This window comes from Microbacterium sp. G2-16M, from assembly GCF_055809115.1.
Genome location: NZ_CM147897.1, coordinates 1073324 through 1130994 on the forward strand (window position 1 = coordinate 1073324; position 57671 = coordinate 1130994).

Here is a 57671-nt window from a genome sequence, read left to right on the forward strand (position 1 = left end):
CGGCCAGCTGGGCGTCCGAGATCCGGGCGCCGGCCAGCTGCACCGCCGCGGCGAAGCCCGTGGTCCGAGGTGCCGTCAGCACCGCGGCAGAACCGGATGCCGCGGCGAACGCGGTGACGTCGGCGTCCTCGCCGCACACCACGATCGTGACGGCCTCGAGCGGCCGCGTCTGTGCCTGCAGCGCTGCAAGCATCCGCTCAAGGCGGTGCGCGGCGGGCAGACGCGCGTCGGAACGCACGACGAGAAGGGCGTGGACTCGGGCGGGCATGACCTGGTCAGCCTAGGCGAGCCATGCGGCGGTTCCCGCTCGACGCGCCGAGCCCGCCGGGCCCCTGAGCGAGCGAAGCGAGAGGCCGGTGTCCGATAGGTCCCTGAGCGAGCGAAGCGAGACGAAGGGCCGGTGTCCGCGACGACCCTACCGGGCCGCATCGGCGAGCGAGCCGAAGGCGAGTCGAATCGACCCGCCCCGGCTACACCCCCCTACGACGCCCGTCGCTTGAGCTTGCGGCGTTCGCGCTCGCTGAGTCCGCCCCAGATCCCGAAGCGCTCGTCGTTCTGAAGCGCATACTCGAGACACTGAGCCCGAACCTCACACGTCGTGCAGACGCGTTTCGCGTCGCGCGTCGAGCCGCCCTTCTCCGGAAAGAACGCTTCCGGATCGGTCTGCGCGCACAGTGCATCTGCCTGCCATGCGAGCGGATTGTCCTCTTCGACTGGATGCCGGACACCCGGCACTCCCAGATCGACCGGATCGACGAACCAATCTGCGGGAACGCCTGAGCGGTACTGTGCGCCCGTCATCTCGTTCTCCAACCTGCTTTCCCCCCACGCGATACGCGCTTGCTGATAATTACACAGGTGTCATTCGAGATGGTCAAGTCGCAGATACTAAAGCCTCATCCTCCGGTTGAAGCTTCGCGACGCGCCGGGAGCGTGTCCCCATCGGATAACGACCCGCCCGCACACCACCCGGATGGTCAATACGGTGCAGACAGTCCGCTGAACATCGGGAAGTGCTTCACGTTCCGTGTGAGCAGACCTGCGTCGAGCGCGACAGCTGTAGCGGCGATGGCGAGATCGGCGGAGTCGATGCCGCGATTGCCGGGAAGCCACTGACGGCCGAGTTCTCCGGCGATCTCGGCGATCCGCTCATCCATGGAGTGCCAGGTGAATGCCGCGAAGAGCGCCCGAGTCGCATCCTCCTCACGGGATCGCATTCCCGCCAGGACTTCCAACCTGGTGACTTCGCTTGCCTGCAGCGGCCCCGACGCTCGCGCCTTCCGGAGCACCGCGGCCGCGGCGAGTTCTCCCCGAAGGACATCGATGAGGATCGAGGTATCGACGACGACCGTCACAGCGCGGCCGTGCCCGTGAGGCGACGACCCGAGCGAATGCTCTCGACATACGCCGCGCCATCGAGGTCGCGGCCGCCCCAGGCGCCGATTGCCGCGTCGATCGCCACGAGATCAGAATCGACGTCGCGCCGCGAGCTGTATGTTCTGCTGACCGCATCCCGGATGAGCGCAGAGATCGAACGCCCGGTCCGCGCCGCTTCAGCGTCGAGGAGCCGCCGCTCCTCGACCGTCAGCGAGATCTGCGTACGCAACATGATGTAATCATACATCACCGCACGCGAACCAGCAGCGTCGAAGCCGTCCCGCACAGGTGCGCGCGATAGCCTGAATGCCACCATGGCCGTCCTCTCCAAACACCCCGTGTCGGCGCCGCCGAGCGCGCCGGTGCGCGAGAAGACGCGGCATATCCTGCTGCGCGCGTGGTGCATCTTCGTGCTGTTCCTGGCCCTGTCCGGAACCTTCACTGTGAACGCCGTCGGCGCGGCCGGCACCGGCGCCGTGACCGCGCTGTCGGCGGTCGTCTCGATCACGCTCTGGCTCAGCATCCGTCCCCCGGTGAACTGGCGGCGCGTGCCCTGGTTCGTCATGGCCTATCTGGTGTGGGCGGGGCTGTCGATGCTGTGGTCGCACTGGCTCGGCACCTCGGCGCTGACCTGGCTGCTGCTGGTGATCACGACGTTCCAGGGGCTGTTCGTGGCGGCGGTGCTCACCTGGCGCGAGGTGGTGAGGGCGATCGGCTCGGCCCTCAAATGGTGCCTGGGGCTGTCGCTCCTGTTCGAACTGGCGGTCGCGCTCTTCGTGCGCGGGCCGCTGCTGCCTGAATTCCAGCTGCCCGCCCAGGAGTACGACCCGATCGTGTTCTGGAGTCGCGGCAACCTGTTCAACGGCGGTCGCATCCAGGGCATCTTCGGCAACGCGAACCCGCTGGCGGCCGTGTGCCTGATCGCGATCATCGTGTTCGCGATCAGGATGGCCGCCAAAGCGCCGCGGCGCGCGCTGCTGGGCGTGTGGATCCTGATCGCGGTCTATCTGCTGTACCGGGCATCGTCGGCGACCGTGTACCTGTCGGCGGTGTTCGCGGCGGTCGTGCTGGTCACCGTCCTGCTCATGCGCAGCGCGAAGACCCCGGAGCGGCGAAGTCTCTACTACGGCGTGTTCGCGGTGGTGGGCATCGGCGGGGCGCTCACGGTCTGGCTGCTGCGCGATCGGATCTTCGCCGTCCTCGGCCGCTCGGCCGACCTGACCGGTCGCGAGCGCATCTGGCAGGCGGTGCTGGCGCGCACCGGGGAGCATCCCGTCGTCGGGTGGGGGTTCGCCACCCCCTGGCTGCCGGACGATCCGCACTTCGAGGGCTGGGTCGTCGACCACGGCCAGTCGGTGATGCAGGCGCACAACATGTGGATCGACGTGTCGATGCAGCTGGGCATCATCGGCGTCGTTCTGATGGCGCTGCTGTATCTGGCGTTCACCTGGCGGGCGTGGTTCTTCGCTGTCGACCGGCCCCGCTGGGATCTGCGGGCCGATCGCCCGTACTCCCCGCTGACACTGCTGCCCACGCTCGTGATCGCCGTGCTGCTCGTGCAGGGGCTGGCCGAGTCCGAGCCCCTGCTGCTGTGGGGGTGGATGTTCGTGGTCATGCTCGCGTTCAAGATCAAGCAGTCGCCGCATGTCGGCGTCGGGCCGATCGAGCAGCGGGTGGCGATCGAGCGGGGCGAGTTGATCGGCGATGACCGGTCTCCGGCCGGGAGCCGCCGGTGAACGGGGACCGCAGCATCCCGACACCGCGCTGGCTGCCCGAGCTGCTGCGCTCGGCCGGGATGGCACGGGCGTTCACACTGACCGCGTTCGCCGTGGTCTTCTCGTCGCACGCCATCCAATGGATGGCCGGGCTCGTCACCTACGTCACGATCATCGTCGGGCTGTGCATCATCGGCTTCGGGATGCTGATCGCCCGCCGCCGCGAGCTCTCGTTCCTGCGGCTGGTCCCGGTGTCGCTGCTGGTGTTCCTGGCTTGGACGATCATCAGCGTCTTCTGGAGCGAGTCGGCGCCCGACACGGTGGTGGGATGGGTGTCGCTCGTGGCGATCGCATTCCTGGCGATCGTGGTGGGCCACGTGCGCGACACGCTGCAGACCGCACGGGCGCTGGGCGATGTCATGCGCTGGCTGCTGTCGATCTCGCTGGCGATCGAGATCGTCATCGGCATCCTCATGACCACCCCCGTGCATTGGTTCGGCATCGAGGGCAACATCATCGAGTTCGGGCCCGTCGAGGGCATCTTCGGCACCCGCAATATGCTGGGGTTCGTGGCGGTGCTGGCCCTCATCACGTTCGTGGTGGAGTGGCGGACGGCCTCGGTGCGCCCGGGCGTGGCCGTCTATTCCGTGGCCGTGGGCGGCGTCCTGGCGGTGCTCAGCGGGTCGCCCACGGTGCTGGTGCTCGCCGCCGCGGTGGGCCTGGCCACCGGCGCCCTCGTGCTCGTGCGGCGCACCAGCCCACACAACCGCATGACGCTGCAGTGGAGCCTGGGCGCGGTCGTGGTGCTCGGCCTGGCCACCGCCTATCTGTTCCGGCACCAGCTCATCGCGGCCGCCGGGTCGGACTTCTCCATCCGCGCGAACCTCTGGCGGGTGCTGTCCATGTACGTGCGGTTCTACCCCGTGCAGGGGTTCGGCTGGTTCGGTCCGTGGCCGCGCGAGGAATACCCGTTCGTCGCGATCAACTTCTCGCTCGGCAAGGACTACACGACGGCGCTGAACGCATACGCCGACCTCGTGCTGCAGGTCGGCTGGGTGGGAGCGTTCCTGTTCGTGGCGATGGTCGGGGTCGCCCTCATCCGCGCCTGGCTGGTGGCCGGGGAGCGCCGCTCCCCCGTCTACGCCTGGACGCCGCTGATCCTCGTCACGCTCGTGGTCAACTCGCTGTTCGAGAGCTTCGCCCTGTTCGGGGCCGGCTGGCTGATCCTCGTCGTCTGCCTCGTCCGAGCCGGGCAGTCACGGTCGTGGCGCGAGAGACTGGATGCCGCGGCCCCGGCCTCGAATCTCCCCGCAACGGAGTGACCTCCCTGGCCTCACGAAAGACGGAAACCAGTTCGGAATGCAGCCCCGGCGCTCGCCGTAGCCTCTCACCAGTAGGATGGACGCGGCTCGCGGACGCTCACGAGCACCAACATGAACGGCGCCCCGACGCTTCCACACACGAGAACAGCAACCAATTCATCGATGTCATCCAGTATCACGGCAGTCCCATTTGCAACTGCGTCTCGACCGACGGTCTCCCTTATTGTCTCCATGTACGGCGTCGCCAGATACCTACCGGACTTTTTGAAGAGCATTGACAGTCAAGGATCTGAAACTCTATCGAAGACAGAAATCCTATTCGTGAATGACGGCTCGCCCGACGAGTCGGCTGAGATCGTGCGCGCTTGGTTGCGGGATCGGCGCAAAGAACTGGCGAATGGGCGAGTAATTGACCAAGATAACGGCGGACTAAGTGCCGCACGTAACACCGGTCTGTCCGAAGCGGCAGGCACGTGGGTATCCTTTCCCGACCCTGACGACATGCTCGACGGTGGATACCTCGCGTCCATTCTCGAAGTAATTGATTCTGAGGCGGCAATGGCTACCTCGTTCATCACAACGAATCTCATCTTCCTGGACGACAAGACTCGACAACTGTCCAATTCCCATCCGCTTCGAAGTAAATTCTCCCGCGGCCGGCGGTTGGTCCTCCTCAACGACGAGCCTCAAACGGTGCATCTCTCCGCCGCCACTGCGTTCTTTCGGCAGGATGACCTCCGACAAAGCGGCCTCAAATTCGACTCCAGTGTGCGCCCGAACTTTGAGGACGGCGCTCTGATTGCGAGATACAACCTGCGCCAGCCCAACCCCTCCCTTATCGTAGTGCCCGATGCGCGATATCTCTATCGTAGGCGCGCAGATCAGAGTTCATTGGTTGCGAGTAGCTGGTCAAATCCCAGAAAGTACCTCGATCTGCCGCTGCATGGCTGGATAGCGCTACTGCAGGAAGCGACAGAACTCCTTGGTTTAGTGCCACTCTGGCTCCAGTATGTTATCATTTATGAACTCCAGTGGTACTTCAAGTACGACGCTCAAATCCACACCGCCACTAAGGGGCTGCCCCCCGAAGTTAAGTCCGAGTTTATTCGACTCGTCCGAAGGACGCTTCGGTCGGTGACGCCGACAGCTATATCAAGTTACAATGTCACGGGACTTAGCGTGCAGTTGCGTGAAGTGTTTCTCGCACTGGGTGGGCACTCACCGAACCCTCACATTGTTAATGTATGGCGCGGGGACAATCGCGAGGGACTGCTCCAACTCAAGTATTACAACGCCGAACCGGTATCTGAAGAAATAAGATCAGGCAATCAAGTCGTCCTCCCTAGGTACGCAAAAAACCGGGCAGTAGTGTACTTCGACGAGCCGGTACTACACGAGCGGATCCTTTGGGTATCAGTTGGTGGTCCTTTAACCGTGGCTTTGGCTGGATGCCCAGCGGAGATCCGGCTAGGCCCTCCGTCCATCAACCGAACCTCATGGGAGCACGACGAACTCGCCCGAAAGTTCAGACTTACCACGCGGATGGCTGTCACACAACGGATTCCGACAGGAAATGCTGTCGAGACGCGAGAACGGCTGCGCCAAAAGACCAACCGTCGGAAATCCTCGGTCGCCACGTGGCAAGCCCGAGTAAACCGCGTTCTTCACGGCCGTAGCAAGATCATGCGTCGCGCTCGCGCAGCGTTTGCTAAACTCCTTGCGAAACACACGCGCCTAGGACGGCAATATAGCGGGGCGTGGACGCTCATCGACAGAGACGTTCAGGCCCAGGATAATGCGGAACACCTGTACCGATGGCTCAAGCACAATCAGCCAGGAGTGAATGCGTGGTTTGTCATCAAACGAGGAACCGTCGACTGGCATCGCCTGCGGCGAGAAGGGTTTCGATTAGTCGCTCACGGTTCGTTGCGTCATGAGGTTCTACTTCTGAGAACCAAGCATCTCATTTCATCTCACGTCGACCATTACATCGTCCAACCACTTGACAGACGACTGTATGGCGCCCCCCGTTGGAGCTACACTTTTCTCCAGCACGGGGTAACGAAAGACGATATCTCACGTTGGCTCAATGGCAAACCAATTCGCCGAATGATCACAACGGGCCCCTCCGAACAGGCCGCGTTCATTGATAGCGGCACACCCTACACACTCTCGGCGCGCGAGGTCGTGATGACGGGGTTCCCCAGGCATGATGCTCTACTCCGCAAATATTCGGAACTGGAGCCCCGGGCTCGCAGAGCGATCGTGGTCATGCCCACCTGGCGAGAATACTTGATGGAACCTATAACCGGCAAGGGGAACCTAAGGCCGTTAAAGCCTGGGTTCCGTGACTCCACGTACTTCAAGTCATGGAATGGATTCCTGCGAAGTCAGCGTCTCACTGCTCTTGCCTACGATCGGGACCTGGAGATCCTATATGTACCGCATCCCAACCTCGAACCCCACCTCACGCAAGCGGACCTACCAGAGAGCGTGAGACTTGTCCGATATGCCGACGGCGACATCCAGGAGGTTATTGCGAGGGCCGCTGTCCTAGTCACCGATTACTCGTCCCTCGCGTTCGAGGCGGCATATCTGCTCGTCCCAGTCGTATATTTTCAGTTCGATCACAGAGAATTCTTCGCTGAACATCCCCACAGAACCGGGTACTTCGAATACAGCGAGCAAGGCTTCGGGCCGGTAGTGGATGATATCAATGCCGCGGTGGATGCGACTGAGAATGCGCTCACGGATTCTGAAATGACCGCCAAATATTCGGTCCGGTCTCGCGATTTCTTCGCGTACCGCGATGGCCGCTGCAGCGAGCGCACCTACCGATCCATTCTGGAGTTGGACGGCCACAGCTAGTGCGAAACGGCAATCTGCTAGGTTCCGCGACGAGAAGGAATGAGCCATGACATCGACGCCCCTTCCTTCGCGCCCCAGATTCAGATACCTCGATGGCCTCCGCCTCCTAGCTGCGTTGTCGGTAATGGCATATCACTATTTCGCTCGCGAAGGAGATCATTGGGGGTCGGCTCCCAAGGACGTCTTTCCATTCGTTTCCCATTTTGCGGCCTACGGTGCGCTCGGGGTCCAGATGTTTTTCGTAATCAGCGGTTTCGTCATTCTGATGTCAGCACGGGGCCGAACAATCGGTCAATTCGTCAGTTCACGCGTGGCGCGTCTGTACCCGGCATACTGGGTATCAGTGATCTCTTACGCGGTCTTATTCACTGTAATCGCACCAGACCAGTTCAAGAACCCGAACTTGGAGACTGTGCTGGTCAACCTAACAATGGTCCAGCAGGGGGTCGGAGCGGCAAATCTCGATGGCGTGTACTGGACTCTCTGGGTTGAGTTGCTCTTCTACGTCCTGATCGGCATGTTGATCGCTCGTCTCGATAATGAGCGCGTGATCATGGGATTTGCGATCCTATGGCCCTTGCTCGGAATAATCGCCGAGCAGGCCAAGTCAATGTTCATTGTAGACTTCGCCCAGCCACGGTATGCATCTCTATTTGCCGCCGGAATGGCGCTCTACCTCATCCATGCGCATGGCCATTCATTGTTGCGATGGTTCATCTTTGGCTTCAATGCGCTGATCGCAACCTACCAAACAACTCAGCATTATCTCCTGCACAATACCGCGAACAATACCGGCATGAATCTCTCCTCGCTTGTTTCGGTCAGTCTTATGGCGTGCATATTCGGGCTCGTGATCCTGGCCACGGTATCTCCGTTTTCCCGGCGAGGGCCAGCCTGGCTAAGTTTCGCGGGTGCTCTGACCTATCCGCTCTACCTCTTCCATGAGATCTGGGGGTGGTGGCTGATCAAGCTTGTCCATCCGTTCATGAACAAGTGGATGGCGGTTGCGTGTGCCGTCGCGTTCGCGTTCCTTTTGGCGATCATCGTAGAGAGATGGGTCGAGCGTCCCCTACGCCCTCGTATTCAGCGTGCGTTGCGGACGGCCTTCGATTCGATCAGGAACCGACCTCGCACTTCTCCTGCGGCTTCCCAGCGACCAGACGGTGCTCTTGACGCTCGCGCTCCCGCGGGGTCTACGGATGGCACGAAACAGGGACCCGTCGGCCTACCGAGTGGCGATTCATGATCATCGATATTTCCGCGCTGGTGTAGGACGTCTACGTGGGGTTACCACGAAGACTCGATCATGTCCTCGAGTGTGTGAGTAGGGGTCCATCCGAGTTCTTCACGGATGCGTGATGCGTCGGCGACTACCGACGCGGGGTCGCCCGGCCGACGGGGGCTGTCGGCAGGAACGGGAACGTCGGGTAGCAGTTGTCGCGCCGTGTCCACAACCGTGCGAACGGAGTAGCCATGCCCAGTTCCGACGTTAAATACTCGATGCGATGCGACCTTCTCCCGCGGTGCGTCCAGTGCCGCGAGATGCGCCGCTGCAAGATCGCTGACATGGATGAAGTCACGCACGCACGTACCATCCGCGGTATCGTAGTCAGTCCCGAATATTGAAGCTGGTAGACCCCGTCGTGCCTTCTCGAGAACGATGGGAATGAGATTTAAGGCTGCGGAGTCCTTCAGCCTCTCGGATGCAGCGCCCGCAACGTTGAAGTACCTGAGACTGATCGCATCCATCTTCGCAGTCACCGAGTCAGCCACAAGCCATTCACCAGCGAGTTTCGTCTCACCGTAAGGGTTCACCGGCTGCGTTGGAGAGTCCTCGGTGATGGCATGCCCAGCGGTTGCGCCGTAGACTGCCGCCGATGACGAGAAGATGAATCTCTGAACACGTGCCTCGTCAACTGAGCAAAGCACGTTAGCGAGTGCGCCGATGTTCTGCTGGTAGTACCACGCTGGCCGTTGCATCGATTCGTCCACTCGCTTCTTGGCAGCGAAGTGAAGGACTGCGTCGACACCCCCAAGTGTCATTGCAATTTCGGGCTGATTATGAGGATTCGACAGGTCTATTACTTCGAGTTCGGCTCCAGCCACTCGCTCTCGGATACCTGTTGACAAGTCGTCGCACACGACCACTTCGTCGCCGCGCGAGATCAATAGCTCAACAACATGCGATCCGATGTACCCCGCCCCGCCCATGACTGCAACTCGCACCAGTTCAGACTACTGGACTGGGACGACACCTCCGAGCTGGTCCTCATTGGACCGTCTACATGAGTGCTACTGCCTGTCCAGCAGCCCGTCGCAGGTCTTCGCCACGGTGACCGGTGTGGTCGTCACCGTCGGGGTGTACCGCACCGACAGCGGCCCGAGGTCGCCCTTGGGCAGTGTGCTGGTGAACGAGACAGTCTTCGTCTCGCCGCTCGGGACGAAGACGCGGATGCTCTGGGCGTTGCGTCCGTCCTCGACACCGCTGCGCATGTCGGCGTAGGAGTCGCCGAACTGCGGATCAACCGCGGTGATCTTCGAGCCGGTCGGCGCAAAGTAGATGATGTCCTGGATGAAGGTGTTCTTCAGCAGCCCATAGCGCTTGTTCCGGATGCCGAGCTGGTACTTGGTCATCCCCTCGAGCGGGGCGCTGTTCGCGATCGTCATCGAGGTGGTGATCGTACGGTCCGCGGCGCTGCAGGTCACATTGACCTTCGTCTTCATGAAGTACTCGAGCTTGCTGTAGGCCGCGTCGTTGACGAAGATCCCGACTTCGGTCGTCTTCTTGTTGGTCGTCGCCATCGCACCGTCCAGGCCCAGCTCGACCGACATCGCCTGCTCGTCCTTGCGCGGGAACCAGACGCGCAGGCGCTGCTCCTTCACCGAGGTTTCCAGCTGGGTGAGCATCTTCATCACGTCCCACTTGCCCGACGCCACCTTGTTGAACACGCGGGCGGCCACGTCGGCGAAGAAGGCGTCCTGGACGGCGTTCACCGGGTAGCGGCCGTACGCGTCATAGAGCAGGGCTTCGACCACGTTGCCCGAGGTCAGCTTGCGTCCATCGGCCGTCTCAATCGGTCCGGTCACCTTGAGCATGTGCGAGAGCACGACCGGGTCGACCGAGATCACACCGTCGAGGTGCGCGCCGTTGGTGTTGAACCACAGGTTGTCGAAGGCCTGAGCGGTCGTCGGGAAGTTCGGGGTGCGGGTGAAGTTGCCGAACCCCATGAACGTGTCGGGCTCGTAGAGGGCCAGGGTCTCCTGAGGCAGGTCGACCACCTGCTGGTTGCGCGGGAAGCTGTACGTACCAGTCTGCTTCGCCAGCTTGACGCTGCCGTTGTCGACGTTGACGATCGCTGTCGCCGCCGGCAACCCGCCGCCGCTTCGCGACTCGGCGTTGTTCTGGAAGATCAGCATGTACGTGCGCTTCTCATCCGCACCGGCGATCTCCAACAGCGTCGGCAGATAGTGCTGGACGTTCTTCAACGCCGGACCCGCCTGATCCATGACGTCGAACAGCGAGCCGACGGCACTGTCCACGAACGGCAGGAGCTTGGAGCGGTCGACACTCTTCAGCTCGCTCTGAGCCTGGGTGAACGCGGTGGTGATGGCAGGCAGCGAGTCTGCGGCTTCGCTGATCGGGGCGAGGTTGATTCCGCCGCCCTTGACCGAGATCTTGTCCAATTGCAGCGTGCTCAGCAGCTTCACGCCCGCGGGCATCGCGCCTTCAGCGAGAACGTGGGTCGCCTCGGTCGCCTTGCGTACCGCATCGACGTTCTGGCCGATGAGCGGGATGCCGGCGGCCACCTCCCACAGCGGCCCCTTCACCGTGGAGTCGGCTCGACGTGTGAGCGTGAGCACCTCGTCGCCGGCAGCGGCGATCTTGGCCGAGTCGCCGCTCTTCATGTACTTCGTGATCGACGCGATCTCGGACTTGGCCGACATCAGGTCGTCCTTCACCGAGATCGCCTGCACGGCGAACACCGCGGTGACGGCGCCCAGGGCGACAACGACGCCGCCGACCACCGAGGTGGTGATCCAGGGCCATCGCCGGCGTCGCCGCGGTGCCGCGTGGGACCCGGCACGGTCCACGCGGTAGCGTCCAGATGGAGGAGTCTTGGGCACCTGACGAGATTACCGGCTGGTCACTGTGATGACGCCGAGAGGCGCGCCCGTTCGGAGGACCGCATAGCCAAGTCACATAGAATCAGGCACTTCTGCACGCAGTCTGGAAGGAGTGAGATGCCGAGCCTGCGCAACCTGCTGCGTCGCAGCAGCTTCCTCCAGAAGTGGCGCGGGGCACCCTACTTCCTCACCTACAGCCTGTTCACCCGCCTCGCTCGGGTGAAGCCGAACCGAGTGGTGTTCCTCTCCGACTCGCGATCCGACTACTCCGGCAACATCCAGTCTCTGCGGGACGAGATTTGGCGACAGGATCCCGAGGCGGAGATCATCGGGATCTTCAAACCAAACCTGCGCGCGCGGCGCCCGGTCCGCGACATCCTGCGCCTTCCGTGGGTGACCGCGACGGCGCAGACCATCGTCCTCGACGACTTCTACCCGCTGATCTATCAGTTCCGGATCCGCCCCGAGTCACGGTTGCTGCAGGTGTGGCACGCTGCGGGTGCATTCAAGCGCGTCGGCCACAGCCGCGCGGGTCTGCCCGGGGGACCGATTCCCGGGTCGGTCATCCACCGCAACTACACAGACGCCACCGTCAGCAGCGAAGAGGTCCGCGGGAACTACGCCGAAGCGTATGGAATCGACATCTCGAGGGTGAAGCCCCTGGGGGTCCCCCGCACCGACGTGTTCTTCGATGATGCGACGGTCGCTGAGGCCAACCGAGAGGTGCGGGCCCGGTACGGGATCGGTGAGCACACGCGTATCGCCCTGTACGCACCGACGTTCCGTGGGAACGGGCAGCTGACCGCGACCTTCGACTACGACAGCGTCGACTGGGGCGGACTGGCCGAGAGCCTGGGCGACGACTGGGTAGTCGTGGTCAAGATGCACCCGTTCGTCGCACCTCTCAGCGTCGCGCGCCCCGGAGTCACCGGCATCATCGACGTCACCACCGACCGCGAGATCACCCAGCTGCTGATGGCGGCCGATGTGCTGGTCACCGACTACTCGTCGACCATTTTCGAGTACGCGCTCCTGCGCCGGCCGATCGTGTTCTTCTGCCCCGACCTGGAGCAGTACACGTCCGACCGCGATTTCTACTACCCGTTCACCGACTACGTCACCGGCCCGCTGGTGACCGACGCCGCTCGGCTCGCAGACGCGATCAGGACTGCGCGGCACGGAGAGACGCAGGAGCGCTTCGTCGAGTTCTTCATGGGGGCGTGCGACGGCCACTCCTCGGAGCGGATCACCCGCGAGCTCATCCTGACTCCGCGCGACGCCGGACGCCCTGAGGCCGCCGCGCCGGGCGGCAGCGCCGTGGAGCCCACCCGGGCATCCGGCTCGATGGGCCTGCGGCTGCTGGTCGCCCACGCTGCACGGATCGGGCTGAACATCGCCTATGCGCCACTGCGCATGCTGCCGCGCCGCCGCAAGGTCGTGATGATCAGCCGCGAGCACGAGACGGTGCCGAACGACTTCGTGGATCTCACCGCAGCGATCCGGCGCGCCGATCCGAGCGTGCGCGTGGTGACGCTCGTGCGAATGGTGCCGCCGGGGTACCTCGCCAAGATCGGCTACTCGTTCCACATGCTGGCGCAGCTCTATCACGTCGCCACCTCTCGGGTGCTCGTGATCGACACGTACGCGATGGTCGCGAGCCTGCTGCGGCACGGCCCGGGGCTCACCGTCGTGCAGATCTGGCACGCGCTCGGTGCGTTCAAGAAGTTCGGCCTCAGCATCCTCGATCACGAAGAGGGTCGCGATCGTCGGCTGGCGCACGCCATGCGGATGCACCACGGGTACGACGTCGTGCTCGCGAGCGGACCGGAGTGCCGCCCCGCGTTCGCCGATGCGTTCGGGACGAGCGTTGACAACGTCGCGGTGGCGCCGCTGCCGCGCGTCGATCGGCTCCTCGACCCGCAGCGCTCCGAAGCCGCCCGTGCCCGCATCCACGACGTTCATCCCCACCTGCGCACTGCGCGTGTGGCGGTCTTCGCGCCGACGTTCCGGCTCGACGGCACCGTGACCGTGGATGCCGCGGCGCTCACCGCGGCGCTTGCGGAGATCGGCGTCCACCTGGTGGTGAAGGTCCACCCGCTCATGCCCGTGGATTTCGATCCGACCGTGGACACGGCGCCCGGCTTCTCGACGCAGGAGCTGCTGCAGGTGGCCGACCTGTTCATCACCGACTATTCGTCGGCGCTGTACGAAGCGGCCGTGCTCGGCGTCCCGTGCTACTTCCTCGCACCCGACCTCGACGAGTACATCGCGTCGCGTGACTTCTACCTCGACTACCGTCGCGATCTGCCCGGACCGATCGTCCGCGACATCCCTGCGTTGGCGGCGGCGATCGACGCCGGCACAGGAACTCGGGAAGCAACCCAGGCATTCGCCGCACGGTGGGTCCAGGTCTCGACACCCGCGACGACGACGACGCCGTGCGCAGACTCGATCGCGGGTCTGCTCATCGATGCCGTAGACGGCGGACCAACCGCTGCACGCGGCGGCGCGTGAGCCGCAGATCCCAGAGCAGGCGCTGCCAGCGCGAGCCGATCGGACCCGGCACCGGCTTCCACACCCGGACCTCGCCGGCGCGGGCCGGCACGGCCCGGCGGAGCTGACCGAACTGTCGACGACGGTGGCGGTCCTGCTGCTGCGCACCGGTGTCGCCGGATGTGCGCTCCACGATCGATCGATACTCCGCATCGGCGAACGCCCAGCGGGCTGCCGGCGCAGGCGCCTCCCAGCGGTGGAGCAGCCGCTGACCGAAGTAGTCGGGAGTGCTGACGGCGGGCTCGACGACGAGGATCTCGTCGTGCGGACCGTGCAGTTCCACCGCTGCCGGGTCGGCGACGGGAATCGTCAGCACGTCCCGGCTGTCGCGATAGGCGCCCACCCAGGCCGGAATCGACCGGCCCGCGAGACGCTGCAGCAGCAGGCGGGACTCCATCGGCAGCGCGGTCGCGTCGTACTCGAAGAGGCGCTGCTCGGTCACGTGGCGCGCACAGGCGGCGAGCGCGTCGAGGGCCGCCGCGCGTCCGGCGTCATCGAGCACGGCCGCATACCCCTCGCTGGTCAGCTGAAGCGGCAGGATCCATTGGCATTCGTAGAGGAACATCGACTGGAGCCATCCGGGCACGGCCCCGCGGGCGGCGGCGCGTTCCAGGATCCCCCGATAGCCGTCGCGGAAGCGCTCGATGTACGTGTCCGGGTCGCTCCGGAACCGGTCGACCGCCGAGTCACCGCTGGCCCGCTTGCGATACACGTATCGTGCATCCGCCACCAGCCCGAGCACCGGATCGGGGATGTCGAGGAGGAACTCGGCGACGAACAGCGCGTCCTCGGACGCGTGCAGTCCCGAGCGGAACAGTAGGCCGCGATCGAGAATGTCCCGCCGCCGGAAGAAGGCCGAGGCCACGTTCAGTTGGAAGAAGTCCGGGTTCGTCGCCATCGGCACGCAGCGATCGCCCGCCATGAAGCGGAACTTCAGCGCGTGCACATCCCGGGTCTCGGTCTCGGGCTCGCGGAGCCGCACCAGACGGGTGGATGCGATCGTGACCTGCTCGCCGTGCCGTGCGAGGAAGCGCGAGACACGCCGGAAGTAGTCGGGGGCGACGTAGTCGTCGGAGTCGGGGAACGTCACCCATTCGCCGCGAGCCGCGCGAAGGCCGGCGTTGCGTGCCGCGCTGACGCCGGCGTTGTCCTGGCGGATCACGCGACCGTCGATCCCCGATCGCTCGAGCCACTCCTGCGCCATGGCTCCGGACCCGTCGGGAGAGCCATCGTCGACGAAGATCACCTCGAGCCGGTACCCGCCGGGCTTCTGCGCAGACAGACTGACGAGCAGATCGGGCAGGTACTTCTCCACGCGGTAGAGAGGGATGACTGCGCTCAACGGGATCATGGCTCATCGATCCTATGCGTGACAGCCCTCGCGGCGCCGCCGTCTCCGTGAACGGTCCCAGCGGGTGAACCGTAGGATATGGGCGGACGCCGCACACGGCGGCGCATCCTAAAGACTCATGAATCCCACGAGGTATCGACACGTGAGTGACAGCACCCGCACGGTGGCAGTCGTCCTGGCCGGCGGCATCGGCGTCCGCGTCGGCCTCGGCATTCCGAAGCAGCTCATCCGCATCGCGGGCAAGGCGATCGTCGAGCACACGCTCGAAGCGGTGCAGGCCAGCGATGACGTGGACGAGATCATCGTGATGATGAACCCGGGAGCGATCGCGGAGCTCGATCATCTGAAGGACGACGCGAGGTTCCCGAAGCTCACGCGCATCCTGCCGGGAGGGGCGACGCGCAACGACACCACCGAACTCGCGATCGCGGCGCTGGAAGGCGACGATCTGAAGGTGCTGTTCCACGATGCGGTGCGTCCGTTCATCGACAGTCGGATCATCCATGACTGTGTGAACGCGCTTGACCGCTACGACGCGGTCGACACCGCCATCCCCTCGGCAGACACCATCATCGAGGTCGACGGAAACGGTCTGGTCTCGGGCATCCCCGCCCGCTCGATGCTCCGTCGCGGGCAGACCCCGCAGGCCTTTCGTCTGCGCACCATCCGCGAGGCTTACGCGATCGCCCGTCGCGATCCGGACTTCCACGCGACCGACGACTGCGGGGTCGTCTTCACGTACCTTCCCGACGTGCCGATCTTCGTCGTCGAAGGCACAGCCGAGAACATGAAGGTCACCGAACCCATCGACGTCCACATCGCAGACAAGCTCTTCCAGCTGCAGTCGGCGAGCCTGTCCCTCGAGGGTATGGGCACCCTGCCCGATCTTTCCGGCAAGGGCGTCGTCGTGTTCGGCGGAAGCTACGGGATCGGTGCCAGCATCGTCCGACTCGCGCAGGATGCGGGCGCGAGCGTCGTCGAGTTCAGCCGTTCGACAACAGGGACGGATGTCACCTCAGCCAAGCATGTGCGGAAGGCGCTGGCGAGAGCCGCCGACGAGCTGGGACGAATCGACGCCGTTGTGATCACCGCGGGGGTGCTGCAGATCGCGCCGTTGATCGACACGAAGAAGAGCGAACTCAAGAGGACGATCCAGACCAACCTCACCGCTCCCGCGCTGGTGTGTCGCGAGGCGTACCGCTACCTGGCACAGACGCAGGGGCAGGTGATCCTGTTCACGTCGAGTTCGTACACCCGAGGACGCGCGAACTACAGCACGTACTCGGCGACGAAGGCCGGTGTCGTCAACCTCACCCAGGCGCTCTCCGAGGAGTGGGCCGACAGCGGCGTGCGGATCAACTGCATCAACCCCCAGCGCACGGCAACGCCCATGCGCACGGCGGCGTTCGGAGACGAGCCGAGCGGGACGCTGCTCGACCCCGACGAAGTGGCACGGGTGACCACCCACGTGATCGGTGCGGACCTGACCGGTCAGGTCGTGACCGTCGAGGTCGCCGCCATGGCGTCGCTCCGAGATCCGTCATGACCCGCCCCTCGCGTCGCGCCCTGGGGTACCTCCTCTGGCGGTGGCGACGGCGCCCGTCGACGGCGTCCGCCCCAGATCGCATCCGCGATCTTCTCCCGCCCTCTGCCCGCCGCGTCCGCCGGGTGGTCGTGATCGCCGATCGCCCTTCACGCTGGCGGGTCCAACGGTGGCTTCGCACGTTCTTCACCGACGACGTCACCGTGTACGCAACCGGTTTCGCGCCGAGCCGCACCCGTCAACCCGGCGTGCACGTTCATCGACTCGCGTCGCCTGACCGCATCGCGGCTTCGATGCGCGACGCGCCGCCACCGGACATCATCATCGATGTTCGCCGCCCGACGGACGAGGGAGACTCGGTCGCGCTCTGGCGCGCTGTATACCCGCATCTGGCCGCGAACGGCTTGTACGTCCACCATCGTCCCCGCACCCAAGGCCGCGAGATTGTGTCCGGCTGGGCCGGCGTGGTCGAGGGGCGCCTGCCGTCCCAACCGACGACCGGGCCGCTGGCGGACGACCTCATCTCCGCGACCTCACAGGTCGAAGGGATCGACTCCTACGCGGTGCACACGAAGGCGAGAGCCCACTATCTGAAGGTGCCGGAGCGGCGGATCGCTTCTCTCGCCACGCGCACGCCACGCGTGTCCATCGACCTGATCGATACGCGGCCGGGCGCTCATGTCACCGCGACAGCCGCGGTGCGCACGAACACGCCGAATCCTTCCGTCGAGAATCTGCACACCGAGTTGGACACCCCCGAGATCACGATGCGCCACTATCGCGGACGCATCCGCGTGCTCAGCCACATGGCATGGGTGCACGATCAGACGCTCCTGCCGCCGTCGTTCCGATTTCCGACCGAGGCGGTGCCGAGCACCGTCCTCGCCCCGGATGTCACGCCCGACTTCGTATCGATCCCGGCGAGATTCGATGGCCCGGTGCCCCTTCTCCGCGGCCCGATCTACGACCTGACCACGGCCTACCACGGGCACTTCGGCCATTTCATCACCGAGGTTCCGGCCAAGCTGTGGGGGTGGGATGAGGCGAAGAGACGTCTTCCCGACCTCCGGGCGATCGTCCGCATACCGCCGGGCTACCAGCCCACATATGAGCGGGAACTGCTGCTCGCATACGGGCTCGACGAGCACGACGTGGTCTGGCAGCCGGCTCCCGCCGAAGTCGATTCGCTCGTCGCCTGCACTGTCCTGTGGCAGAACCACGAACCGTTCTGGTTCCATCCGATGATCCGCGAGGTGTGGGCACGCCTCCGGAAGGGGCTCGTCGATGCGGACCGGACCGCAGCCGGCCGAAAGCTGTTCGTGTCCCGTCGCCCCGGCATGGTGCACCGCGACTGCCGGAATGCGCCGGCCGTGGAAGAGCTCTTCCGTGAGCACGGCTTCGAAGTGATCTTCCCGGAAGACCACACGCTCCGTACCCAGGCCGAGCTCTTCGCGGATGCCCGGGTGGTGGCGGGATTCGGCGGGTCGGCGATGTTCAACGTGCTCTTCGCAGAGAAGCTGCAGGCGATGATCGTCCTGAACCACGAAGCCTATGCAGCCCGGAATGAGCAGCTCTATGCCATGGGCCTCGGCGCCGAGCTCCACTATTTCTGGAGCGCACCGGACCGCATTCAGGCCGGGGTGACATTTGATCCACGTGCATATCACTCGGCTTGGGAGTTCGACTTCGAACGGAACGAGCAGGCACTGCGCGAGACGCTTCGCGCCCTCGGGTGACTCCCGCGCCAGACGCGTCAGCCGGCGACATCCACCGCCCAGGAGTCCTTGGGCGCTGCCGTGAGCCGCTCGTCAAGCGGGCGCACGCGTCGTGCCTCGAGCATCGCTTCGAACACCCGCCGGCAGTTCTCGCCGTCGCGTACGGGAAACGTCTGGCTCATGCGCGCGGCGTACACGCCGTCGACCGTTCCCGAAAGCGCATCGTCCACCGCAGCCACCGCCGCATCGGCGTCCGTCGTGACGGGCCCGAATCCGTCGCGTTCGTAGTCGAAGTACGCCGGGCGTTCGGTGTGGCTGGTGAAGTACTCGTCACGGTCGAACTGGAAGTACACGATCGGTCGCTGGATGTACGCCATGTTGAACGCCGTGGAGGAGTAGTCGGTGACGAGCACGCGAGCGCGCACGATCATCTCGCGCACATCGACGTCGTCGTAGGACACCACCCGCACGTCCGCGGGAAGATCGAAGCGATCCAGGTAGGCGTGCATGTTCGGGTGGGGCATGAAGACGATCTGCGAACCGGTCCTCCGGGCGGCCTCCGCCAGGCGCGGTGAGCGGAAGAATGCCGCGAGCTGCTGGGCGTAGGGCGTGTCGGCGAAGCCGTCCACTGCCCGGCGTCCACGCGAGGAGCCGACCATGCCGGTGACGAGGTAGTCGCGCCAGGTCGGCATGACGAGGACCATGTCGCGCTCCTCGTCCGGAACGGCGGCGTCCTGTCGGAGGAGGGCATCGAACCGTGGAAGCCCGGCCAGACGCGTCTCTTTCGCGCCATAACGGAAGGCTGAGCGTCCCACGATGTAGTCGTACTCGCCCTGTGTGGAGGTGATGAACGTCGAGATCGGCTTCGGGTTCAGCCAGTCGGAGATATCACCCTTGATCACGCCGTGCTGGAGGAAGGTGAAGGTCCACGCGTACCGCCCCAGGCGCTTCGGAATCGGATCGGTGATAAACCGGTCCGCATGGCTCGATGCCACATGTTCCGCTGAGAGCAGCAACCGCGCGAACTCGGGCGACGCGTAGTCTACGAGTCGCACGCCCTCCGCTTCGAGCCGCGCCCAGTCGGGAGACTCCCTTCGGATCGCGAACCATGAGTTGATCTCGGGATGGTTCTGCGCCACCCACTTGTACAGGATCTCCGCACTGTCGTTTGCGTCGACATCGCGATCGATGAAGACCCATGCCCGCGCGAACTTCGCCGGGGCGAGAGGCATCGCCCCCCAGGCGGTCCGCACGCGGTTGAGCGCCTCTCGAGGACGAACACGCCGGATCAGCACGGCACCCGCTTCGCGTACCGTCAGCCCGGCACGCCGTCGCAGCCGGCGGTACGTCGACAGACCGGACGCCGACGGAACGGACTTGCGGGTGGCGCTGGCGATCCGCTCCGCGATCACCTCTGGGGTCGCCGCAGCGAAGCCCGCGCGCTTCTGCCGAACGAGGATCGGCACCTCCACGCCGTCCAGCGAGAGCATCAGGCGGGGTGTGATGGTCGTCCAGATCGTGCGCTGGTAGACGATCGGACGCCCCGCGAACTCGAGAGCCCAGTCCTTGGTGTAGCGGGGCGCGTGGCGCTCCCCGTCGACGAGCAGCTGCTCGCCGTGCGGCTCGTCGCCGCGATAGCGGTAGTTGAGTGCGATGAGACCGCGCGTGGGATCTATCCGTCCGAGGTGAACCGTCCCATGCCCGCCGCCGCGCTTGAGAAGGATGAGTGCGTCCTTCATCCAATCCGAGACCGCCATGGCGTTGAATCCTCGGATGAGATCCTCGTCGAGATGGCGGGTGATCTCGGGGAGCAGCTCGTCGAGCTCCCGGTACATGCTCTCGGGGAAGCGGGCGCGGCGCACCACGCCGCCCTGCGACGCTCGGAACAGCCAGAGCAGGTCGTAGATGATGAGCATCTGCGCCCAGGCCGGGAGGACTCCGTCGGCGGCCTCGACGACATCGAGATAGCCATAGCGAATGGTGTCGGTGTATTTCGCGGGAGTGGTCGCATTGCTTTGCACCACCGACGAGGCATCTGCGCGCTGGCGATAGAAGTAATCGGCGTGCGCCGCGAGTGCGACGCGAGGGCGGTCGAATCCGAGCAGGTAGCGCGAGACGAAGTTCCCATCTTCAAACCGCAACCGCAGGTTCTCGCGGAACCGCAGTCCACGGGCTTCGATGATGTCGCGGCGGAAGAACCCCGTGGTGACGTGGGCCTGAATCGTCTGTGGCTCTTCGCTGAGGTCGACGATCCGCGTGCCGTCGGTGAACCGACGGGCGAGCGCGTGGTTGTCACGGACGATGCCCGCGCCCTCGTCCGCCTCGTGCCACATCTTGATACGGGCAGTCACCATCGCGACCGCTCGAGTTCCGTCTTCCGAGGTGAGGATCGCCGCGTCTCGGAAGTAGTGGTTCGAGACACGGTCGTCGGGATCGGGGAATGTCACCCACTCACCGATCGCGTGCGCGAGCCCGAAATTGCGGGCGCTCGCCTGGCCGCCGTTTTCCTTACGGAGGACGCGGACTGTCCGCGGGTGCCGACGAGCGAACTCCGCTGCCACCTCGGCTGTGTCATCCGTCGATCCATCATCAACCAGGATGACGTCGAGCTCGTCGATGCCGATGGACTGACGTTCGAGCGACTCGAAGAAGTCAGGCAGATACGCCGCGACGTTGTACATCGGCGTGATCACAGAGAAACGTGGTGCTACTGCTGTCACTGTCTCATTCGTCCTGTCGTTCGCCCATCACAGTCCCCACGGGCGATGATCCAGTCTAGAGATGTCGAGCTTGTGGGAACGCTGTGGATTCTCTCGGCATCGTGGAATTGAGCGTCAGTGACGCTCTTCTCCGCGTCGCCGACAGCATCTCTCTTCGCCCCAGCCCGATCGGCCCCTGTGAGAACCCGTGCATGGACTTCAGCGTTCGGCCCACCGCCCAAGTCGCTCCGTCCCTTCGCGCGCCCTCGATCAGCGGCGTCCCTCTCTGCCAAGATGGCTCATGTGAAGGGCATAATTCTCGCTGGGGGTTCGGGGACACGGCTTCACCCGATCACTCTGGGCGTCTCCAAGCAGCTGATCCCGGTGTACGACAAGCCGATGGTCTATTACCCGCTGTCAACGCTCATGCTCGCCGGCATCCGCGACATCCTCGTCATCACCACCCCGCACGATGCGCCGTTCTTCCAACGGCTGCTGGGTGACGGGTCGCAGTTCGGGGTCACGCTGACCTTCGCCGAGCAGCCGTCACCCGACGGGCTGGCGCAGGCGTTCACGATCGGCGCCGACTTCATCGGCGACGAGAAGGTCGCCCTCGTGCTGGGCGACAACCTGCTGTATGGGCCGCGCCTCGGCCGGCAGCTCAAGCGATTCGCCGAGGTCGACGGCGGCGCCGTCTTCGCATACTGGGTGTCGCAGCCCGAGGCATACGGCGTCGTCGAATTCGACGGCGACGGACGGGCGATCTCTCTCGAGGAGAAGCCCGCGCAGCCCAAGAGCAACTACGCCGTTCCCGGGCTCTACTTCTACGACAACGACGTGATCGAGATCGCCCGGGGCCTGAAGCCCAGCCCGCGCGGTGAGTATGAGATCACCGACGTGAACCGCGCATACCTTGAGCGGGACGCGCTGCAGGTCGAGGTGCTCCCCCGTGGCACCGCCTGGCTCGACACCGGCACGTTCGACCAGATGACCGACGCCGGCGACTACGTCCGCACGATGGAGCGCCGCACCGGCATGAAGATCGGGTGCCCCGAAGAGATCGCGTGGCGGCAGGGATTCCTGTCGGACGTCCAGCTGCAGGACCGTGCCGAGAGTCTGGTGAAGTCCGGCTACGGCTCGTACCTGCTCGACCTGCTCAAGAGAGGACGCTCATGAGCCGCCTGCTCGTCACCGGCGGGGCCGGGTTCATCGGATCGAACTTCGTGCACCACGTGATCGAGCACACCGACCATCACGTCACCGTGCTCGACAAGCTCACGTACGCCGGCAACCGCGCGTCGCTGGCCGGCCTGCCCGATGACCGGTTCGCGTTCGTGCAGGGCGACATCGCCGATGCCGCGCTGGTGGACGAACTCTTCGCGCAGACGGATGCGGTGGTCCACTACGCCGCGGAATCGCACAACGACAACTCGCTGCACGACCCGCGTCCGTTCCTCGACACGAACATCGTCGGCACGTACACCCTGCTCGAGGCCGCCCGTCGCCACGGCACGCGGCTGCATCACATCTCCACCGACGAGGTCTACGGCGACCTCGCACTGGATGACCCGGACCGGTTCACCGAGCAGACCCCGTACAACCCGTCATCGCCGTACTCGTCGACCAAGGCCGGCTCTGACCTGCTCGTACGCGCGTGGGTGCGCTCGTTCGGCGTGCAGGCGACGATCTCGAACTGCTCGAACAACTACGGCCCATACCAGCACGTCGAGAAGTTCATCCCCCGCCAGATCACGAACGTGATCCGCGGCATCCGGCCGAAGCTCTACGGCGCGGGCCTGAACGTGCGCGACTGGATCCATGCCGACGACCACTCGTCGGCGGTGCTGACGATCCTCGACAAGGGCCGCAACGGCGAGACCTACCTCATCGGCGCCGACGGCGAGAAGGACAACAAGGCGGTGATCGAGCTCATCCTCACCCAGATGGGGCGGGATGCCGACGCCTACGACCATGTCACCGACCGAGCCGGGCACGACCTGCGCTACGCGATCGACTCCACCAAGCTGCGCGAAGAACTCGGCTGGCTGCCGCGCTTTCAGGATTTCGAGGCGGGTCTGGCCGCCACGATCGACTGGTACCGCGCGAACGAGGCGTGGTGGGCGCCCGCGAAGGACGCCACCGAGGCGTTCTACGCCTCGAAGGGGCAGTGATGATCACGTCGACCGGCCCTTCCTCTCGCTTCGCTCGCTCAGGGACCTGGAGCCCGCGATGACCGGCCCTTCCTCTCGCTTCGCTCGCTCAGGGACCTGGCTGGTTCCTCGCTTCGCTCGCTCAGGGACCTGGCTGGTTCCTCGCTTCGCTCGCTCAGGGACCTGGAACTCACGATGACCGAATACGGCAAGCCGCTGCGCGCGACGCCCACGCCCATCCCCGGCCTCGTCGTCTGGGACCTGCCGGTCCACGGCGACAGCCGCGGCTGGTTCAAGGAGAACTGGCAGCACGAGAAGATGACGGCGGCCGGGCTGCCCGACTTCGGGCCGGTGCAGAACAACATCTCGTTCAACGATGCGGTCGGCACGACCCGCGGCATCCACGCCGAGCCGTGGGACAAGTGGGTGTCGCTGGCCACCGGCCGCATCTTCGGCGCCTGGGTCGACCTGCGTGACGGCCCCACGTTCGGCGCGGTCTTCACCTGCGAACTCGACCCGTCACGGGCGATCTTCGTTCCGCGCGGCGTCGGCAATGCGTACCAGACCCTCGAGGCCGACACCGCCTACACCTACCTCGTCAACGACCACTGGTCGCCCGATGCGTCATACACGTTCCTGAACCTGGCCGACGAGACGGCAGCGATCGACTGGCCGATTCCGCTGGCCGACGCCGAGCTCTCGGCGAAGGATGCCGCGCACCCCCGCCTCGCCGAGGTCACCCCGGTGCCGCCGCGAAAGACGCTCGTCATCGGGGCGAGCGGCCAGCTCGGCCGCGCCCTCCACGCCGAGTTCGGCGATGCGGCACACGTCGAATATGCGACGCGCGCCGATCTCGACCTGTCGTCCCCCGACCTCGCCACCGCCCGACGTTGGCGCGAGTACGACACGATCATCAACGCAGGCGCCTACACCGCCGTGGACGGCGCCGAGACGGCGTCAGGACGCTCCGACGCGTGGGCCGCCAACGTCACCGGCGTGGCGGCGCTCGCGCAGATCGCGACCGACAACCAGTTGACCCTGGTCCACATCTCCAGCGACTACGTGTTCGACGGGACGCTGGACCGGCCGTATCGCGAAGACGATGCCATCAGCCCGCTCGGCGCCTACGGGCAGACCAAGGCCGCCGGCGACGCGCTGGTCTCGGCCGTGCGCCGGCACTACATCGTGCGGACCTCGTGGGTGATCGGCGAGGGCAAGAACTTCGTGCGCACCATGGCCTCACTCGCTGAGCGCGGCGTCGACCCGAAGGTCGTGGACGATCAGATCGGACGCCTGACCTTCACCGAAGACCTGGCCCGCGGCATCCGCCACCTGCTGACCCGGCGACCCGCCTACGGGACGTACAACCTGACCGGGTGCGGAGACCCCGCCAGCTGGGCCGACGTCGCCCGACGGGTGTTCGAGCTCACCGGCCACGATCCCGCGCGGGTCACCGGAGTGAGCACGGACGAGTACTTCGCGTCGGCGAACGCACCGGTCGCGCCGAGGCCGCGCAACAGCCGGCTCGACCTCGACCGTCTCGAGGGAACCGGGTTCAGCCCCGCGGAGGCCGACGAGCGCCTGCGTGCGTATCTCGGCACCTGAGCCCACCAGCACCCCGCCTGCCGCATCGGACCGAGGCTATGCAGCCCGGAGCACCCGCCTCAGTTCGTCGATCTCGGCGTCGGTCAGGCCGCCGGTGCGGAGGTAGCCCGCGACATCGCCGTGCTCGGACTCGATCCAGTCCAGTGCCGTTTCGATCGCGGATGCCGGGGATTCGGTCGCCAGCGTCTTCAGCCGTGGTGTGAGGGGAACACCGAGAGTCGTGATCAGCGCGGTGAGCGTGTCTGCGAGACCGCCCGCCAGGTTCGTGCCGGTCTGCACATAGTCCGCGACGATGACATCGCGCGCCGCGCCGGCGACCAGCAGAAGCAGCGCCGCCGCCAGTCCGGTTCGATCCTTGCCCGCGGTGCAGTGGAACAGAACGCCGGGGCGATCGGTGCCCGACGCCGCCACGACCACGCGCCCGATCTCGGCGAACTGCGTCGCACTGCCGTCGAGGATCGCCACATACAGATCCTCGAGCGTGGGCACCTGATCCACGACCAGCGCGATCTGCTCCTCGGACAGTCCGACATCGTCGGTGGAGGGCATCAGCTTCTGCACCAGCTCGTCCATCGCGCCACCCTGCACGGGCAGCGAGACCAGTCGCACGCTGCCGTCGGCCGGCAGCCGGTCAGCTGCCCGGGCCCGCTCGGCATCGGTGCGCAGATCGATGACCGTGCCGATCCGATGATCGGCAAGGGCCTGCTGGCCCCCATCCGTCAGACCGGAGAGGGCATCTGCCCGATACAGGATCCCGGATGCCAGGACGCCACCGCCTGCCGTCGGCAATCCGCCCAGTCCACGCGAGTTGTACGTCCCCTGCAGGAAGGAAGTGGAACCGGTCACCAGAGGCCCTCCATCACGTCCGTGATCTCCGCCGCTCTCTCAGTCGGATCCACTCGCGCCCGAGCCGACGGCGCACCCGAGCCGCGAATGTCCGCTTCTCGGGAGCTCCATTTTCGACCGTCAGATTCCAGTACTTCGACCTCTTGATGGACGACGCATTCGGCTTATAGAAGGGAGCGTCCACGCCGAGATGGATGCGCTCCCAGGCGATGTGCTTCCGGATCACCCTGGCCGGCGAGCCCACCGCGACGACGTTGTTGGGGATCTTGCGCGTGACGATGCTTCCGGCGCCGATCACACTTCCCTCGCCGATCGACGCTCCGCCGAGGACAATCGCGCCGGACCCCAGCCAGACATGGTTGCCGATGCGGATGGTCCGTGCCCGATTGACGCGTTCGCCGCTGCGAACGTCGAAAATGGGGTGGCCGTCGTCCGCCCGCACCTGGTTCTGGCTCGCGAACATCACGTCGTTGCCGATGATGACGGACACGCCCTCGACGGCCGAGATCGTGATCCCGGACGTGGACGAGACGTTGTCGCCGATCTCGACCGTGGCATCCTCACCGACGCGAATGCCGCCTGAAAACGGTCGACTGCGAGGATTTGCACCGAGCGCGAACGTCCCGTTGTTGCTGTTGAAGTCGACCTTCAGGCCCGGCGCGCTCGCCTTCGCGTGAATCCGTGCCACATTGTTCTTGCCGCGGAAGGTGATCTTCACTGTGTCGATGACGGGACCGTCGTATTCGATGCGATTGCCATCGTCATCTTCGTACGGGGCAAGAGAGACAGTGATCACGGGTTCCAATGTGGCTCTGGGACGCTACGGAGTGCCAGCCTATCGAACGGACAACAGGCCGATTGCGAACCGTGCGGCGTGCCTAGCTCTGATCAAGGACCTGCAACGCGTCGTCGATCGGGCCGTCGAAGATGACCTCGCCCTTGCGGATGACGATCCCGCGGCTGCAGAGTTCTTTGACCTGACCTGCGCTGTGGCTGACGATCATCATCGTGATGCCCTGCTCAGCCATCTCTTTCAGCTTCGCATTGCACTTGGCACGGAACGGCGCGTCACCCACGGCGAGCACTTCGTCCACCAGGAGCACGTCCAGTTCGACGTGGATCGCGACGCTGAACGCGAGACGCATGAACATGCCCGACGAATAGTGTTTGACCTCTTGATCGATGAACTCGCCGATCTCGCTGAACGCGACGATCTCGTCGAAGCGCTCTTTGGTCTCCTTCTCGCTCATGCCGAGGATGGCCGCGTTCAGGAAGACGTTCTCACGTCCCGTGAGATCGGGATGGAAGCCCGCACCGACCTCGATCAGACCGGCGACGCGGCCTCGGGTGAGAACACGTCCTTCATCCGGACCCATCACGCCGGAGACCATCTTCAAGGTCGTGGACTTGCCCGAACCATTCAGGCCCATCACCGCGACGGATTCGCCCTCGTTGATGCTGAACGTGACGTCCTTCAACGCCTGGAACTGCTGTGCCCGGACGGGCTGATGCTTCACCCAGTTGATGAACGTCTCTTTGAACGAGCGCGTGGAGCGCTTGTTGAACCATTTCGAGACATGCTCGAGAACGATGGCGGGCTGTTGCGTGGTGGTATGCGCGCGCATCACAGATCCTGGGCGAAAGTGCGCTCGAAGCGGCGGAAGACGAGCTGGCCGAGCGCCAGAGCGACGATGATCACGCCGATGGCGGCGGCGATGTTCCAGCCGAAGTCGGGGGGCCACCCGAATCGCGCGGTCTCGGGGACGATGGGCGACCACATCGCCTCATGGAACATCTCGACCGCGACCGTGATGGGGTTGCTCATGTAGATATCGAAGATCCAGGGGTAGTGGTGGGCGCGATCATGCACCATCACCCAGGTGTACATGATGGGCGACGCCCAGGTCGCGATGGTCCGGATGATCTCGATGAAGTTCTGCGCGTCTCGGAACCGGACGTTGATGGCAGAGAAGAGCAGCCCGACGCCCAGAACGAACAGGATCACGATGAGCAGACCGGCCAGAAGGAGACCGACAGAGGCGAAGGTCGGCACCCATCCGAACAGGATGCACACGAGCAGAAGCACCGCGAGCTGCGGAAGGAAGTGGATGAACGAGCCGACCACGGCGGAGATCGGAAACAGCTCTCGGGGGAGATAGATCTTCCGGACGAGCGCCTTGTTGTCCACAATCGCGCGGGTCGTGGCGCCGATCGCCTCGTTGAAGAGGTTGACGACGACGAGCCCGGAGAACAGGTAGATGGGGAAGGAGTCGATCCCCCGCTTGAACCCCATGATCTCGCCGACGACAAGGAAATAGACGAGGAACTGGACGGTCGGTCGCACGTATGACCAGAGCCAGCCGAGCACGGAGTTGCGGTAGCGCAGCGAAGTCGTCTTGCTGATCAGCAGGCGCAGGAGGTAGCGGTACCGGAAGACATCCAGCAGGCCCCTGCCGCGCCCAGGCGTATCGAAGGCGCTCTTATCGAGTGTGTTTGTCACGGGTATGTGTCCTAGCGGCCTCGTGAGTCCGCTCCGGGCCATCCGCAATCTTAGTGGAGTCCTGTCTGTAAACCGGCTGGGGCAGAACAGACCCCGCGTGTCTCCCGCGCCAGCCGGCTGTATCACTTCAGATACGCGTTCGACACCCATCCGGTCTTGGAGCCGTACTTCACCTGGCTCCAGGTTCCGCTCTTCTTCACAATGGTCACCTTCGCGCCGCGCGGCAGGACTGTGACGATCTTCGCCGACATGCTGCCGCTCGTGCGCAGGTTCAGCGCGGCCACCGTCGTCTGCGTCTTCGAGGCTGATGCGGCCGGCTTCGAAGCGGAGGAAGACGTGCTGGTCAGGTAGGCGTTCGCGACCCACCCGGTCTTCGAGCCGTACTTGACCTGGCTCCAGCTGCCGCTCTTCTTCAGCACGGTGACCTTCGCGCCCCGCGGCAGCGTCATCGCGATCTTGGCCGACAGGCTCGCGCTCGTGCGCAGGTTCAGAGCCGCGATGGTCTTCTGCGCGGTCGAGGAAGGCGTCGACGGCTTCGCGGACGACGAGGCCGCCGAGCTGGTCAGGTAGGCGTTCGCGACCCAGCCGGTCCTCGTGCCGTACTTGACGTGGCTCCAACTGCCGCTCTTCTTCAGCACGGTGACCTTGGCGCCGCGCGGCATCGTGGTCACGATCTTGGCCGACAGACTCGCACTCGTGCGCAGATTCAGCGCGACGGATACGTACTTGGTCGTGGTCGCTGGGGTCGTCGGCTTCGGAGCCGGTTTGGGCGACGTCGTGGGCTTCGGCGACGTGGTCGGCTTCGGCGTGGAGGCGGGCTTCTCCAGCGCAAGATAGTCGCTGTGCGCCCACAGAGTCTTGGTGCCCACCTTCAACCGCCACCAGACGCCAGACGTACCGGTCCGCGCATACTTCTGACCCTGTTTGAGCGTCTGCACGCCGGTGGCGCAGTCCGTGCTCGGGGCGGTCCGTGCATTGAGCGCCGCCACAGTGACGACCGCTGTGCCCGACGCGCTCGCTACGCTGGCCGGCTGCGCGCACCCCACCGACGCGGGCGTTCCGCTGCCAGAGGTGCTGCCACTGCCGGTCTTGAGATACTCGCTGACCACCCACAGCGTCGAGCTGCCGACCTTGATGTGCGACCACGCCCCGTAAACTCCGGTGACGGTCACCTTCGTCCCCTTGTCGAGGGTCTTCATGCCACTGCCGCACAGCGTGGTCGGTGCCTTGCGCGCGTTCAGCGACTGCACGTTCACCGTGGCGGCCGCGCTGCGGGTGGCGACATCCGCCGTCGCCGGCACCGTGCAGGAGCCCACCTGGGCGGGTGCGCCCTTCGAGCTGGACGAGCCGGGGGCGAACCAGCTCACGTAGTAGTTGTAGAAGTTGCGGTTGCCGTATGTGGAGCACTTGTCACCCGTGCCGTAGCCGGCAGCGAGGGCCGCGATATTCGGACGGTACGGGGTGTAGTTGTAGAGATTCGCCGTGGCCTGGTTCTTGATGTAGACCTTCGACGTGCCGCAGGACGAGCTCGGCGCCCACTTGATCGTGTTGTACTGCTTGGCGCGATACCCGAACGAGGCGGGGTATTTCGTGTAGATCTGCATCTGCCGGGCACCCAGGTAGACCTGGTTCCAGAGTCCCGCCGCCGCGGCCGAGCAACCGGCAGGCGTGTCGGGGCACGACTGGCCCATGGCGTGCTCGATGTTCCAGTCGCTGGGCTTGCTCGAGGTGACCAGGCCCTGCTCCTTCTGCAACATGACGAGGATGACCTTCGGATTGATCCCGCACGCGGTGGCGGTGCGGTAGATCATCCGGGCGGCGGTCGCATTCTTCTCCCCCGCCACCGCCTTGCAATAGCTGTCGGCCTTACGCGCCTTCAGATCGCCCCGATAGTTCTTCAAGCACGTCGCACCACTGGCACAGGAGGCCTTGCCGTTCAGGAACGTCTGGATCTGCGCCTCGGTCATCGAGTTCGACTTGTAGAACTCGGCGTCTGAGATGAAGTATCCGCCGTCGACGATCGTCCCCGGCAGCTCGGCCGCCTGCGCCTTGGGTGCAGGCGACACTGCGGTGAGCACTGCCGCGGCCACGAAGGCGGCCAGCATCAGGATGAGCCAGCGCCAGCGCGCGGACAGGATCGGGTGACTGCGAGCGAACATGTGAACATTGTGGCGGATGTGACGGATGATTACCACCCGGAACCGAGAATTGGTTTTGCGACACGCCGAATGCGACGTGTTCACAGTGTCGGCAGGAGGGCGTGAACGGGGGTCGGCGGCGTTTCGTCTCGGTCGCTTCGCTCCCTCGCTCAACGAGCTGTGAGAGGGGCGGCACTCCCTCGCTCAACGAGCTGTGGGGTCGCCAACGACGCGCGAAGGCGCTCAGAGGTCGGCGTGCAGCTGCCAGACGCGATCGGCGGCACCGCGCCAGGAGAACGCACGACCGCGGTCGCCGGCGAGCACGCCGAGCCGCTCGAGCCCGGCGACGGATGCCAGCGCCCCGCGGATCCCGTCTTCCAGGGCTTCGACATCCTGCCGATCGTCCGTCGCCTCGCCGACGACACTGCCCCCATCGAAGATCACCTCGCGGTGATCGGCCGAGGCGGCGGCCACGACCGGCACCCCCATGGCCATCGCCTCGACCACGCGCCAGGGGAAGGCGGAGCGTCGGGTCGGGGCGATCAGCAGCGTCGTCGCGTCCAGGACGGCGGCGCGGTCCGCGGCATCCATGCCCACGGGCACGTGCATCCGGTGTTCGCCGATGCCGGCCGCGGCGGCCAGGTCGACGATGGCCGGCTCCTGCCCCTCCTGCGCGTCGAGCACGACGATGGGCAGGTCGGCTCCGGATGCCGCCACCGCGCGGAATCCCGTCGTGAGCGCGGCAGAGGGTGCGGCATCCCCCACGAGCACGATCACGGCCTCCGGGACGCCGAGGGTGCGCCGCCGGCCGACCGCATCGGTGGGCGGCGTGAACCCCGTGGGCGCGGCACCCGTGATCACCCGGATGCGTCCGCCGAGGTCGACGATGCCGGCCAGTCGCTCGGCCATGGCGTGTGTGGGCACGACGACCGCATCGGCGTGCTTGCGCACGCGCCGCAGCATCGCCTTCGACCAGGTCTGCGCCGGGCGGGTCAGCTCGTCGGGGTGCTCCCACGCCAGCAGGTCCCACAGGGTGACCACGGTCTGATCGTGATCGTTCACCCGGTCGTGCCGCGACAGCGGTGCGAGCAGCGTCGGCGAGTGGATCAGTCCCCCGCCCACGCCCGCGGTGACGCCCAGCTGCCAGGCCGCCGCGAGCTCTCGCCGCGCCATGCCCAGCCGCCGCACCTCGGCGAGGCCCGCCATGTCGAACGGCCCGGACGGGACGATCGCCCCGACGTCGCAGCCGGCCGGTGCCGCCTGCACCAGCGCGTGCGCGAGCTCGCGCGAGGCCATGGCCAGATCGGGGTCGGTCGGGCCGACCAGCTGGTCGAGCACGACCCGCAGCAGCACGCTCACAGGCTCATCCCTTCGGCGACGACGACGGAGTCGGCGGATGCAGCGCCTTATGCACCAGGGTATGCACGTACTCGACGTCCGGCGTGGTCTGGTCGATCTGCTGGGCGGGTGTCAGCTCGATCGTCGTGACCTTGTGCCCCTTCGACTTGATCGCGAGGTCGGTGAAGTACCCCAGCATCGAGGACGGGATGTCGGTCTTGACCAGGTGCTCCCCCGCCTTCGCGATGTCTTCGAACCGGCTGAGCACGGTCGCCGGGGTGAACTGCTTCAGGATCGCCTCCTGCAGCTGCCGCTGCCGCTTCATGCGGTCCCAGTCGCTCGTCGTCTTGCGCGAACGGGCATACCACTGGGCGGTCTTGCCGTCCATGTGCTGCTTGCCCTTCTCGATCCAGCCCGTCGCCCACTGGTCGACCGGCTGCCCTTCGTACTTCGGCCCGCCGCCTTCGGGCAGGCGCTCGGTCACCGTGATGTCGACACCGCCGAGCGCGTCGACCAGGGCGGCGAAGCCGGCCATATCGATGAACGCGTAGTACGGGATGTCGATGCCCAGCAGTCCCTCCGCGGCATCCTTCGTCGCCTCGACGCCGGGGGTCGACCCGTTCTTCTCGGCGTCCGGATAGATCTTGCTGCCGTCACGGCAGACGTCCAGCTCGGTGTTGAGCTGGTTGATGGCGCCCGTCCAGCCGCAGGTCGCGCTGCCGTGCCCGGTGTGCACGTCGGGGTACAGCGCGTGCATCGGGCTGTCCTTCGGGAACGGGAAGCCTTCGAGATCGCGCGGGATGCCGGTGATGATCACCCGCCCGGTGTCGGCGTTGACCGAGACCACCGAGATCGAGTCGAACCGCATCGAGTCGCGGCCCTTCCCGCTGTCGGCCCCCAGCAGCAGGATGTTGTAGTAGCCGTCGGACGGGTCCACGGCCGGGCCGGACGCGCTGAAGATGCTGCCCAGCGCGCTGCGCGCGGCATCCGTCACCCGCACCGCGTAGGCGGCCGTCCCGCCGGCGACCACCAGCATCCCCACCGACAGCACGGCGATCGCGACCCGGGCGCGCGGTCCGGTCTTGACCAGGCGCACCAGGCGCAGCGTGTCGATCGTGAGGATGATCCACAGCACGACGTACAGCACCAGCAGCGCCTCGACGGCGAGCAGCACGATCGGGTTGGTGACGATGGTGAGGAATCCGGATCGCCACAGCAGCGCGCCCAGCAGGGCCAGGATAAGCAGCACCCACATCACGAGGGTCGCGCCCAGGCCGAATCGGCCGAGGCGACGGTTGCCGGCGACCGCCTGCGCCGAGCCGGGGATCAGGAAGTTCAGGATCACCAGCCACCACCCGCGCCGGGTCATCATCGGGGTCGATGACGCGTCCGGATACCGGATCGGCCGCTCCTCGATGAGGTGGCGGCCGGCGGTGGCCGCCGTCACAGAGACTCCTTGAGCCGGTGGTTCTTCAGCTCGACCTGTGCGTGCAGCTCTCGTGCGTACGCCTCGACGCGATCGGCGAGGGCAGGGTCGGATGCCGCGAGGATGCGCGCCGCGAGCAGCCCGGCGTTCTTCGCCCCGCCGATCGACACGGTCGCGACCGGGATGCCGGCCGGCATCTGGACGATGCTCAGCAGCGAGTCCATCCCGTCGAGGGTGGCCAGCGGCACGGGCACGCCGATCACCGGAAGCGCCGTCACCGAGGCGAGCATGCCGGGCAGGTGGGCGGCGCCGCCGGCGCCGGCGATGATCACCTTCAGGCCGCGCGCACGAGCGGAACGCCCGTATTCGATCAGCTTGTCCGGCGTGCGGTGGGCCGACACCACCTCGACCTCGTGCGGGATCTCGAAGTCGGTCAGCGCCTGGGAGGCGTCACTCATGACCCGCCAGTCCGAGTCGGAGCCCATGACGACTCCGACGAGGGGCGAGGCGGACGAATGCAGCGGCTCGGTCACCCGACAAGGGTAGGGCGCCCGCCTGGAAGATCCCCGCAACGGCGCGGTTCTTCATGGCGAACCGGCGGGATGGGCGGACCGGCCTGCCCGCCGCGGGGCTGCCGTCCGGGGCTCGCGGCACCCCGACCGAGCACAGCCGCACTCAGCTCGTGAAGAACTCCGCGGCGGCGCGGGCGTCGTAGACCGCGTCGTCCAGGTCATCGCCCACGGCGGTGACGTGGCCGACCTTGCGACCGGGCCGCGGATCCTTGCCGTAGGTGTGCACCTTCACGTCCGGGTGGGCCTGGAAGACGCGCGCGAACGGCTCGTCCATGCGGCCGGAGGACGGCCCGCCCAGGATGTTCACCATGACCGCCCACGGCTGCCGCGGCGTGGCATCGCCCAGCGGCAGGTCCAGCACCGCGCGCAGATGCTGCTCGAACTGGCCGGTGACCGCGCCGTCCTGCGACCAGTGCCCGGAGTTGTGCGGCCGCATCGCCAGCTCGTTGACCAGCACCCGGTCATCGGTCGTCTCGAACAGCTCGACCGCCAGCATCCCGGTCACGCCCAGCCCCTCGGCCAGCCCCGTGCCGACCTCGGCCGCGGCGTTGGCGAGCCGCGCGGTCAGATGGGGCGCGGGCGCGAAGACCTCGGCGCACACACCCTCGCGCTGCACGGTCTCGACGACCGGATAGGCGCGCATCGGGCCGGACGGCCGACGCGCCACCTGCTGCGACAGCTCGCGCCGGAAGTCGACGAGCTCCTCGACCAGCAGCGCCCCGCCGCGCGCGTCCTCGGCCAGGCTCGCGAACCAGTCCTCGGCCTCGGCCGCGACGCGGACGACACGCACACCCTTGCCGTCGTAGCCGCCGCGCGGGGTCTTCACGACCGCCCGGCCGCCGTGGCCGTCCAGGAACTGCTGGAGCTGCGCCGGCTCGGATGCCGCCGCCCAGTCGGGCTGCGGCATCCCGAGCTCGTCCAGCCGTGCGCGCATGAGCAGCTTGTCCTGCGCGTACTGCAGGGCATCGGGACCGGGCCGCACGGCGATGCCGGCATCGACCAGGCCGCGCAGCACCTCCTGCGGCACGTGCTCGTGGTCGAACGTGACGACGTCGACGTCGCGCGCGAAGGCGAGCACCGTCTCGAGGTCGCGGTAGTCGCCGACGGCGGTCGCCGCCAGCTTCGCGGACATGCCCTCCTGCTCGGCGAGGACCGACAGCTCGATCCCGAGCTCGACCGCCGGAGCGATCATCATCCGCGCCAACTGGCCACCACCGACGACTCCGACTCGCAGGGACATCCCGCTCCTTTCGTCCGGTCCATTCTCGCGCACGCCGGGCGCCCGTGTCGGCGCCGCCGCGACGGTCAGGTCGACGAGGCGAGCGGGATCGAGGTCGCGTCGCGGTGCGCAAGGATCTGGTTGACCTCGACCTGGTCGACGAGCGCCTCGTGCACGAGCGCGACGCTGGGCACGTTCTTCAGCTGCATCGGGTGGTCCACGCCGTCCGAGAGGGTGAGGGTGCCCACGCCCCAGAGACGCTGGAGGATGCCGCGGCGCACGGTGATGGTGTACCCGCGCACATGCTCGAGATCGCGGCGTCGCACGCGCAGGATGCCGCGGCGCTCGATGATCCGTCGGGTGGTGAGCGTGTAGACGTGCGCCCACCAGGCCAGGAACGGCAGCAGGACGAGGAAGAACACGACCACCGCGGCGCCGGCAGCCAGCATCCAATTCTCGAAGGGCGACGGCAGGTTGCTCCAGAAGTAGCCGACGGCGCCGGCGACGGCGATGAGCACGAGGGCCGACCAGATGAGGCGACGCGCGTGCGGCCGGAACCGCGCCACCCGCAGCTCGGGCGTGGGCGAGCCCGGAGCGGGCGCGAATGGCCGCCCCCCGATGCTCGTCGGCTGCGTCATGCCCCCATTCTGGCCGCCGCCGCCGACATCGCCCGCATCCGCGCGGGATGTCGGCGGGTCGGGCGTGGGTCGGTTCGCGATCAGAGCGGGGCGGTGCCGCGCACGTGCACGACATCACCGGCCGAGACCGCGATCTCGGTCGCGCCCGACTGCACCACGAGCCGGCCCTCGTCGTCGAGCCGCTGCGCGCGCCCCTCGAGCGTCGAGCCGTCGGGCATCGACACCCGCACGTCCGCGCCGATCGTCGCGCACAGCGCCTCGACCTCGCCGCGCACCCCGGCCTCGGCCGCGCGTCCGCCGCTGCGGGCCAGCGCGGTCAGCTGCTCGTCCAGCGCCACGAGGTAGTCGGCCAGCAGCCGGTCCTCATCCACGGTGCGGCCGATGGCGGCGAACGAGGTCGCGGTGACCACGGGCAGGTCGACCCGGGCCATGGTCGTGTTGATCCCCGATCCGATGACCACGGCATCCGGGGCGACGACCTCGGCGAGGATGCCGCAGATCTTGCCCCCGTCCACGAGCACGTCGTTCGGCCATTTCAGCGCCGCCGAATGCCCCGAGCCGCCCAGCTGCGCGCGGACGGCGCGGGTCATCGCCGCCCCCGCGATCAGCGGGATCCAGCCGCGCGCGGCGGGCGGGACATCCGCCACCCGCACCAGCACCGAGACGGCCAGGGCGGTCCCCGGCGGCGCCGTCCAGGAGCGGTCGAGCCGGCCGCGACCGGCGCGCTGATCGTGCGTCAGCAGGAGGGACAGGTGCGGCCACCCCAGCGGATCCGCCGCGACGGCGGCCGCGACATCCGCGTTCGTCGACCCGGTCGAGGAGCGCACCTGCACCCGGGGACTGACCGCGGCGGTCCGCGGATATGCCTCAGTCATGGCATCACCCTACGGGGCATCGGCCGCACGCGGAGCCGCCGCGCGGCGGGGCGGGACGGGCCGGAGACAGAGGAGGTCCACAGGGGATCGGGCAACCCCTTGTGCGTGGTCTCCAACCGTCGCGGCGGGTGGATCGTTAGGGTGGAATGCGTGACGGAACCCGACCTCTCCACGACCGCCGGCAAGATCGCCGATCTGCGCAACCGCTACCAGGAGGCGGTCGTCGATGCCGAGGCATCCGCGCTGCAGAAGCAGCACGCGAAGCATAAGCTCACGGCGCGCGAGCGCATCGAGCTGCTGCTGGACACCGGCTCTTTCACCGAGATCGACGAATACGTGCGGCACCGCACCACCGCGTTCGGGATGGACAAGTCCCGGCCCTACGGCGACTCGGTCGTCACCGGCGTCGGCACGATCCACGGGCGCACCGTCGCCGTGTACGCGCAGGACTTCTCCACGTTCGGCGGGTCGCTGGGCGAGGTGGCCGGCGAGAAGATCATCAAGGTCATGGAGCTCGCTCTGCGCGGCGGGATGCCGATCATCGGCGTCCTGGATTCCGGCGGCGCGCGCATCCAGGAGGGCGTGGTCGCCCTCGGCAAGTACGGCGAGATCTTCCGTCTGAACACCGCCGCATCCGGAGTGATCCCGCAGATCTCGATCATCATGGGCCCGGCGGCCGGCGGCGCGGTCTACTCCCCCGCGCTGACCGACTTCGTGATCATGGTCGACAAGACCAGCCAGATGTTCGTCACCGGGCCGGACGTGATCAAGACCGTCACCGGCGAGGACGTCGGGATGGAAGAGCTGGGTGGCGCCTACACGCACAACACCCGCTCGGGCGTCGCGCACTACCTCGCCGAAGACGAGGACGACGCGATCGACTACGTCCGCACGATGCTCAGCTACCTGCCCGACAACAACATGGCCGAGCTGCCGGTGTACGAGACCGGGTTCGAATGGGAGACGACGGATGCCGATCGCACGCTGAATGCGATCATCCCGGACTCCCCCAACCAGCCGTACGACATCCACCAGGTGATCACGCATCTGGTCGACGCCGGCGACTTCCTCGAGGTGCAGCCGCTGTTCGCCCCGAACATCGTGGTCGGGCTCGGGCGGATCGACGGCCGCACGGTCGGGGTCATCGCCAACCAGCCGAACCAGATGGCCGGCACCCTGAACATCGAGGCCGGTGAGAAGGCGAGCCGCTTCGTCCGGTTCTGCGACGCGTTCTCGATCCCGATCGTCACCCTCGTCGACGTGCCCGGATACCTGCCCGGCACCGACCAGGAGTGGACCGGCGTCATCCGCCGCGGCGCGAAGCTGCTCTACGCGTATGCCGAGGCGACCGTGCCGCTGGTCACCGTCATCCTGCGCAAGGCCTACGGCGGCGCGTACATCGTGATGGGCTCCAAGCAGCTCGGCGCCGACGTCAACGTCGCCTGGCCGACGGCCGAGATCGCCGTGATGGGCGGTCAGGGCGCCGTCAACATCCTTTACCGCGGCGAGCTCAAGCGCGCCGAAGAGGCCGGTGAAGACATCGCCGCCGTGCGGGCGCGGCTGGCGAACGAGTACCTGTACAACGTGGCGTCCCCGTTCCTGGCGGCCGAGCGCGGCGAGCTGGACAGCATCATCGAGCCCGCCCAGACCCGCGTGTTCATCGCGAAGTCGCTGCGCGCCCTGCGCGGCAAGCGCGCCAGCCAGCCGCCGAAGAAGCACGGTAACATCCCGCTATGAGCCTGCCGGACACGCCCGCAGCGGACGCTTCAACGCTGCGTGTCGACGTGGTGCGCGGCACCCCGACCGACGAGGAGCTGGCCGCCCTGATCGCGGTCGTCACCGAGGTCTACAGCCAGGAAGAGGCATCCGCCACCGCCGCCGACCGGTCGGACCGCTCGGCTTGGCAGATCTCCGCGCGCAGCCTGCGCAGCCCGCTGCGGCGGGACCTCGGCTGGGGGCGCTTCGGCGGCTGAGCCGGCCGCGTGGATGCCGCATCCTGCCCGACGTTACGCGCGTAAATGTCCCCCAAAATACCTACAGACACACCGCTTGCCACCGTCGGATACTTGAACTGCTGGAACGCTTCTGCGTTCGGCTGGCCGGCTCGTCCAGGGTAGACGAGTTCAGGTTCGGCCACCGTGGATGGTTTTCGGGTAACCGTCCACCACGGGCGAGGGGCGGGCGGCTTCGCCGCCCCTCGCCTTTCTCTTCGCCTCGGCGCAGGCGCCCGGTCACGGGTCGTCTCGACCCGCCGGGCTCGCGCTCTGACGGGTTCAGTCTTCGTCGTCGGGCGCTGGGCGCGGGATCTCACGCCACAGGTCGACGCTGTCCTCATCGGAGTGGGCTGACTGGGCTCCCCCGGCGGCGGAGCGACCTACGACGGTCACCGCGATCCGCGGATGCGCCGAGGCCCGGATGTACAGCCGGTCCGACTCGGCCTCGCGCACAGCGGCGGCCAGATCGGCGCGGATCTCCTCCAGATCGGGCTCGGCGAGCCCGTCGAGCCCGCCTTCGTCGACGACCGAGACCGTGGCGCCACGACGACGGGCGGCATCCAGCTCGGCCCGCACGCCGTCGTCGAGCAGCCGTGCCCCGCGCAGCTCGTCGCGCAGCTGCCCCTCGGAGATGCGCGCCTCGGCACGCTCGCGCTCGTCGAGGTCGCCGCCCTTCTCGATCGCGCGCGACAGGATCGGCCCCGCCACCGCCAGCGCACGCTGCACCTGGATGCGCCGCTCGCGCTGCCGGCCGAGCTGCGCGGCCCGCCACGCCGACGCCGCCCGCTGCAGCTGGGCGAGGCGTGCCGTGTCGCGCGCGGCACGGTCCATCGACAGCAGCAGCAGCTGCGCGGCCACGACCCACATCACCGAGCCGACGAGTCCGGCCGTCAACGCAGGCCCCACACCCAGCCAGGCGATCGTCGACACCCCCAGCGCAAGAAGGCCGATCCACGACATCCACGGCCGCCGCCGCACCATGATGATCGTCATCAGCAGCCCGATCGCTCCGACGTACCAGGTGCCGAAAGACGAGGTCCGCGAGGCAGGGTCCAACGCGAACGGCACCGTGTTGGGGATCACCAGAGCCACCAGCAGCGCCAGCCCGCACACCCACAGCGGCAGGGTGTTCGGCCCCCGCCGTCCCGTCGTCATCATGCCGATCTCTTCGTCCTCGACGGACTCGGCCGCCGGGGGCGGCGGACCATCGATGAACAGGCAGAGCGCGGCGACGACCATATACAGCGCGATCGAGAGCAGCAGCATGATCGGGCGGTCGACGTCGCCGCCGGCCCAGACCAGGCCGCGGGCCGCGAGGTAGAGGGCGAACGCCGCCCCCAGGGCGGTGAGGATGCCGCGCACACTCCGGTTCATGCGCCCTCCGCCCATTCCAGGGCGACGCGGGTCCCGTGCTCGTCCGACGCGATCCGGGCCCGGCCGCCGACCGCCGCTACCCGGGTCACGATCGACGCGCTGATGCCGAGACGGTCATCCGGGACGGCTGCCGGATCGAATCCCGGACCGGAATCGCGGACCAGCACCGACACCTGGACGGGCTCGCTCGCGCAGGTCACGCTCACGCGCAGACCCGCGGCATTCGCATGCTGGATGGCATTGGCGATCGCCTGCGCCGCCGCCAGCGCGAGGGCGCGGGCGACGACCCCGGGCAGCCAGATCTCACCGGCGCCGCGAGTGAGCTCCACTCGCACCGGGTGGCCGAGTTCGACGGCGGATGCCTCGATCTCGCGTGCGATCGAGTCCACATCGACCGGAGCCTCGGACCCCATCCCCGCATCGCGCTCGGCGTTGGCCAGGCGGGTCAGGGCCTCGCGTGCCATCCCGACCGCCAGGGTGCGCTCGCGCGGGCTCTGCGCGCGCTCGACGGCGATCAGGGCCGCCAGGACACTGTCATGCATGAGCGCGCCCACCGCGACCCGCTCCTGCTCGGTGGCCTCGGCCGCGGCCGCGGCCGCGTAGGACGAGACCGCCTGGGCGCGTGCGGTGTCGACGTTGGCGGCGACGGTGCGGAACACCCAGCCGAGTGCGACCAGGATGCCGCCCAGGATCAGCGCGAACGACACGTCCAGTGCGACCGGCATGGCGAAGCCCGGGGCGAATCCGCACTGCACCAGGCGCGAGATGCCCCACAGCACCGGGATCGCCAGGGTGAAGACGATCTGCCAGGGAAGCGTGAACGCCAGCACCGAGGCGACGGTGCCGATGTTGATCAGGTAGAACATCCAGGGCTCGACCGAGGGCGAGGCGGGCATGCCCGCCGCCGCGATCGGCCAGAGCACGAGACAGGCGATGTAGGCGGCCGCGAACAACGGGGCGAACACCCGCAGCCCGCGGCCCGCGAAGCACGCCAGCAGCATGAGCGCGAGCGCGCCGAACACGATGATCTCGAGGATGGGGTGCCATTCCGGCCGTTCGGCCGGGGCATCCATCGCGGCGAACAGCCCCTGCAACGCGAGGGCGATGCAGCCGACGGCCACCACCAGGCCGATGATCCGCTCGACCCGGGTGCGGGTGAACGAGCCGAGTCGCGCCACCGTCTCGCGGGACTGCGGCAGCTGGCCCCACGCGGCGCTCAGCGCGGCGCGATCGGTGTCACGCGTCACCGGCGTCCTCGATGGGGGTCAGGATGCCGTCCTCGACGGCGCGGCGCAGGAGGTCGACCTTCGTCGGGGCAGGGCGTCCGACATCGACGTACTTCACCCGGACCCGGTTGATGTTCTCCTTCGCTGTGGAATAGGCGATCCCCAGTCGGTCGGCGACCATCTTCAGCGGAAGCCCGGCCGCGTACAGCCGCAGCACATCGCGCTCGCGCGCCGACAGCTGCGCGTCGGCGAACGCCCGGTCGCCGTCGACCGCACTGGCCCACTCCACGTTGTTCAGCGGCTCGCCGTGGGCGACCGCCCCGACCGCCACGATGACCTCGTCGATCGGAGACGACTTGCTCACGATCCCCGCCGCGCCGGCAGCCAGCGCCTCGCGCACCGCGGCCGGGCGGTCGGCGACGCTGTGGATGATGATGCTCGAGCCGTCCGACGCGATCCGGCGCACGTTCTCGGTCACGGTCGTGCCGTCGCCGAGGGTCAGGTCCAAGACCACCACGTCGGCCGGGCGCGAGCCGCTCAGCGCACGCCACTCGAGGTAGGCCGTCACCGAGCTGCCCGAGAAGACGACATCCATCTCGTCGGCGCGCGCGCAGGCGGCCTCCAGCCCCAGGCGCACGGACTCATGGTCGTCGATCAGGGCCACGTCGGTCATAGGCATCAGGCTAGCGCGGTGCCGCCGTCCGGGTGAGCGCCGCCACGGCCTCGACGTGGTGCGAGTGCGGAAACAGATCTGCCGCCGTGATGGCGGATGCCTCGTATCCGGCGACGCGGAACGTCTTCAGGTCGCGCGCGAGCGCCACCGGGTCGCACGCGACGTAGACGACGGATGCCGGACCCAGTGCCGCGATCTCGGCCACCACTGCGGCGCCCGCGCCGGAGCGCGGCGGATCCAGGACCACCGCCCCGCGGCGGAGCCGATCCAGCTCGCCCGGCGAGGCGGATTCGCGCAGCTGCGGCAGCCAGCGGTCGACCCGCGCCGTCTCGGCCCGCGCGCCGACCCACTCGGCGAGGTTCTCGCCCGCGTGCTCGGTGGCCCGGGCATCGGATTCGACGCTGATCACCCGGGCGGACTCGCCCGCCCGCTCGCCGATCGTCGCGGCGAACAGGCCGACCCCGCCGTACAGGTCCAGGTGCAGCCCGTCCGGGTCCAGCGCGTCCGGCAGCGCCGCCGCGACGAGGTCGCTGAGGGTGAGGGCAGCACTGTGGTGCACCTGCCAGAAGCCGCCGGCATCCACTCGGAACGTGCGCTCGCCCACGCGCTGCTCGACCACTTCGTGCGCGACCTGGGCGGAGTGCTGGGCACGTGCGGCCACGGCCTGGTTCTGGCGGCGTGCGGTCTCGCTCAGATGCCGGGCGCCGCGCCGATGCCGGGCGGCCGGCCGACGGGCGGCGCGCTCGGCGGGGCGCGGGACGATCCGGACCCGGCCGTCCGAGGGCTGGACCAGGTCGATCCGGCCCGGCGCGTTCGCGTGCAGGGTCGCCGCGACCCGCTCGATCGGGGCGGTCGCCAGCGGCAGCTCGTCGACCGGAACGATCCGGTGGCTGCGGGCCGCAAACGGGCCGATCCGGCCCTCGTCGTCCACGTGCAGGCTGACCCGGGTGCGCCAGCGCAGACCGTCGCGGTCGTCGTCGCCGGGCACCGACAGCATCCGCACCGTCAGGTCGAGGCCGCCCATCCGGGTGAGCGCGTCCTGCAGCACCTCGAGCTTGAGCGTGCGCTGGTGGTCCAGTTCGATGTGCCCGAAATCGGCGCCGCCCGGTCGCTGCTCGGGCGGGGTGTCGATGTCGGCGACACGCCAGACATGCGGGCGACGGTGGGGTGAGGCATCCAGCACCTCGAGCGCCTCGCCGCGCCAGAACGACTTCTCTCCGGTCTGGGTCAGGCGCACGCGCACCCGCTCGCCGGGGAGGGTGTCGGGCACGAACACGACCCGGCCCTCGTGTCGCGCCACGAACACCCCGCCGTGCGCGACGGCGGTGATGTCGAGATCGATCTGGTCGCCCGGTTGCATCATCCGATCGTTTCACATGGTGCGGGGCGGGGCGGCGGTGTGATTCGCCGAAACCGGGGATCCTCCGCGAAACCACGGACCACGTCCCCGGTCTCACGGCCGATCCCCTGTCTCGGCGATCTGGACGCGGGTGAGGATACGGTGGTGCCCATGCGCGTGTGCCTGGCTTCGACATCCCCCGCCCGCCTCATGCTGCTGCGGCAGGCCGGCATCGAGCCCGAGACCCTCGCGCCGGACGTCGACGAGGACGCGGTGGTCAGCGCGGTCGAGTCCTCCGAGGGCCGGGCGCTGGATCCGGACGAGTACGTCCTGCTCCTGGCCCGGCGCAAGGCGGCGGATGTCGCGGCCCGCCTGGCCGCGGACGACCCGGCATTCGACGGGATCGTGATCGGCGGCGACTCGATGTTCGTGCTCGACGGCCAGATCCTCGGCAAGCCGCACACCGCCGAGACGGCCACCGCGCGGTGGCGGGACATGCGGGGGCGCACCGGCGTCCTGCATTCGGGGCACAGCGTGTTCCGGCTGGCCCCGGGGCAGTCTCCGGTCGAAGAGCATGCCGTGGCCGAAGCATCCGTCACCTTCACGGCCGACATGACCGATGACGAGATCGACGCGTACGTCGCCTCGGGTGAGCCGCTGCACGTGGCCGGCGCGTTCACGATCGACAGCCTGGGCGGACCGTTCATCGAGCGCGTCGACGGCGACCCGTCGACGGTGGTCGGGATGTCGCTGTCGACCCTGCGTCGACTCGTGCGTGCGCTGGGGCTGCGGTGGACGGATACGTGGACGTCCTCGTAGATACCTGCACATCATTTCGCGTGTTTCTTGTGCGATGCACTCAAAAGCGGTCGGAAGGCGCTGGGTAGGCTGAAGTCCATGCCTGAAATCGCCAAGGTCCTGATCGCGAACCGCGGCGAGATCGCCGTACGAATCATCCGAGCGGCGCGAGACAGCGGGAAGGCCTCGGTCGCGGTGTACGCCGACCAGGACCGCGATGCGCTGCACGCCACCCTCGCCGACGAGGCCTACGCCCTCGAGGGCGCCACCAGCGCCGAGACGTATCTGTCGATCGACAAGATCCTCTCCATCGCCCGCCGCTCGGGCGCCGATGCGGTGCACCCCGGGTACGGCTTCCTTGCCGAGAACGCCGACTTCGCCCGCGCCGTGATCGGCGCCGGACTGATCTGGATCGGCCCGTCGCCCGAGGCCATCGAGTCGCTCGGCGACAAGGTCACCGCACGGCACGTCGCCGAGAAGGTCGGCGCGCCGCTGGCCCCCGGCACGCAGGGCACCGTCTCGGGCGCCGACGAGGTCATCGCGTTCGCGCAGGAGTTCGGCCTGCCGGTGGCCATCAAGGCCGCGTACGGCGGCGGCGGCCGCGGGCTGAAGGTCGCCCGCGACATGGACACGATCGCCGACCTGTTCGAGTCGGCCACCCGCGAGGCGGTCGCCGCCTTCGGGCGCGGCGAGTGCTTCGTCGAGAAGTATCTGGACAAGCCGCGGCACGTCGAGACGCAGTGCCTGGCGGATGCCGCGGGCAACGTCGTCGTCATCTCCACGCGCGACTGCTCCCTGCAGCGACGCAACCAGAAGCTGGTCGAAGAGGCTCCGGCGCCGTTCCTGACCGACGCGCAGCGGGACATCCTCTACACATCGTCGAAGGCGATCCTGCGCGAGGTCGGCTACGTCGGCGCGGGCACGTGCGAATTCCTCATCGGCGCCGACGGCACGGTGTCCTTCCTCGAGGTGAACACGCGCCTGCAGGTGGAGCATCCGGTCTCGGAGGAGGTCACCGGGATCGACCTGGTGCGCGAGCAGTTCCGCATCGCCGAGGGCGGCACGCTCGACTACGACGACCCCGAGCCCACCGGGCACTCCTTCGAGTTCCGCATCAACGGCGAGGACCCGGGGCGCGGATTCCTGCCGCAGCCGGGGCCGATCCGGGTGTTCAAGACGTTCGGCGGACCCGGCACCCGCCTTGACTCCGGCGTCACCGCCGGCGACGTGGTCGGCGGCGCGTTCGACTCGCTGCTGGCGAAGATCATCGTCACCGGGCGCGACCGGGCCGAGGCGCTCGAGCGCGCGCGCCGCGCGCTGGACGAGTTCGAGGTCGGCGGTCTGCCCACCGTGCTGCCGTTCCACCGCAAGGTCGTGCGCGACCCGGCATTCACCGCCGAGGACGGCCGATTCGGCGTGTACACGCGCTGGATCGAGACCGACTTCGTCAACGACATCCCGCCCTGGGACGGCGAGATCGGCGACCCGGACCCGGCCGAGACCCGACACACCGTCGTCGTCGAGGTCGGCGGCAAGCGGCTCGAGGTGAGCCTGCCCGACCGCATCGCGGCCGCGCCGGTGGCCTCGGGTCGTCCGGCCGTGGCTCCCCCGTCGCGCCGCTCGCACACCACGACCGCCTCGGCCGGGGCGTCCGGCGACGCGGTGAAGTCGCCGATGCAGGCCACCGTCGTCAAGGTCGCCGTGCAGGACGGCCAGCCCGTCGTCAAGGGCGACCTGGTCGTCGTGCTCGAGGCGATGAAGATGGAGCAGCCGATCCAAGCGCACAAGGACGGCGTCATCGGTGCGATCAACGCCGTGGCCGGGTCGACGGTGTCGGCCGGGCACCAGCTGCTGACGATCTCGTAAGGGGCGGATGCGGCATCCCGTCGTCGCCGAATTCAGTCGTCACGAACGGCGACTTCGGATGCCTCGGACCCGCATTTCGCGACGACCGAACCGGACCGGCGGGATTCCGTCGACGCATATGGCGCTCCCGCACGCCGAACAGCAGCTATATGCGTCGACCGAAGGCGCACCGTGGGATTCAGTCGACGCATATGGCGCTCCCGCACGCCGAACAGCAGCTATTCGCGTCGACCGAAGGCGGAGCGCCGGATTCAGTCGTCACGAACGGCGACTTCGGATGCCTCGGACCCGCATTTCTCGACGACCGAACCTCTCCGCGCGCGCACAAGTGCGGGATGCCGCGGCCGGCAGCGGCGCGGGGCCTCAGCCGTCGGCGTTGATCTGGTGCATCGCGCGGACGGCGTCGGTGATGCTGCCCGACAGCGACGGATACACCGCGAACACGCGGGAGAGCTGGTCGACGGTCAGTCGCCGCTCGACCGCGACCGCCACCGGATAGATCAGCTCGGACGCCTTCGGCGCGACGATCACCCCGCCGATCACGGTGCCGCTGCCCGAGCGGGCGATGATCTTGACGAAGCCGTCGGCGATGCCCATCATCTTCGCACGGGGGTTCGCCGCCAAGGGGAGCTTGTACGCGACGCCGTTGATCAGGCCGGCTTCGACATCCGCCTCCTGCCAGCCGACGGTCGCGATCTCGGGCGCGGTGAAGATGTTCGAGGCGATGCGGCGCCGCTCCAGCGGGATCACGACATCCCCCAGCGCGTGGAAGACCGCGGTGCGGCCCTGCATCGAGGCGACGGATGCCAGGGGCACGAACGTCGTGCAGTCCCCGGCCGCGTAGATGTTGGGCACGGACGTGCGCGCGACCCGGTTCACCTGGATGTGCCCGGAATCAGTGAGCTGGATGCCGGCATCCTCCAGTCCGATCCCGCGGGTGTTCGGGATCGACCCGACCGCCATCAGGCAGTGGCTGCCGGTGATCACGCGTCCATCCGACAGGGTGACCTCGACGCCGTCGCCGGTGTTGACGACCTTCTCGGCGCGAGACTTCGACAGCACCTGCATGCCGCCGCGTTTGAACACCTTCTCGAGGACGGCCGCGGCATCCTGGTCCTCCCCCGGCAGCACGCGATCCCGGCTGGAGACCAGCGAGACCTTCGACCCGAGGTTCATGTAGGCGCCGGCGAACTCGGCGCCGGTGACGCCGGACCCGACGACGATGAGGTGCTCGGGGAGCGCCTTCATGTCGTACAGCTGGGTCCAGGTGAGGATGCGCGTGCCGTCCGGCTTCGCGCTCGGCAGCTCGCGCGGAGCGGCGCCGACCGAGACGACGAGGGTGTCGGCCTCGATGCGGTCGAAGTCGGTGCCGCCGGGGCCGGTCGAGACGACGATGGCGTTGCCGCCCTCGAGCCGCCCGTGACCGGAGATGATCCGGACCCCCGCCTCGACCAGGGCCGCGCGCATGTCGTCGGACTGCTGCCGCGCCAGCGAGAGCAGGCGATGGTTCACCGCGGCGAGGTTGATCGCGACCTCGGGCTTGAGCGGCTTGCCCTCCTTGCCCTTCGCGAACAGCTGCACTCCGAGATCGGATGCCTGGGCGATGGCGACCGCGGCGTCGGCCGTGGCGATCAGGCTCTTGGACGGGACGACGTCGGTGATGACGGCGGATCCACCGACGCCGGCGCGCTCGACGAGCGTGACCTGGGCTCCCAGCTGGGCGGCGGCGAGCGCCGCCTCGTAACCGCCGGGCCCCCCGCCGAGGACGGCGACGGACTGGGTGCGCTCGAAGCTCAAGGACATGGCATCCATTCTCTCCCGGCACCCCCTCCGCACTGAAATGCCGGCCGGCCGGGCCGCGGCATCCCTCTCCGCGAGGTTGTCCTCGGTACGCCGAGATTGTCCTCCGTCACGCGAGACTGTCCCCCGTCACGCGAGATTGTCCCCCCGTCACGCGAGATTGCCCTCCGTCACGCGAGATTGCCCTCCGTCCGGCGAGATTGTCCCCCGTCTCGCGAGATTGTCCTCCGGACTCGAAGACAACCTCGGCGAACAGAGCACAACCTCGGCGAACAAAGCACAACCTCGACGGACCAAGGACAACCTCGGCGCACCACGCACAACCTCGGCGCACCAAGCACAACCTCGGCGGATCTCGCCGTGGCGGGCGCGCGGCGCTACCGTGGGGGCATGAATGACGCCAACCCGCTGGACGGCCCGGGCGCCGATCCGTTCGAGATCGCCCGCGCCGCCGCCGCCGACATCGCGCGCCTGACCGGCGTGGAGCACCACGACATCGCGCTCACCCTCGGCAGCGGATGGGGTCGGGCCGCCGACCTGGTCGGCGAGACGACCGCGACCGTTCCGGCCACCGAGGTCACCGGATTCAGCCGCCCCGCCCTGGAGGGGCATCCGGGCACGCTGCGCAGCATCCTGACCCCGTCGGGCACCCGGGTGCTGGTCATCGGCGCCCGCACCCACTTCTACGAGGGCCACGGCGTGCGCCGGGTCGTGCACTCCGTGCGCACCGCCGCCGCGACGGGCGCGACGATCATGGTGCTCACCAACGGCGCGGGCGGGGTGCGCCGCACATTCTCGCCCGGCCAGCCCGTGCTCATCAGCGATCACATCAACCTCACCGCGGCCTCGCCGCTGGAGGGCGCGACGTTCGTCGACCTCACCGACCTCTACTCCGCCCGCCTGCGCGCCCTCGCCCGCACGGTCGAGCCCGCGCTGGACGAGGGTGTGTACTGCCAGTTCCGCGGCCCGCATTACGAGACGCCCGCCGAGGTGCGCATGGCCGGCATCATCGGCGGCGACATCGTCGGGATGTCGACCGCGCTCGAGGCGATCGCGGCCCGCGAGGCCGGCATGGAGGTGCTCGGCTTCTCGCTGATCACGAACCTCGCCGCCGGCATCCAGGAGACCCCGCTCAGCCACGAAGAGGTGCTCGAGGCCGGACAGGCCGCCGGGCCGGTCATCTCGCAGCTGCTGGCCCGCGTCGTGGCGGCGATCTGATGAGCGGAGACCCGATGGACACCGATCCCGCCGAGGGCGACCCGATGCCAGGCGCCGGGCCGGACGAGGCCGTCCTGGACCGCGCCCGGGCCTGGCTCGCGCAGGATCCCGACGGCGACACGCGCGCCGAGCTGCGGGAGCTGCTCGACCGCGCCGAGGACGGACAGACGGATGCCGCGGCCGACCTCGCCGACCGGTTCGACGGGCGCCTCGCCTTCGGCACCGCGGGCCTGCGCGGACGCCTCGGCGCCGGCAGCCGTCGCATGAACCGGGTGCTGGTCGCGCAGGCGGCCGCCGGCCTGGCCGCCTACCTGAACGAGCGGACCGGACCGGATGCCCCGCCCACCGTCGTGATCGGATACGACGGGCGCCGCAACTCGGCGGTGTTCGCCGCCGACTCGGCCGAGCTGTTCGCCGGAGCCGGCCTGCAGGCCGTCCTGCTGCCACGGATGCTGCCCACGCCGGTGCTCGCGTTCGCCGTGCGCCACCTCGGCGCCGACGCCGGCGTCATGGTCACGGCATCCCACAACCCGCCCGACGACAACGGCTACAAGGTGTATCTGGGCGGCCCCGACCACGGCTCGCAGATCGTCTCGCCCGCCGACGCCGAGATCGCCGCGCACATCCAGCGGATCGCCGACGAGACCGCGGTCAGCGCGCTGCCGCGGTCGACCGGCTACGCCACCGCGCCCGAGTCGCTGATCGACGAGTACGTCGCCGCGACCGCGGCGGTCGGCCCGGCGCCCGACGGCGCCGACGGCCTGCGCTGGGTGTACACCGCGATGCACGGCGTGGGGTTCGAGACGGTGCAGCGGATCGTGGATGCCGCCGGCTACCCGCCGCCGGTGCCGGTGACCGCACAGGTCGAGCCGGACGGCGCGTTCCCCACGGTGGCCTTCCCGAACCCGGAGGAGCCGGGGGCGATGGACCTCGCGTTCCAGACGGCCCGCGAGTCGGATGCCGACCTCATCGTCGCGAACGACCCGGACGCCGACCGGCTGGCCGTCGGCATCCCCGATCCGGACGCCGAAGGGGGCTGGCGCCGACTCAGCGGCAACCAGGTCGGGCTGCTGCTCGGCTGGCGGGCGGCCCGCGCGGTCGCGGCGGCGCGCGCGGCCGGGGACGCGACCGCACCCGACACCGAGGATGCCACCCTGGCCTGCTCGCTCGTGTCGTCCCCCGGGCTGCAGGCCGTGGCCGAGCACTACGGGCTCGGGTTCGCGGCCACGCTCACCGGCTTCAAGTGGATCTCGCGCGCCCCCGGCATGGTCTACGGGTTCGAAGAGGCCCTGGGCTACCTGGTCAGTCCCGACATCGTCCGCGACAAGGACGGCATCTCGGCCGCGGTCGCGGTGCTCGAGCTGGCCTGCGGCGCCCGCGCCGAGGGGCGCACGCTCGGCGACCTGCTGACCGAGTTCGACGAGACGTTCGGCGCCTTCGCGAGCGATCAGGTCGCGATCCGGGTGGAGGATGTCGCGGTCATCGGCCGGATCATGGCGGCCCTGCGCACCTCGGCGCCCGAGACGCTGGGCGCAGCTCCGGTGGCGGGCATGGACGACTTCCAGGACGGACTGGACGGCCTGCCGCCGACCGACATGCTGCGGCTGCGGCTCGACGACGGGGCGCGCGTGCTGATCCGGCCGTCGGGCACCGAGCCGAAGCTGAAGGCGTACCTGGATGTGCGGGGCGCGTCGGCGGCGGATGCGGCATCCCGCCTCTCCGCGCTGCGCGACGCGGTCGCGGCCCTGCTCGACGCCCTGCAATAGCGGCGCCGGTACGCATCGATCGGGCGCGCGCGGCCGCGCCGGCGACGGACGGATGCCGCGGCCCGGGACGCGCGGCGGCAGGGTCTAGGCTCGTGCCGTGGATTTCGTAGAGTCTGTCACCCTGGAGAACGGTCACGTCCGGCTGGAGCCGCTGGCCGCGACGCACGCGGGCGACCTCACCGAGGCGGCCGTCGGGCTGGAGGGCGCGTGGTACACCACGGTGCCGTCGCCGGCGGATGTCCCCGCCGAGATCGCGCGGCGCCTCGCCTGGCGCGACGAAGGGCACATGAACCCGTTCGCGGTGCGCCGCGTCGCCACCGGGCGGATCGTGGGGATGACCAGCTTCTGCAACATCGACCAGCCCAACCGGCACGTCGAGATCGGCCACACCTGGCTCGGGCTGGAGGCCCAGCGCACCGAGGTGAACGCGGCCGCGAAGCTGCTGCTGCTCGGGCACGCGTTCGAGGCGTGCGACGCGATCGCGGTCGAGTTCCGCACGCACTGGCACAACCGCCAGTCCCGCGCCGCGATCGAGCGGCTCGGCGCGAAGCAGGACGGCGTGCTGCGCAACGCGCGGGTGCTGCCGGACGGCACACTGCGCGACACCGTCGTGTACTCGGTGCTGCCGCACGAGTGGCCGGCCGTGCGCCGCGGGCTGCTGGCGCGCCTCGAGCGGGACTGAGCGCGGGCGGGCTCAGCCGTCGATCACGGCGACCAGCTCGTCCAGGAACGACGAGAAGTCGGCGCCGCGGCGCACCATGCGCTGCACCGAGTCGTTCTCGCTGAACACCTCGACGAGCTGCTCGAACACGGTCTGGAACGCCTCGCGGTCGGCCTCGGAGAACGCGACCATCGCCACCACCTGCACACGGGTGTCGCCCCACGCGATGGACGGCACGGCGATCCCGACGGCGATCACGGTGCGGGTGGCGGTCATGCCCAGCGCGTGCGGCACGGCCAGCGCGTCGGTGAACGCCGTTGACGACAGGCGTTCCCGCTCGATCGTGCGCTGCACGTAGTCGTCGTCGATCACGCCCTGTGCCACCAGCATCCCGCCGAGCGTGCGGATGACGTCCTCCTCGCTTCCCTCGGCCAGCTGCGGCACGAACGCCGCCCGGTCGAAGTAGCGCTCCAGCTCGCGGCGCAGGCGGGCCAGTCGGCGCGAACGGCGGATGCGGGATGCCGCGGCCTGCACCCGCTCGACGTCGGCATCCGTCAGGAAGGGCTGGATCCGCACCACGCGCTCCCCCAGCGACGGCGCGTCGATGGTGGTCAGGATGAGGTCGGTGTCGATCGCGTCCCAGTCCAGGTCGAGCCGCGACTCGAGCCCGACCACCTCGATCGCCTGCCCCAGCGACCGGTCGATGCTCGAGCGCAGCAGCTCGTGCAGCTCGTAGTACCCGGGGCACACGATCGTCGCGGTCAGCAGCTGCTCGGCCCGTCGGCTGCGCTCCAGCCGCCCACCCACATGCATCGCGATGTAGGCGATCTCGTCGTCGGGCACGGTGATGTCGAGCCGGTCGCGCAGGCCGCTGACCATCGAGACGGCGATGTCGAAGATCATCGGATACGTCGACTTCAGCGACCGGGTCAGCGGATTGCGCGACCACGCCTCCTCACGGGCCCGCTGCCGCAGGTTCTGCACGTGCATCGCCAGTCGCCGGATGAAGTCCTCGTACACGATGTCGACCAGGAACTCGTCGGCCGCCTCGACCACCAGGTCGCGCACGACCCGTTCGATCTCGGGGTCCAGCGGCGGACGGGATGCCGCGGGCACCGCCGGTCCGGGAGTGACGAACCGGCTCAGCACGAGCGTGGCCAGATGCTGCCGGTCGCCGGCCCCGAGCCGCACGCCGAGGTGCTCGTGCACGAGCGCACCCAGCAGTTCGCCGATCTCGTCGACGGCGGGGGTGGACGTCTCGTGCGCGGCCTCCAGCGGCCGTCCCTGCGCCACCCGGTCGGCGGCGATCGCGATGTGCATGAGCACGTCCGCGATGCCGAGCTCGTTCACGAAGTATCCGCGGCGTCCGATCTCGGTCCGCAGGGCGGCCTCGAACGGGCCGAACGCGGCCGCTCCGGTCGAGTCCTCGCCGAGCGCGCGCCGCAGCGCGCGCGGGTCGAACCCGCCCGCCTCGGTCTCCTCGTGGACGAGGCGGCTCAGCAGTCGTCGCTGGGCGCCCTCGGTGCCGTCCAGCCGCACCCGCGAGGACGAGCGCTCCAGCACCAGCGTCGTCCCGCCCAGCAGCCCGCGCACGCGCGCCAGGTCGGCCTCCAGCGTGGCGCTGGACACGTGCAGCGCGTCGGCGGTCTCGAACACGTCCAGGTCGTCCGGGGCGTCCAGCAGCGTCCGCACCAGCGTGTGCAGCCGGTCGCGGGGGGTGCCGACATCCGCCTCCGAACGCAGGGCAGAGCCGGCATCCGGACCGGCCCGATAGCCCTGCGGACCCGACTCGACCGCGACCGCGCCGGGCACCCGCGCGTTGGCCGCGGCCACGTACGAGCGGACGCTGCGCGGCGTCACCCCGAGCAGGTCGGCCAGGCGGGCCGCCGTGATCCAGTCCCCGTCGCGCACGAGCAGCCCGAGCAGCCGGTCCTGTCGTGCTCTGGTCACCGTCGGCCTCCATGCCGCGCGTCGGATGCGTCGCCATCCAGTCAACACCATGCCGGACCCGCCGCGCCGCGGACGCCCCGCCGGACGGCGACCGGCTTTCCTCCCCCGGGGAAAGAGCTCTGGTTGTCACCGGCGAGCGCCCTTGGCCACAATGACCATCAGGAGGACGGTCGATGAAGATCATCGTGATGTGCGGCGCGGGAGCGTCCAGCACGTTCGTGGCACAGCGGCTGCGCGGCGCGATCGCCGAGCGCGGACTCGCGCACAGTGCCGCGGCCGTCTCGCTCGCCTCACTGCCGGGCTGCCTGGACGCCGCCGATGTGCTGCTGCTGGGCCCGCATCTGTCCGACCGCCGTCCCCAGCTGGAACGGGATGCCGCCGCCCACGGCGTGCGGGTGGCGGTGCTGCCCGGCGACATCTTCGGCGATCGCGATGGCCGCCGCGCCCTCGCCCTGGCGGATGAGGTGGCCCGTTCGCCCGTCTCCCCCGCCGACGCCGCACCCACCGACATCCCGCCCATCAGCATCCCGCCCATCAGCATCCCGCCGGAGCGGGCCGACGAGAGGAATCAGAGATGACGCAGGCCACCAGAACGGTGCAGATCGGCTCGGCACACGGGCTGCACGCGCGACCGGCCAAGCTGTTCGCCCAGGCGGCGAAGGATGCCGGCATCCCCGTGACCGTCGCCAAGGGCGACGCGAAGCCGGTGAACGCCGCCAGCATCCTGGGCGTCATCTCGCTGGGCGCCGAGCAGGGCGACGAGGTCACCCTGACCGCGGACGGCGACGGCGCCGAAGAGCTGCTGGACCGGCTCAGCGAGCTGCTGACCACCGACCACGACGCGGCGTGACCATGGCGACCATGACCGGGGTGGGCATCGGCCTGGGCGTGGCCCAGGGCCCGGTGGCGCGGATGGCCGATCCGCTGCCCGCCCCCACCGACGCGGCCAGCACCCGCTCGCCCGACGAAGAGACGGCGCGGGTGCACGATGCCTTGCCCGCGGTGGCGCGCGAGCTCGAGGACCGGGGTGCCAAAGCCGGGGGGCTGGCCCAGGAGGTCCTGGAGGCGCAGGCCATGATGGCCGAGGATCCCTCCCTCGCGGAGGAGATCGACGCGCGCATCACCGCGGGCAAGACCGCCGAGTGGGCGGTCTTCGACGCCTTCGCCGCGTTCCGCGACACGCTGTCGGCGATGGGCGGCTACCTCGGCGAGCGCGCCGCCGATCTGGACGACGTGGCGCAGCGCGTGCTGGCCCGGCTGCGCGGCGTTCCCGCGCCCGGGGTGCCCGACCCCGGGCATCCGTTCGTCCTGGTGGCCCGCGACCTGGCACCGGCCGACACCGCGCTGCTCGACCTGGACAACGTGCTCGGGCTGATCACGACCGACGGCGGTCCGACCTCGCACACGGCGATCCTGGCCCGGGAGAAGTCGATCGTCGCGATCGTCGGGGTGGTCGAGGCGACGGCCCTGACCGACGGCGAGACGGTGATCGTGGATGCCGCGGCCGGCGTGGTCACGACGCAGCCCGGCTCCGACCAGCTGGCCGAGGCACGCCGACGCGCCGACGCGCACGCCGCGGCCGCGACGGCGCCGGTCACGCCGGGCGCCCTGAAGGACGGGACGGCGGTGCCGCTGCTGGCCAACCTCGGCAAGCCGGGCGATGCGGCCGCGGCGGTCGCGCTCGGAGCCGAGGGGGTCGGGCTGTTCCGCACCGAGTTCCTGTTCCTGAGCGCCGACGAGGCCCCCACGGTGGCCGCGCAGCGGGCCGAGTACGAGCCGCTGCTGGCGTCCTTCCCCGGCCAGAAGGTCGTGGTGCGGATGCTGGACGCCGGCGCCGACAAGCCGCTGTCGTTCCTGAACGACGCCGACGAGGAGAACCCGGCGCTGGGGCTGCGCGGACTGCGGGCGCTGCGGGCGCACGAGAGCATCCTGCGCGACCAGCTGACCGCGCTGGCCGAAGCGGATGCCGCGACCCGCGAACGCGGCGAGGGCGCCGATCTGTGGGTGATGGCCCCGATGGTGGCCACCGTCGAGGAGACCCGCTACTTCACCGCACTGGCGCGCGAGCACGGCATCCGCACCGCCGGCGTGATGATCGAGATCCCGGCGGCGGCGCTGCTGGCCGACCGGGTGCTGGCCGTCACCGACTTCGCCTCGATCGGCACGAACGACCTGACCCAGTACACGATGGCCGCCGACCGGGTGCTCGGCTCGGTCGCCGGCTATCAGGACCCGTGGCATCCCGCCGTCCTACGGCTGGTGCAGTCCGTGGGCGCTGCGGGTCGCGCCGCAGACAAACCGGTCGGCATCTGCGGCGAGGCAGCAGCCGACCCCCTGCTCGCACTGGTCCTGGTGGGGCTGGGAGCGACCACCCTGTCGATGGCCCCCGCCGCGCTGGCCGATGTGCGCGCGCTGCTGCGGGACCACACGCTCGACGACGCCGGACGCGTCGCCGAGGCTGCTCTGGCCGCGGACGACGCGGCCTCCGCGCGCGCGGCCGCCCGGGCCGCCGCATCCTCCTGAAAACCACGCACACAAGAAAGAGGCAGTCACCATGACGACGACGTCGCTCACCGCCCCACCGGCGGGTGGCAAGAAGGCCCAAGTCGCAGTCCAGCGCTTCGGCACCTTCCTGTCCGGCATGATCATGCCGAATATCGCCGCATTCATCGCGTGGGGGTTCATCACCGCGCTGTTCATCGCCACCGGCTGGCTCGGATGGTGGACGCCGCTGGCCCCGGTGCTCGGCGGCTTCGGCAACGCCGATGAGATCGGCTGGCAGCACGCGATGACCCAGCTCGCCCAGGCGGCCGAAGGCGGGGCCACGTTCCCGCAGTACGTCGGCCTGGTCTCGCCGATGATCACCTATCTGCTCCCGCTGCTGATCGCCAACACCGGCGGCCGGATGGTCTACGGCGAGCGCGGCGGCGTCGTCGCCTCGATCGCCACCGTCGGCGTGATCGTCGGCACCACCATCCCGATGTTCCTCGGAGCCATGGTGATGGGGCCGCTGGCGGCGCTGCTGACCAAGTGGATGGACCGGATCTGGGACGGCAAGATCCGCCCCGGCTTCGAGATGCTGGTGAACAACTTCTCCGCCGGCATCCTGGGCATGATCCTGGCCATCATCGGCTTCTTCGTGTTCGGTCCGGTGATGACCTGGATCAGCGACGGCCTGGGCGCCATCGTGGACTTCCTCGTCCAGCACGGCGTGCTGCCGCTGCTGTCGATCATCGTCGAGCCGGCGAAGATCCTGTTCTTGAACAACGCGATCAACCACGGCGTGTTCACGCCGATCGGCACGCAGCAATCGCTCGAATTCGGCCGCTCGATCCTGTTCCTGGTCGAGGCCAACCCCGGCCCGGGCCTGGGCATCCTGCTGGCGTTCACGTTCTTCGGCGTCGGCGTGGCACGCGCCTCGGCCCCCGGTGCGATCGTCATCCAGTTCCTCGGCGGCATCCACGAGATCTACTTCCCGTATGTGCTGATGAAGCCGATCCTGGTGATCGCGGCGATCGCCGGCGGCATGACCGGCGTCGCGACCAACGCGATCTTCGGCAGCGGACTGCGGGCGCCGGCGGCTCCCGGGTCGATCATCGCGGTGCTGATCCAGACATCCGGCGACAGCAACTTCGGGCCGGGGTGGGGGTACGTCGGGGTCACGCTGTCGGTGATCCTCGCCGCCACCGTGTCGTTCCTGGTGTCCGCGCTGTTCCTGCTGCGCACGCGCAAGCGGGATCTGGCCACCGAGGGCGCCGGCGATCTGGCAGCGGCCATCGCGCAGACCGAGGCGAACAAGGGCAAGTCGTCCGACGCGCTGTCGGGTCTGCGCGCCTCGGCCGAGGGGACCGCGGCCGGCGAGGGTACGACCATCGCCGACGAGGTGACCGCCGGCGGTGTGGCCGCCGGAGCAGTGCTCACCGACAAGCGGGTCGATCACATCGTGTTCGCCTGCGACGCCGGGATGGGCTCGTCCGCGATGGGGGCCAGCGTCCTGCGCAACAAGATCAAGAAGGCGGGCGTCGAGGGGGTCACGGTGGTCAACCAGGCCATCGCGAACCTGGACGGCACGGCCGACCTGATCATCACGCAGAACCAGCTCACCGACCGGGCCCGGGCGAAGTCGCCGAACTCGATCCACGTGTCGGTGGACAACTTCATGAACTCGCCCAAGTACGACGAGGTCGTGGACCTGGTGCGCGAGCAGCACCAGGATAAGGAGTAACCGAGACCGCCGCGGGGTCGGGCCGGCGTGACGCCCCCGGCCCCGCGGCCCTCGGCCGACATCCGGGTCTCGCAGGTCGAGACATCCGCCAGACAGGAGACAGCCATGGCACGTGAAGTCCTCGCCCTCGGGCAAGTGCGCATCCATTCGTCCGGTGCGACGCAGGAAGATGCGATGAAGGAGGCGGCCGACATCCTCGAGGCGGC

General features: G+C 68.2%; 47 protein-coding genes (2 of these 47 running past the window's edge). 22 read left to right on the forward strand and 25 right to left on the reverse strand.

The window, feature by feature from the left end; translation table 11 throughout:
• The 4 genes from AC0L6F_RS05270 to AC0L6F_RS05285 all read right to left on the reverse strand — a co-directional run.
• Positions 1-268: the 5' portion of a glycosyltransferase gene (locus tag AC0L6F_RS05270; RefSeq protein ID WP_473539431.1), read on the reverse strand. 2717 nt of this gene lie to the left of the window's left edge; 268 of the gene's 2985 nt are visible here — the first part of the coding sequence; its start codon is at positions 266-268; its stop codon lies off the left edge, out of view.
• A 212-nt stretch (positions 269-480) separates the two neighbouring features.
• Complete coding sequence (locus tag AC0L6F_RS05275) at positions 481-801, reverse strand: WhiB family transcriptional regulator (protein WP_259612347.1); 321 nt, start codon at positions 799-801, stop codon at positions 481-483.
• 176 nt (positions 802-977) lie between these two features.
• A complete protein-coding gene (locus AC0L6F_RS05280; protein ID WP_473539432.1) occupies positions 978-1355 on the reverse strand; it encodes a PIN domain-containing protein in 378 nt (125 codons plus the stop codon).
• The gene (locus tag AC0L6F_RS05285; RefSeq protein WP_259612349.1) at positions 1352-1693 is read right to left on the reverse strand and encodes a ribbon-helix-helix domain-containing protein; all 342 of its coding nucleotides are present in this window, start codon (positions 1691-1693) and stop codon (positions 1352-1354) included. The genes AC0L6F_RS05280 and AC0L6F_RS05285 overlap by 4 nt, the downstream gene beginning before the upstream one ends.
• On the opposite strand from AC0L6F_RS05285, the gene AC0L6F_RS05290 reads away from it, so the two are divergent.
• The 4 genes from AC0L6F_RS05290 to AC0L6F_RS05305 all read left to right on the forward strand — a co-directional run bounded on the left by AC0L6F_RS05290 (position 1692) and on the right by AC0L6F_RS05305 (position 8528).
• The gene (locus AC0L6F_RS05290) at positions 1692-3113 is read left to right on the forward strand and encodes an O-antigen ligase family protein (RefSeq protein ID WP_473539433.1); all 1422 of its coding nucleotides are present in this window, start codon (positions 1692-1694) and stop codon (positions 3111-3113) included. The two genes, AC0L6F_RS05285 and AC0L6F_RS05290, sit on opposite strands and share 2 nt — an antisense overlap.
• Positions 3110-4414, forward strand: a complete 1305-nt coding sequence (locus AC0L6F_RS05295; protein ID WP_473539434.1) for an O-antigen ligase family protein — start codon at positions 3110-3112, stop codon at positions 4412-4414. Before AC0L6F_RS05290 ends, AC0L6F_RS05295 begins: the two co-directional genes overlap by 4 nt.
• Before the next feature lie 162 nt (positions 4415-4576).
• Complete coding sequence (locus tag AC0L6F_RS05300; protein ID WP_473539435.1) at positions 4577-7282, forward strand: CDP-glycerol glycerophosphotransferase family protein; 2706 nt, start codon at positions 4577-4579, stop codon at positions 7280-7282.
• A 46-nt stretch (positions 7283-7328) separates the two neighbouring features.
• Positions 7329-8528 (forward strand): acyltransferase family protein, encoded by a 1200-nt coding sequence (locus tag AC0L6F_RS05305; protein ID WP_473539436.1) that lies wholly within the window; start codon positions 7329-7331, stop codon positions 8526-8528.
• A 41-nt stretch (positions 8529-8569) separates the two neighbouring features.
• Here the strand turns inward: AC0L6F_RS05305 and galE are convergent, their stop codons facing one another.
• Positions 8570-9508 carry a UDP-glucose 4-epimerase GalE gene (gene galE / locus AC0L6F_RS05310; RefSeq protein ID WP_473539438.1) on the reverse strand — a complete coding sequence of 313 codons (939 nt, stop codon included), beginning with the start codon at positions 9506-9508 and terminating at the stop codon, positions 8570-8572.
• A gap of 66 nt (positions 9509-9574) precedes the next feature.
• Positions 9575-11407: a DUF4012 domain-containing protein gene (locus AC0L6F_RS05315; protein ID WP_473539440.1), complete on the reverse strand. Its 1833-nt coding sequence runs from the start codon at positions 11405-11407 to the stop codon at positions 9575-9577.
• A 117-nt stretch (positions 11408-11524) separates the two neighbouring features.
• On the opposite strand from AC0L6F_RS05315, the gene AC0L6F_RS05320 reads away from it, so the two are divergent.
• Positions 11525-13921 carry a CDP-glycerol glycerophosphotransferase family protein gene (locus AC0L6F_RS05320; RefSeq protein ID WP_473539442.1) on the forward strand — a complete coding sequence of 799 codons (2397 nt, stop codon included), beginning with the start codon at positions 11525-11527 and terminating at the stop codon, positions 13919-13921.
• On the opposite strand, the gene AC0L6F_RS05325 is transcribed toward AC0L6F_RS05320, so the two are convergent.
• Positions 13872-15311 carry a glycosyltransferase family 2 protein gene (locus AC0L6F_RS05325; protein ID WP_473539444.1) on the reverse strand — a complete coding sequence of 480 codons (1440 nt, stop codon included), beginning with the start codon at positions 15309-15311 and terminating at the stop codon, positions 13872-13874. The two genes, AC0L6F_RS05320 and AC0L6F_RS05325, sit on opposite strands and share 50 nt — an antisense overlap.
• A gap of 142 nt (positions 15312-15453) precedes the next feature.
• Between AC0L6F_RS05325 and AC0L6F_RS05330 the strand changes: the two genes are divergently transcribed.
• Positions 15454-16857 (forward strand): SDR family NAD(P)-dependent oxidoreductase, encoded by a 1404-nt coding sequence (locus AC0L6F_RS05330; RefSeq protein ID WP_473539445.1) that lies wholly within the window; start codon positions 15454-15456, stop codon positions 16855-16857.
• A 122-nt stretch (positions 16858-16979) separates the two neighbouring features.
• Complete coding sequence (locus AC0L6F_RS05335; RefSeq protein WP_473539447.1) at positions 16980-18590, forward strand: glycosyltransferase family 61 protein; 1611 nt, start codon at positions 16980-16982, stop codon at positions 18588-18590.
• Between the two features lie 17 nt (positions 18591-18607).
• On the opposite strand, the gene AC0L6F_RS05340 is transcribed toward AC0L6F_RS05335, so the two are convergent.
• Positions 18608-21262 (reverse strand): CDP-glycerol:glycerophosphate glycerophosphotransferase, encoded by a 2655-nt coding sequence (locus AC0L6F_RS05340; protein ID WP_473539448.1) that lies wholly within the window; start codon positions 21260-21262, stop codon positions 18608-18610.
• 309 nt (positions 21263-21571) lie between these two features.
• On the opposite strand from AC0L6F_RS05340, the gene rfbA reads away from it, so the two are divergent.
• From rfbA to AC0L6F_RS05355, 3 genes are all read left to right on the forward strand, one after another.
• Positions 21572-22444 carry a glucose-1-phosphate thymidylyltransferase RfbA gene (gene rfbA, locus AC0L6F_RS05345; RefSeq protein WP_473539958.1) on the forward strand — a complete coding sequence of 291 codons (873 nt, stop codon included), beginning with the start codon at positions 21572-21574 and terminating at the stop codon, positions 22442-22444.
• A complete protein-coding gene (gene rfbB, locus AC0L6F_RS05350; RefSeq protein ID WP_473539449.1) occupies positions 22441-23439 on the forward strand; it encodes a dTDP-glucose 4,6-dehydratase in 999 nt (332 codons plus the stop codon). The genes rfbA and rfbB overlap by 4 nt, the downstream gene beginning before the upstream one ends.
• 174 nt (positions 23440-23613) lie before the next feature.
• Positions 23614-25023, forward strand: a complete 1410-nt coding sequence (locus AC0L6F_RS05355) for a sugar nucleotide-binding protein (protein WP_473539450.1) — start codon at positions 23614-23616, stop codon at positions 25021-25023.
• A 36-nt stretch (positions 25024-25059) separates the two neighbouring features.
• On the opposite strand, the gene AC0L6F_RS05360 is transcribed toward AC0L6F_RS05355, so the two are convergent.
• From AC0L6F_RS05360 to AC0L6F_RS05410, 11 genes are all read right to left on the reverse strand, one after another.
• The gene (locus AC0L6F_RS05360) at positions 25060-25869 is read right to left on the reverse strand and encodes a tyrosine-protein phosphatase (RefSeq protein ID WP_473539451.1); all 810 of its coding nucleotides are present in this window, start codon (positions 25867-25869) and stop codon (positions 25060-25062) included.
• Between the two features lie 13 nt (positions 25870-25882).
• On the reverse strand, positions 25883-26665 hold the full coding sequence (locus AC0L6F_RS05365) for an acyltransferase (protein WP_473539452.1): 783 nt from the start codon (positions 26663-26665) through the stop codon (positions 25883-25885).
• A gap of 82 nt (positions 26666-26747) precedes the next feature.
• Positions 26748-27494, reverse strand: coding sequence for an ABC transporter ATP-binding protein (locus AC0L6F_RS05370; protein WP_473539454.1), 747 nt, complete (start codon positions 27492-27494; stop codon positions 26748-26750).
• Entirely contained in the window at positions 27494-28369 is an 876-nt protein-coding gene (locus tag AC0L6F_RS05375; RefSeq protein WP_473539455.1) for an ABC transporter permease, read from the reverse strand. The genes AC0L6F_RS05370 and AC0L6F_RS05375 overlap by 1 nt, the downstream gene beginning before the upstream one ends.
• A gap of 122 nt (positions 28370-28491) precedes the next feature.
• The gene (locus tag AC0L6F_RS05380) at positions 28492-30528 is read right to left on the reverse strand and encodes an SH3 domain-containing protein (protein WP_473539456.1); all 2037 of its coding nucleotides are present in this window, start codon (positions 30526-30528) and stop codon (positions 28492-28494) included.
• A gap of 222 nt (positions 30529-30750) precedes the next feature.
• Positions 30751-31866 carry a glycosyltransferase gene (locus tag AC0L6F_RS05385; RefSeq protein WP_473539457.1) on the reverse strand — a complete coding sequence of 372 codons (1116 nt, stop codon included), beginning with the start codon at positions 31864-31866 and terminating at the stop codon, positions 30751-30753.
• A 4-nt stretch (positions 31867-31870) separates the two neighbouring features.
• Positions 31871-33217: an LCP family protein gene (locus tag AC0L6F_RS05390; protein WP_473539959.1), complete on the reverse strand. Its 1347-nt coding sequence runs from the start codon at positions 33215-33217 to the stop codon at positions 31871-31873.
• Between the two features lie 71 nt (positions 33218-33288).
• Positions 33289-33756, reverse strand: a complete 468-nt coding sequence (purE, locus tag AC0L6F_RS05395; protein ID WP_473539960.1) for a 5-(carboxyamino)imidazole ribonucleotide mutase — start codon at positions 33754-33756, stop codon at positions 33289-33291.
• Positions 33757-33946: 190 nt separating this feature from the next.
• Positions 33947-35083 carry a 5-(carboxyamino)imidazole ribonucleotide synthase gene (locus AC0L6F_RS05400; protein ID WP_473539458.1) on the reverse strand — a complete coding sequence of 379 codons (1137 nt, stop codon included), beginning with the start codon at positions 35081-35083 and terminating at the stop codon, positions 33947-33949.
• Positions 35084-35148: 65 nt separating this feature from the next.
• The gene (locus AC0L6F_RS05405) at positions 35149-35700 is read right to left on the reverse strand and encodes a PH domain-containing protein (RefSeq protein WP_473539459.1); all 552 of its coding nucleotides are present in this window, start codon (positions 35698-35700) and stop codon (positions 35149-35151) included.
• Between the two features lie 80 nt (positions 35701-35780).
• The gene (locus AC0L6F_RS05410) at positions 35781-36575 is read right to left on the reverse strand and encodes a biotin--[acetyl-CoA-carboxylase] ligase (RefSeq protein WP_473539460.1); all 795 of its coding nucleotides are present in this window, start codon (positions 36573-36575) and stop codon (positions 35781-35783) included.
• 141 nt (positions 36576-36716) lie between these two features.
• Between AC0L6F_RS05410 and AC0L6F_RS05415 the strand changes: the two genes are divergently transcribed.
• Complete coding sequence (locus AC0L6F_RS05415) at positions 36717-38312, forward strand: acyl-CoA carboxylase subunit beta (RefSeq protein WP_473539462.1); 1596 nt, start codon at positions 36717-36719, stop codon at positions 38310-38312.
• On the forward strand, positions 38309-38548 hold the full coding sequence (locus AC0L6F_RS05420) for an acyl-CoA carboxylase subunit epsilon (protein ID WP_259612379.1): 240 nt from the start codon (positions 38309-38311) through the stop codon (positions 38546-38548). The genes AC0L6F_RS05415 and AC0L6F_RS05420 overlap by 4 nt, the downstream gene beginning before the upstream one ends.
• A 300-nt stretch (positions 38549-38848) precedes the next feature.
• Here AC0L6F_RS05420 and AC0L6F_RS05425 read toward each other — a convergent pair whose 3' ends face one another.
• Genes AC0L6F_RS05425 through AC0L6F_RS05440 form a run of 4 tightly spaced genes read right to left on the reverse strand, consistent with a single transcriptional unit; the run spans position 38849 to position 43202 of the window.
• Positions 38849-39943, reverse strand: a complete 1095-nt coding sequence (locus tag AC0L6F_RS05425; RefSeq protein WP_473539463.1) for an MFS transporter — start codon at positions 39941-39943, stop codon at positions 38849-38851.
• On the reverse strand, positions 39940-41190 hold the full coding sequence (locus tag AC0L6F_RS05430; protein ID WP_473539464.1) for an ATP-binding protein: 1251 nt from the start codon (positions 41188-41190) through the stop codon (positions 39940-39942). Before AC0L6F_RS05430 ends, AC0L6F_RS05425 begins: the two co-directional genes overlap by 4 nt.
• Positions 41180-41842 (reverse strand): response regulator transcription factor, encoded by a 663-nt coding sequence (locus AC0L6F_RS05435; protein ID WP_274637808.1) that lies wholly within the window; start codon positions 41840-41842, stop codon positions 41180-41182. Before AC0L6F_RS05435 ends, AC0L6F_RS05430 begins: the two co-directional genes overlap by 11 nt.
• 10 nt (positions 41843-41852) lie before the next feature.
• A complete protein-coding gene (locus AC0L6F_RS05440) occupies positions 41853-43202 on the reverse strand; it encodes a class I SAM-dependent RNA methyltransferase (RefSeq protein WP_473539465.1) in 1350 nt (449 codons plus the stop codon).
• Between the two features lie 150 nt (positions 43203-43352).
• Between AC0L6F_RS05440 and AC0L6F_RS05445 the strand changes: the two genes are divergently transcribed.
• The gene (locus AC0L6F_RS05445) at positions 43353-44000 is read left to right on the forward strand and encodes a Maf family protein (RefSeq protein ID WP_473539962.1); all 648 of its coding nucleotides are present in this window, start codon (positions 43353-43355) and stop codon (positions 43998-44000) included.
• A gap of 78 nt (positions 44001-44078) precedes the next feature.
• Positions 44079-45845 carry an acetyl/propionyl/methylcrotonyl-CoA carboxylase subunit alpha gene (locus tag AC0L6F_RS05450; RefSeq protein WP_473539466.1) on the forward strand — a complete coding sequence of 589 codons (1767 nt, stop codon included), beginning with the start codon at positions 44079-44081 and terminating at the stop codon, positions 45843-45845.
• 363 nt (positions 45846-46208) lie between these two features.
• Here the strand turns inward: AC0L6F_RS05450 and AC0L6F_RS05455 are convergent, their stop codons facing one another.
• Complete coding sequence (locus AC0L6F_RS05455; protein WP_473539468.1) at positions 46209-47648, reverse strand: NAD(P)H-quinone dehydrogenase; 1440 nt, start codon at positions 47646-47648, stop codon at positions 46209-46211.
• Positions 47649-48035: 387 nt separating this feature from the next.
• Here AC0L6F_RS05455 and AC0L6F_RS05460 point away from each other — a divergent pair, with 387 nt between their 5' ends.
• The 3 genes from AC0L6F_RS05460 to AC0L6F_RS05470 all read left to right on the forward strand — a co-directional run bounded on the left by AC0L6F_RS05460 (position 48036) and on the right by AC0L6F_RS05470 (position 51311).
• Positions 48036-48863 carry a purine-nucleoside phosphorylase gene (locus AC0L6F_RS05460; RefSeq protein WP_274637803.1) on the forward strand — a complete coding sequence of 276 codons (828 nt, stop codon included), beginning with the start codon at positions 48036-48038 and terminating at the stop codon, positions 48861-48863.
• 14 nt (positions 48864-48877) lie between these two features.
• On the forward strand, positions 48878-50629 hold the full coding sequence (locus AC0L6F_RS05465; protein ID WP_473539469.1) for a phospho-sugar mutase: 1752 nt from the start codon (positions 48878-48880) through the stop codon (positions 50627-50629).
• A gap of 97 nt (positions 50630-50726) precedes the next feature.
• Complete coding sequence (locus AC0L6F_RS05470; RefSeq protein WP_274637801.1) at positions 50727-51311, forward strand: GNAT family N-acetyltransferase; 585 nt, start codon at positions 50727-50729, stop codon at positions 51309-51311.
• Between the two features lie 12 nt (positions 51312-51323).
• On the opposite strand, the gene AC0L6F_RS05475 is transcribed toward AC0L6F_RS05470, so the two are convergent.
• Positions 51324-53240 (reverse strand): BglG family transcription antiterminator, encoded by a 1917-nt coding sequence (locus AC0L6F_RS05475; protein ID WP_473539471.1) that lies wholly within the window; start codon positions 53238-53240, stop codon positions 51324-51326.
• Positions 53241-53413: 173 nt separating this feature from the next.
• Here AC0L6F_RS05475 and AC0L6F_RS05480 point away from each other — a divergent pair, with 173 nt between their 5' ends.
• The 5 genes from AC0L6F_RS05480 to AC0L6F_RS05500 all read left to right on the forward strand — a co-directional run.
• Positions 53414-53818, forward strand: a complete 405-nt coding sequence (locus AC0L6F_RS05480; RefSeq protein ID WP_473539472.1) for a PTS sugar transporter — start codon at positions 53414-53416, stop codon at positions 53816-53818.
• Positions 53815-54090, forward strand: a complete 276-nt coding sequence (locus AC0L6F_RS05485; protein WP_259612386.1) for an HPr family phosphocarrier protein — start codon at positions 53815-53817, stop codon at positions 54088-54090. The genes AC0L6F_RS05480 and AC0L6F_RS05485 overlap by 4 nt, the downstream gene beginning before the upstream one ends.
• Before the next feature lie 2 nt (positions 54091-54092).
• Positions 54093-55763, forward strand: a complete 1671-nt coding sequence (gene ptsP, locus AC0L6F_RS05490) for a phosphoenolpyruvate--protein phosphotransferase (protein WP_473539964.1) — start codon at positions 54093-54095, stop codon at positions 55761-55763.
• Positions 55764-55794: 31 nt separating this feature from the next.
• Positions 55795-57465, forward strand: a complete 1671-nt coding sequence (locus tag AC0L6F_RS05495; protein WP_274637798.1) for a PTS mannitol transporter subunit IIBC — start codon at positions 55795-55797, stop codon at positions 57463-57465.
• A gap of 105 nt (positions 57466-57570) precedes the next feature.
• Positions 57571-57671: the 5' end (the start) of a PTS mannitol transporter subunit IIA gene (locus tag AC0L6F_RS05500; protein WP_473539473.1), read on the forward strand. Its footprint extends 340 nt past the window's final position; only the first 101 of its 441 coding nucleotides appear in the window; the start codon lies at positions 57571-57573; the stop codon falls past the right edge of the window.

What these genes read in the sequence shown, in the direction of transcription:
- AC0L6F_RS05275 (WP_259612347.1), bottom strand. Translation starts at nt 801, where the DNA reads ATGACGGGCGCACAGTACCGCTCAGGCGTTCCCGCAGATTGGTTCGTC.
- AC0L6F_RS05290 (WP_473539433.1), top strand. Translation starts at nt 1,692, where the DNA reads ATGGCCGTCCTCTCCAAACACCCCGTGTCGGCGCCGCCGAGCGCGCCG.
- AC0L6F_RS05285 (WP_259612349.1), bottom strand. Translation starts at nt 1,693, where the DNA reads ATGGTGGCATTCAGGCTATCGCGCGCACCTGTGCGGGACGGCTTCGAC.
- AC0L6F_RS05300 (WP_473539435.1), top strand. Translation starts at nt 4,577, where the DNA reads ATGTCATCCAGTATCACGGCAGTCCCATTTGCAACTGCGTCTCGACCG.
- AC0L6F_RS05305 (WP_473539436.1), top strand. Translation starts at nt 7,329, where the DNA reads ATGACATCGACGCCCCTTCCTTCGCGCCCCAGATTCAGATACCTCGAT.
- AC0L6F_RS05320 (WP_473539442.1), top strand. Translation starts at nt 11,525, where the DNA reads ATGCCGAGCCTGCGCAACCTGCTGCGTCGCAGCAGCTTCCTCCAGAAG.
- AC0L6F_RS05325 (WP_473539444.1), bottom strand. Translation starts at nt 15,311, where the DNA reads ATGATCCCGTTGAGCGCAGTCATCCCTCTCTACCGCGTGGAGAAGTAC.
- rfbB (WP_473539449.1), top strand. Translation starts at nt 22,441, where the DNA reads ATGAGCCGCCTGCTCGTCACCGGCGGGGCCGGGTTCATCGGATCGAAC.
- AC0L6F_RS05355 (WP_473539450.1), top strand. Translation starts at nt 23,614, where the DNA reads ATGACCGAATACGGCAAGCCGCTGCGCGCGACGCCCACGCCCATCCCC.
- AC0L6F_RS05370 (WP_473539454.1), bottom strand. Translation starts at nt 27,494, where the DNA reads ATGCGCGCGCATACCACCACGCAACAGCCCGCCATCGTTCTCGAGCAT.
- AC0L6F_RS05380 (WP_473539456.1), bottom strand. Translation starts at nt 30,528, where the DNA reads ATGTTCGCTCGCAGTCACCCGATCCTGTCCGCGCGCTGGCGCTGGCTC.
- AC0L6F_RS05390 (WP_473539959.1), bottom strand. Translation starts at nt 33,217, where the DNA reads ATGATGACCCGGCGCGGGTGGTGGCTGGTGATCCTGAACTTCCTGATC.
- purE (WP_473539960.1), bottom strand. Translation starts at nt 33,756, where the DNA reads ATGGGCTCCGACTCGGACTGGCGGGTCATGAGTGACGCCTCCCAGGCG.
- AC0L6F_RS05400 (WP_473539458.1), bottom strand. Translation starts at nt 35,083, where the DNA reads ATGTCCCTGCGAGTCGGAGTCGTCGGTGGTGGCCAGTTGGCGCGGATG.
- AC0L6F_RS05405 (WP_473539459.1), bottom strand. Translation starts at nt 35,700, where the DNA reads ATGACGCAGCCGACGAGCATCGGGGGGCGGCCATTCGCGCCCGCTCCG.
- AC0L6F_RS05410 (WP_473539460.1), bottom strand. Translation starts at nt 36,575, where the DNA reads ATGACTGAGGCATATCCGCGGACCGCCGCGGTCAGTCCCCGGGTGCAG.
- AC0L6F_RS05420 (WP_259612379.1), top strand. Translation starts at nt 38,309, where the DNA reads ATGAGCCTGCCGGACACGCCCGCAGCGGACGCTTCAACGCTGCGTGTC.
- AC0L6F_RS05425 (WP_473539463.1), bottom strand. Translation starts at nt 39,943, where the DNA reads ATGAACCGGAGTGTGCGCGGCATCCTCACCGCCCTGGGGGCGGCGTTC.
- AC0L6F_RS05435 (WP_274637808.1), bottom strand. Translation starts at nt 41,842, where the DNA reads ATGACCGACGTGGCCCTGATCGACGACCATGAGTCCGTGCGCCTGGGG.
- AC0L6F_RS05440 (WP_473539465.1), bottom strand. Translation starts at nt 43,202, where the DNA reads ATGCAACCGGGCGACCAGATCGATCTCGACATCACCGCCGTCGCGCAC.
- AC0L6F_RS05445 (WP_473539962.1), top strand. Translation starts at nt 43,353, where the DNA reads ATGCGCGTGTGCCTGGCTTCGACATCCCCCGCCCGCCTCATGCTGCTG.
- AC0L6F_RS05450 (WP_473539466.1), top strand. Translation starts at nt 44,079, where the DNA reads ATGCCTGAAATCGCCAAGGTCCTGATCGCGAACCGCGGCGAGATCGCC.
- AC0L6F_RS05455 (WP_473539468.1), bottom strand. Translation starts at nt 47,648, where the DNA reads ATGTCCTTGAGCTTCGAGCGCACCCAGTCCGTCGCCGTCCTCGGCGGG.
- AC0L6F_RS05460 (WP_274637803.1), top strand. Translation starts at nt 48,036, where the DNA reads ATGAATGACGCCAACCCGCTGGACGGCCCGGGCGCCGATCCGTTCGAG.
- AC0L6F_RS05465 (WP_473539469.1), top strand. Translation starts at nt 48,878, where the DNA reads ATGGACACCGATCCCGCCGAGGGCGACCCGATGCCAGGCGCCGGGCCG.
- AC0L6F_RS05480 (WP_473539472.1), top strand. Translation starts at nt 53,414, where the DNA reads ATGAAGATCATCGTGATGTGCGGCGCGGGAGCGTCCAGCACGTTCGTG.
- AC0L6F_RS05485 (WP_259612386.1), top strand. Translation starts at nt 53,815, where the DNA reads ATGACGCAGGCCACCAGAACGGTGCAGATCGGCTCGGCACACGGGCTG.
- ptsP (WP_473539964.1), top strand. Translation starts at nt 54,093, where the DNA reads ATGGCGACCATGACCGGGGTGGGCATCGGCCTGGGCGTGGCCCAGGGC.
- AC0L6F_RS05495 (WP_274637798.1), top strand. Translation starts at nt 55,795, where the DNA reads ATGACGACGACGTCGCTCACCGCCCCACCGGCGGGTGGCAAGAAGGCC.